Source organism: Caulobacter sp. GW456-12-1-14-TSB4, assembly GCF_059424195.1.
On sequence record NZ_JBWKZF010000019.1, the window covers coordinates 54152 to 99726 of the forward strand.

Below are 45575 nucleotides of genomic sequence, written 5' to 3' on the forward strand. Positions count from 1 at the left end.
CGACGACCGGCGGGATGCCCATGAACACCAGCACCGGCGTCATCAGGAAGCCGCCGCCGATGCCGAACATGCCGGAGATGAAGCCCACGAGCCCGCCCAGCACCACCAGCAGCAGCGCGTTCACCGACACCTCGGCGATGGGAAGGTAGAAGTGCAAAGCTCGCGCGGCCTTCCGGCGTCAGGGATATCCCTGATTGCCGGTCGGGCGCGGTTGCGTCAACGCGTGCTTACCGCGCGTAGACCGACAGGCGGTTCAGGGTCTCGCCGTCCATGGCGCCCGAGGCCGGCAGGCCCTGGTCGCGCTGGTAGGCGGCGATGGCCATGCGCAGGGCGGGCGAAGCGACGCCGTCACGCGGACCTTGATAATAGCCCAGCTGCGACAGCACCCGCTGGGCGGTGCCCAGGCCGGCGTTGGCGGCCGGGGCCGACGCCGTCAGGCTGGCCGTCTGGGTCTGGGTTTGCGGACGGAAGGCCAGGGCCGAGCGGTCGGCGGTCTGCTGGGCCTCGGCCGTCAGCTGGGCGCGCAAGGCGTTGGCGCGGCTGCGGGCCGTGGCGTCGCCCGAACGACCGGCGATCACGTACCACTTGTAGGCTTCGGCCGGGTTGGTGTTGACGCCCAGGCCGCTCTCATAGAGCTGGGCCAGGTTGAACTGGCTGTCGACCAGGCCGGTGTCGGCGGCCTTGCGGAACCAGGTGGCGGCCGTGGTCGAGTTGCGCGGACCGCCCTCGCCCTTGAAATAGTAGAGCGCCAGGTTGTGCATGGCGCGCGGGTCGCCGCCGGCCGCGGCGCGTTCGCTCCAGCGACGGGCTTCCGGCATGTCCTGCTTCAGGCCGCCCTTGCCGCCCTCGTACATCTTCGAAAGGTAGAACTGGGCGGCCGGGTAGCCGCCGTTGGCCGCCTTGCGCAGGGTGTCGAGGCCCGTGCGGTCGCCGGTCTCGATCTTGCGCACGCCGTCCTCGAACAGGGCCTTGGCGTTGTCGGTGGCGACCGGAGCGGCGCCTTCGGCCGGGACCGGCGTCGCGCCGGTGGCCAGGGCCACGGCGGCGCGCGGCGCGCCCGGCGTGGTGTCGGCTTCCGGACGGGTGACCTCGACGTCGGCCTTGCGGCCGGCGATGGCCTCGGCGACCCGGGTCGGGGTGGCGCCGCTGCCGTCGGCGCTGAGCAGCAGGAAGCCGCCGACCATGGCGCCCAGGGCGCCGGCGCCGCCGAACACCATGACGGCGGTGGCGACGGTCGCGCCCAGGCGGCTCTTGGACTTCTTGGCGAAGCCGAAGCCGCTGAACAGCGACGAGGACGCGGCCTTCTCAGCCTTGGGGGCTTTCGGCGCCTTGCCCTTCTTTTCGGGCTTGGCCTTGCCGATCGTCTTGGCGTCCGAGGCGGCGGCGGCGCGCGCGGCGGCGCGGGCCTGCTCGATGATGTCGCGGGTCGACATCGGCTTGGCCGGCTGGGCCGGGGCGAAGTCGGACGTGTCCGGCTCGACTTCGTAGTGCGGCTCTTCCTCCGGCTCGAAGCCGTCGGCCATCGCGTAATCGTCGTGCGCGAAGGTGCGCTCTTCCGGTTCGTGGGCCGGGAACTCGGCGATCTCAAAATTCGGGGCGTGCGACGGGGCGGCCGGGGCGTCGAACACGTCCTGGTCATCGTCGGCGTGGCTGAACGAGGCCGCCTGATTGTAGGAAGGAGATTGGCTGAACGACGCCGATTGGCCGAAATACGGGTCCTCGAACGGCGAGACCGCCGGGGCCGGCGCGGCGCGGGCCGGCGTCGGGGCCGGAGCGGGCGCCGGGGCTTCCAGCTTGCGGGCGGCGTCGTGCAGGCGGGTGTCGATCTTGTCGCGCGCCTCTTCCAGCATGCGGAGCGTGCGCTCCTCGCTCTGGCGGATGCGGTCGACCAGCTCCTGGCTGGAACGTTCCTGGCGCTGGTTCAGGCGATCGGTGACGCGGGCCACCTGTTCGCCGACATCGTCGATGGCCAGGGCGTTGCGGCGCTCGGCGCTGCCGATGCGCTCGGCCAGCTTCTCGGTGATGCGGGCGATCTCGCTGCCCAGCTTCTCGAGAGCCTGGGCCTGGACGCTGTCGTTGCGGTTCAGCTTGTGCTCGACGGTGGCGGCGATACGGGCCACCTCACCGCCGACCTGCTCGATGGCGGTGGCGTTGCGCTGCTCGGCGGCCTGGACGCGGCGGTTGAAGGCGTCGGCGACGCCGACCACTTCGCGGCCCATGCGCTCGATGGCCTGGGCCGAGCGCTGCTCGGCGGCCTGCACGTGCGCGGCCATCTCGCCCAGCTTGCGCTCCATGCGGTCGAAGCGGCCGTCGGCGGATTCCTTCAGCTTGGCGGCCATTTCCAGGCGCGCGGCTTCCATCTTCTGGGTCAGGCTGACGGCCAGGCTGTCCAGGCGCTCCTGCACGCCGGCGACCGGGTTGGCGCCTTCGACCGCGCCCATGCGCTGGTCCAGGGCCGAGAACGACGAGCTCATGTCGCGCAGGGCCTCGCTGGTGCGGGTCTCGGCGGCTTCCAGACGTTCGGAAAGACGGGCCACGACGGCGTCGACCAGGGCGGTCGGATCCTGCGGCGCGGCGGCGGTCTGTTCGTTGACGCGCGCTTCCAGGGCGGCGATCGCCTCGCGGGTGCGGGCCTCGCCGTCATACAGATGGCCGGCGACCTTGCCCAAGGCGCCTTCCAGCGCACGAAGCGCCTCGGCCGAGCGCGGGCCGGCGGCTTCGCTCTCGATACGACGGGCGCGTTCGGCGGCGCGGGCCTGCTCGGTCTTCAGCTCGTCCACGGCGCCCTCGAAGCGGGCGGCGACGGCGATCTGTTCACGTTCGGACTGTCCCAGACGCGAAAGCGCGTCGCGGACGGAATGGTCGATGCCGGTGATGGCGGCGGCGTTGCGGCCCTCGGCGGCCTCTATGCGCTTGGTCAGGCGGTCCAGGGCCACGGCCACGCGGCCGACCTCGTCCGCCGGGTGTTCGGCGATCTCGATACGCGGCGGCGCATCGTCTTTCACGATTTCGAGATAGGCGCGGTTGGGCGCCTCTTCCTTCTCGCCGAACGGCTCCGGCGCCTGACCATCGCCTTCGATGATCATGCGATTGAGCCACTCGCCGAGAGTCATGCCGGAGCGACGCGCGAGGTCTTTAGCGACCTCTCGTGCCTTGGGGTCGATCCCCTTAACGCTCCATGGCGACGCCGCAGTCATTGCGAATCGATCTCCTCGCATCTGAGGAAAACGCTAGTCACCGATTCCTGGGGTGTAAACGCGACCAAAACGCCAGATGTAGTGGCCAGACGATTCATTGTGGAGGAATCGGAACGGAGTCCCAAGGTTCTGTAGCGTGGTTAAAACGCAAGAGGGTTAACGCGGGTTAACCATTTGCCAGGCGGATTGTCGCAGGCCTAGAAGCAGCCATGGACCTACCATTAACTATTTCCGCCGCGGTTGTGTTCCTTGCGCTTGCACTCATTTGCGGGTGGCGAGGCGCGCGCCCGATCAATGTCCTCAAGGGTCCGCGCATGATTCCGTGGCGCCCGCTGATGATGGTCTGCGTGGTCGGGCTGATGCTGATGCTGGTGCATCTGTTCAACCTGCTGGGGGTGCAGACCGGCAACCAGCAGCGCTACTAGGTCGCAGGAGTCGCACCCCCTAGTTGGCGACCTTCTTGGGCCGTTTGGTCAGCCCCGACATGCCGCCCGAGGACAGCAGACCGATGTCGGCGAGCAGGAAAGGGATCGCCCACTTGTGGGGCGCGGCAATGTAGCGCGGCTGCCAGACGGGGTCGTACTTGTCCTTGTACCGGCGCACGCCCTGGAAATTGTAGATTTCCTCGCCGCGCTCGTAGAGCAGCCGGCCGACGCGCGACATGATCGGCGCCAGGGGGCGATCCTCCAGGCCGGCCAATGGGGCCATGCCGAACTCGAACGCCTGATAGCCCTCTTCCTTGCCCCACTGCAGGAGCTCGACGAACAGGTAGTCCATGACGTTCTTGGGCGCTTCGTCGGAATAGCGCATCAGGTCCATCGAGAACGAGGTCTTGCACGCCGTCAGCCACAGGGTGGCGAAGGCGACGATCTTATCGTCCTCGCCGCGCACCACCGCGACCGGGAACTCGGCCACGTAGCGCGGATCGAACCCGCCCATCGAGAAGCTCTTCTCGCCGCCCGCGTGGTGGGACAGCCAGGCGTCGGAGATGCCCCTCAGCTCGTCCATGATGCCGAGCGCAGCGCCGACCGGCAGCACCTCGAAGGCGGCTCCGCCCTCCCCGGCCTTGCGCCAGTTGCGGCGCAGGACCTCGCGGCGGCGGCCGACCAGGCTGAAGGCTTCCAGCGGCACGGCGGCGCTCTCGCCGGTCTTCTGGATGGCCAGACCCAGATCGACGCTGTCGGGCAGATCCTCGGGGCCCAGGCCATAGAAGCCCGCGCGCGCGGCGTGGGCGTCGGCCAGCTCGCGGAAGCGCCAGAAGAGCTCCATGCGCTCCTCGTCCTTGCCGATCGGCGCGCCCAGGGCGATCCAGGACCGGCCCCGCACGCCGAACATCAGGAAGCTCTCGCCCGAGGCCGAGAACAGGAAGCGCTTGTCGCCCAGCAAGGCCAGGTTGGCGCTGGGCTCGGCGTCCTGGGCCTTGGCCAGGATGGCGCGGACGCGGTCGAAGTCCGGATCGGTGTCGTCGACCACGGCGGGCGTGGCGGCGGTGGCGATCAGGCGCCAGACGCCGACGGCCAGCAGCACGATGGCGGCGGCCACCGACGAGCGGATGGCCCGGGCGGCCTCGTCATGGTCCTGCAGCACCCGGATCCAGGACTTGTCGGCGAATTCGGTGTGGTTGAACGACCACCAGCCCAGCAGGCTGGCCCCGATGATGGCGGCGGCGGCCGACAACAGCCAGCCGGGCGTGATCTCCATCTTGGTCAGGGCGGCCTTGCGCGGGAAGGCGTCGTGGAACGGCAGGATGCTCAGCCAGCAGACCGACAGCATCGCCGTCTCTTCCCAGTTCAGGCCCTTGAAGATCGCCAGCACCGCCGAGGCGGCCAGCACGATCAGCGCCGCCCACCAGGCCGCGCCCAGCCGCGCGCGCAGGCCGAACGCCAGCAACAGCAGAACAAGGCCCAGAATCGACGAGAAGAAGTGGCTGATCTCGATCAGCAGGTCCGGCGCGAAGGCCAGCAGCAGCAGGAAGCGCGCCGGATCCGACGGCGTGGCCCCCGAGGCCAGCAGCATGACGCCGGCCGACGCCGTCAGGATCGCCGCCAGGGTCGGGGCGATCGCCAGGGCCGCGGGCCTGAAAACTGTCGAGGACATCCAGATCCCGAAGTGACGAATCCCCTGCGGGATCCAACAGCGAGCCCTCCTATAGCGCGCAAACCGTGACACGGTCACTGTCGGGGTTCTTTGGCCAAGATACGAACGACTGTTTGAATCGGCTTGCCGCCGGCGCTCGGCGGCGTAGTGTGTCGGCCAATAACCGTCCGCTTAGGGAGATGAGACGATGGCCGATTTCGGGGGAACCGAGCTCGACGCCTTCCGCGCCGAGACCCGCGCCTGGCTCGAGGCCAATTATCCGCCGTCCCTGAACGCGCCGATGAGCAGCGAGGACGAGGCCCCGTGGGGCGGCCGCCGGATGGTCTGGAAGAACCCGGACGCCAAGCTGTGGCTGGACCGCATGGCGCAGAAGGGCTGGACCGCCCCGATGTGGCCCAAGGAATACGGCGGCGGCGGCCTCTCCAAGGCCCAGAACAAGGTGCTGGAGCAGGAGCTGCGCCGCCTGAAGGCCCGCCCCGCGCTGATGAGCTTCGGCATCTGGATGCTGGGCCCGGTTCTGCTGGAATACGCCACCGAGGAACAGAAGCAGCGCTTCCTGCCGCAGATCGTGAAGGGCGAGATCCGCTGGTGCCAGGGCTATAGCGAGCCGGGCGCCGGCTCCGACCTCGCGGCCTTGCAGACCAAGTGCGAGGACAAGGGCGACCACTGGCTGATCAATGGCCAGAAGGTCTGGACCAGCTATGCCGACCAGGCCGACTGGATCTTCTGCCTGGTGCGCACCGACACCACCAAGAAGCACGAGGGTATCTCGTTCGTGCTGTTCGACATGACCTCGCCCGGCGTCGAGGCCCGTCCGATCAAGCTGATCAGCGGCTCCTCGCCCTTCTGCGAGACCTTCTTCGACAATGTGCAGGTCCCCAAGGAACAGCTGGTCGGCAAGGTCAATGGCGGCTGGGACATCGCCAAGCGGCTCCTCCAGTACGAGCGCCAGAACATCAGCGCCTCGGGCTTTGGCGGCGGTGGCGGCCTGGGTCCCGTCGAGGCGGCCAAGAAGGAGATCGGCGTCGACAGCGAAGGCCGCATCGCCGACGGCGACTTCCGCGCCCGCTTGGCGGCCCACTCGATGGACGCCCACGCCTTCATGCTGACCGTGCGCCGCGCCGAGGCCGAGTCCAAGCAGGGTTCAGGCCCCAGCGCCGCCGTCTCGATCATCAAGTACGCCGCCGCCAAGATGAACCAGGAGCGCACCGAGCTGCTGGTCGAGGCGCTGGGCCTGCAAGGCCTGGGCTGGGAAGGCGAAGGCTTCAGCGCCGCCGAACTGGCCGCCCCGCGCGCCATGCTGCGCGCCAAGGGCAACTCGATCGAGGGCGGCACCAGCGAGGTGAACCTCAACGTCGTCGCCAAGCGCGTCCTCGGGCTGCTGGACCATCAGTAGTCAGATGATCGAGTTCTGGTACGAGTTCGCCTCGACCTACTCCTACCCGACGGCCATGCGCATCGAGCGACTGGCCGCCGACAAGGGGGTGGCCGTGGCCTGGCGACCGTTCATCGTCGGTCCGCTGTTCCATGAGCAGCAGGGGCTGAACGACAGTCCTTTCAACGCCTTCCCCGTGAAAGGCGAATATATGTGGCGGGACCTGGAGCGGGTCTGTGACCAGCAGGGCCTGCCGCTGCATCACCCCAGCCAGTTCCCGCGCAACAGCCTGCTGGCCGCCCGCGTGGCGCTGGTCGGGCTGGAGGACGGCTGGACGCCGCAGTTCAGCCGCGCCGTCTACCAGGCCAACTTCGTGGACGACCAGGACATCGGCAATCCCGAGGTCCTGGCCCCGCTGATCGCCGAGGTCGGCGCGGGTCCCGAGCACGTCCTGGCCGCCGCCCAGTCCGATCCGATCAAGGCCCTGCTGAAGGACCATGTCCGCATGGCCAAGGAGCGCGGCCTGTTCGGCGCGCCCAGTTTCCTCACCGCCGACGGCGAGCTCTTCTGGGGCAACGACCGTCTGGAACAGGCCCTCGACTGGGCCGTCCGTCATCAATCCAGGGAGCACGCCTGATGGCCGTCCTGACCGAAGAACAGACGATGCTGCGCGACGCCGCCAAGGGCTGGGCCAGCGAAAGCGCCCCCGTCGGCGCCCTGCGCAAGCTGCGCGACGGCAAGTCCAAGCAGAGCTTCGATCCCGCCGCCTGGGCCGAGATGGGCCAGATGGGCTGGGCGGGCGTCGTGGTGCCGGAAGACTATGATGGCTCGGCCTTCGGCTATCTGGGCCTGGGCCTGATCCTGGAAGAAACCGGCCGCACCCTGGCCGCCTCCCCGCTCCTCTCCACCGCCATGATCGGCGCCTCGGCCCTGCAGCTGGGCGGCTCGGACGCACAGAAGTCGGCCTGGCTGCCCAAGATCGCCACCGGCGAAGCCGTCGCCACCCTGGCCATCGACGAAGGCTCGCACCACAACCCGGCCAAGACCGCCCTGACCGCCACCAAGGGCGCGAGCGGCTACGTCCTGAACGGGACCAAGACCCTGGTGCTGGACGGCGAGGCCGCCGACCTGCTGATCGTCGCGGCCCGCACAAGCGGTTCAGGGACGGAGGGCCTGACCCTGTTCCTGGTCGCCGGCGACGCACCTGGCGTCACCCGCACTCATCTGTCGCTGATCGACTCGCGCGGCGCGGCCCAGATCGCCTTCGACGGCGTCGAGGTCGGGGCCGACGCGGTGCTGGGCGAGGTCGACAAGGGCTGGGCGGTGCTGGAGCCGGTGCTGGACCGCGCCTATGCGGGCCTCGCGGCCGAGATGCTGGGCAGCGCCTCGGCGGCCTTCGACATCACGCTGGACTACATCAAGACCCGCACCCAGTTCGGCCAGGTCATCGGCACCTTCCAGGCCCTGCAGCACCGCGCCGCCAAGTGGTTCACCGACATCGAGACCACCCGCTCGTGCGTCGAGGCTGCGTTGGAAGCCTTCGACGTCGGCGGCGACACCCGCGCCCTGGCCTCGCTCGCCAAGGCCAAGGCCAGCGACCTCGTCCACCTCGCCTCCAACGAGATGGTCCAGATGCATGGCGGCATCGGCATGACCGACGCCCACGACGCGGGCCTGTTCATGAAGCGCGCCCGCGTCACCGAGGCCCTGTTCGGCGGCGCCAGTTTCCACCGCGACCGCTACGCCCGCCTGATGGGCTTCTAGGACTGGAAAGCCACCCCCAGTCCTGGGGATAGGCCCGCCCCGCGAGCCCCGGATACCGTCGTTCTCGTACTGACGGACCGGGGCCTCGCGGGAAGCGAGGCAAAGACGGCTTCCGTCCTGGGGAGCCATCATGACCAAGACTATCGCCATCTTCGCAGCCGCGGGCCTCGCCCTCGCCGCCACCTCCGCCCACGCCCAGCTGCAGCTCAGCTACCCGGCCGACGCGACCATGAGCTGCGACCAGATCAATGCCGAGATGGTCCGCATGGACCAGATGATGGGCGTCTCCAACAACGCCATCGCCAGCGCCGAGGCCGGCGCGCGCGGGGCCGAGACGGCCGCCAGCCTGGGCGTCAACGCCGCGCTCTACAGCGGGGCCCTCAGCCGGGTGCCGGGCCTGGGCATGTTCGCCAACGCCGCCGCCTCGCAGGCCAAGGCCGCCGCGGCCGCCAAGGCCCAGCGCGAAGCCCAGAACATCCAGGTCGCCCAACAGCGACGCGCCATCATGGGCGGCCTCTACCAGGGCAAGTGCGGCGCGGCCGCCGTCACCCAGGTCTCGGCCACCATGACCACCTCGGCGCCGGCGGCCAGCGCCGCGCCGAACCTGCTGGCCACCACCCAGGAGATCGCCCTGCGTGGGGCCGCCTCGCCCACCGGCTCGATCGTCGGCAAGGTCAAGGCCGGCGGCACGGTCTATCCGACCGGCCAACGCAACGGCGTCTGGATGGAAGTCGACGACGAGAACGGCGCCCGGGGCTGGATGTCCTCGGCCTTCGCCAAGCCAAAGTGATTTCGAACGGCGGGATCGCTCGGCGGTGCGATCCCAACAGCCCATGGCGTACGAGCCTTCGCCCTCAGGGTAGCTGACGGGGGCTCGCACGCGTGGGACCAGATCTCCAGAGCCCCTCCGTCCCCGGGGTCCGGCTTGGCGATCTGGGGCGCGGGAACCGCCGCTTGCGCCAATGGCTCTTCCTTGCGGTTCCCCGACCGCAAGGAAGGCCTCCCATGCCCTTCCGAACATCGAGCATGCCTTGAAGCCGCTTCTCCGGAAGCGGCTTTTTCTTTGCCAAACGCAGATGAATGCAAGTCGCACTCGCGTTTGACTGAGTAATTATGTCGGGAACCCGACAGACATTCAAAATGCCAAATGATGGCGAAAAACAGACTGTTTCGTGGACTCTTCTGTTTTTGCGACCATCCTGCCTGGATTGTGTCGGCTAAACGACGGCGCCCAGCAACGCCCCCACCTATAGCTTGCAACCCTTGCCGTGAGACGGCGTTCGATTCCGCATGACTGGGCCGTTAGCGACCTTGAAGAACCGTCTGCTCTCCGCATTGCCGGCCGAAGACCGGGCCCTGCTCGCCCCTCATCTGTCCACGGTCGATCTGGACAAGGGCCGCCTGCTGCATGAGCCGGGCGACCTGATCGACCAGATCTATTTCCCCAATGACTGCGTCATCTCGTTGATGACGCTGATGGAGAACGGCGCGGCCATCGAGTCGGCCACCATCGGCCGCGAGGGCGCGCTGGGCCTCAACGTCGCCGTCGCGCCGCGCCAGTCGCTGAGCCGCGCTATCGTCCAGGCCCCGGGCTCGGCCCTGCGCATCGCCGCCGGCCCGCTGCAAGACGCCTGGCGCCGCAGTCCCGCCCTGCGCGACCTGGTCGATCGCCACAACGAGGCTCTGTTCGGCCACGCCATCCAGTCGGTGGCCTGCAATGCCCTGCACGCGGTCGAGGCGCGCTTCTGCCGCTGGCTGTTGTCGTGCCACGACCGTATCGACACCAACACCATCAGCCTGACCCAGGAGTTCCTGGCCGACATGCTGGGCGTCCAGCGCACCACGGTCACGGCGGTGGCCGGCTCGCTGCAGAACAAGGGCCTGATCCGCTATCGTCGCGGCGTCGTGGATATCCTGGACCGGGCGGGCCTCGAGGCCATGACCTGCGAGTGCTACGACGCGGTGCGCCGAGGCTACGAGCGGCTGCTGCCGGCTTCGTTCAAGTAGATCCTATTCTCCTCCCCCTCTGGGGGAGGTGGCCCATAGGGCCGGAGGGGGCAGCTCGGCATAGGCCGGCGACGCCCCCTCAGTCGGCTTTGCCGACAGCTCCCCCAGAGGGGGAGCATCTTCTACCCTATCGCCGCCGAACCGGCGCCGGCGCGTGCGCCAGGCGCAGCAGGTTGGCCGCGCCCGGCGCGCCGAACGGCGTCCCGGCCACGACCAGCAGGCGTTCGCCCGGCGCCACCAGACCCAGCTCCAGGGCCTTGCTCGAGGCGTCGGTGGTGACGACCTCCAGGCTATCGGGCTGGGCGCTGACGCGCGGCTCGATGCCCCAGCACAGGGCCATGCGGCGCACGGCGTTGATGTCGGGCGACAGGGCCAGAACCGGCTGCAGCGGACGTTCCCGCGACAGACGGCGGGCGGTCGCGCCCGTGGTGGTGAAGGCCACCAGGCACTTGGTCGAGCCCGACTTGGCCGCGCCGGCGGCGGCGACCACCAGCACATCGGCGTCATCGTCGTCGTGCTTCTGCTCGGCCTGCATCAGCTCGGGCCAGCGCGGGTCACGCTCCACGCGCTCGATGATGCGGTTCATCATCGACACCGACTCTTCGGGATATTCGCCGGCGGCGGACTCGGCCGACAGCATCACCGCGTCCGCGCCCTCATAGACGGCGTTGGCGACGTCCGAGGCTTCGGCGCGGGTCGGGGTCGGCGAGCTGATCATCGACTCCAGCATCTGGGTGGCGACGATCACCGGGATGCCGCGCGCGCGCGCTTCCCGCAGGATTTCCTTCTGGGCCACCGGCACTTCTTCCGGGGCCATTTCGACGCCGAGGTCGCCGCGCGCGACCATGACGCCGTCGCAGAGGTCCATGATCGGACCCAGCACCTTCAGCGCCTGGGGCTTTTCGATCTTGGCCAGCACGGCGGCGCGGCCTTCGACGATGCGGCGCAGCTCGGCCATGTCTTCCGGGGCCTGCACGAACGACAGGGCGATCCAGTCGACGCCGAGGCGCAGGGCGAAGGCCAGGTCCTCGCGGTCCTTGGCGGTCAGGGGCGACATCGGGATGACGACATCCGGCACCGCCACGCCCTTGCGTTCCGAAAGCTTGCCGCCGTTGGCGACGGTGGTGTTGGCGTAGCCCGGCCCTGCGTCGGTCACGACCATCCGCAGCTTGCCGTCGTCCAGCAGCAGGGTCGCGCCCGGCCGCATGGCGGTCAGGATTTCCGGGTGCGGCAGGTGAACGCGGGTCTCGTCGCCCGGGGTCGGGTCGTTGTCGAAGCGGAAGGCCTGGCCGGCCTTCAGCATGACCGGACCGTTGGCGAACTTGCCGACGCGCAGCTTGGGGCCTTGCAGGTCGGCCAGGATGCCCAGCGGGCGGTCGACCACCTTCTCGGCCTCGCGGATCGCCGCATAGACCGCCGCGTGGGTCTCGTGAGCCCCGTGGCTGAAGTTCAGGCGGAAGACGTCCGCCCCGGCCTTGGCCAGGGTGACGATCATTTCCGGCGAGCTGGAGGCCGGGCCGATGGTGGCGACGATGCGTGAGCGGCGGGCGCGGATCATGCCGTCGCTCCTTCTTGTTTCAGCTTGGCGGACAGAAGGCGTCGCCCTCGTTGGAGGCCAGTCTGATTTCGGTGAATGACAGTGTCATGCGTCCGGCGGAGGACAGCGAGAAGGGGGACGAAACGTGCGTCACGTCCGCGCCCTTGGCCTTGAAGCAGGAAAGTTTGATCTTGGCCGTACGCCATTCGCCGAGTTTCGCACCTGACAACGTTGACGTTACGTCTACCGTCGCCCCGCAGGATTCGCCACAGGCCAAACCCAGGGAAACCGGTTTCTCTGGGGACGCATCCACCCTGTAACGGATCGAAATCGCCATGTCGCCGGTGGTCTGGCGCGACAAATCCACAGGCGGGCCAAGGATGGTAACGGTCCCACTCCCCTCGCCGCTCCAGGTCGCCTGGCGTGCGTTTTCCTGAGCGCCCGCATCGATGGTTTTCAGCGACGCCGCGCCGGCGGCGTTCATCGTCCACGGCGCGGGGACATGACCCGCCACGAAGTAGCGATCGACATTGACGGCGGCCGAGGCGGCGCCCGGGTCCTCGGACAACGCGCCCACCTTCCCCGGCTTGGCGTAGGTCAGGCCGTAGCCATAGGCGAACTGCGGGTCGTAGTTCTTGTCGCCGATATTCAGCGGCTCCTGATCGACGCGCTTGGGCCACGAATAGGAGAGCTTGCCCTGGAAGTCGTGGCGGGCCTTGCCGGCCTTGTCGCCGATCAGCACGTCGGCGACGCCGCCGCCTTCCGAGCCCGGCAGCCAGGCGGCGACGAAGGCGTCCGAGGCGTTGATCTCCGGGTTGGTCCACAGCGGCCGGCCGCTGAGAAACACCGACACCACCGGGATGCCGGCGGCCTTCAGCTTCTTGAGTAAGGCCAGGTCGGTCTTGGCGCCCGGCTGGTATTCGACATTGGCGATGTCGCCCTGGAACTCGGCATAGGGGTTCTCGCCGAACACCACGATGGCCACGTCCGGCTTGGCCTTGAACTCGCCCGAGGCGGACAGCTCAGCGCTGCCACCGCCGGCCTTCACCGCGTCGGCGATGCCGGCATAGATCGACTGGCCGTTGGGGAAGTCGCTGTTCTTGTTGCCCGTGCCTTGCCAGGTCAGGGTCCAGCCGCCGGCCGCCTTGCCGATGTCGTCGGCCCCGTCGCCGGCCACCAGCACGTGGGCCGAGCTCTTCAGCGGCAGCACGCCGTCGTTCTTCAGCAAAACGAGCGACTTGCGGACGGCTTCTCGCGCCACGGCGCGGTGAGCGGGCGAGCCCAGCAGTTCGTACTGGCCCTCCAGCGGCCGCTTGTCCGCGAACAGGCCGGCCTTGACCTTGACCCGCAGGATGCGGCGGACGGCGTCGTCGATGCGCGCCATCGGGATCTGGCCGGCCTTCACTTGAGCGAGCGTGTTGTCGTAGAGGCCCTTCCAGCTGTCGGGGGCCATCATCATGTCCATGCCGGCCAGATAGGCCTGGGCGCAGTTGGTGTTGGTGCAGCCCTCGACCTGGCCGTGGGCGTTCCAGTCGCCGACCACGAAGCCCTCGAAGCCCAGTCGCCCCTTCAGCACGTCGGTCAGCAGGCTCTTGTTGCCGGTGTGCTTCACCCCATGCCAGCTGGAGAACGAGACCATCACCGACAGGATGCCGGCGTCGATGGCCGGCGGGTAGCCGGCGGCGTGCAGGCGGACGAGGTCGGCTTCGGAGGCCTCGGCGTCGCCCTGGTCCTTGCCGCCCGCCGTGCCGCCGTCGGCCAGGAAGTGCTTGGCCGAGCCGGCGACGTGGCCCGCCGCCAGCGGCTTGCCGGCGACCAGCGCGCCCTGCAGGCCCAGGGTCATCGGACCGGCATAGGTCTTCACCACCTCCGGATCCTCGGCATAGCCCTCATAGGCGCGGCCCCAGCGCTCGTCGCGGGGCACGGCCACGGTGGGACCAAAGGTCCAGTCCGCGCCGGTGGCGGCCATCTCCTGGGCCGTCGCTTCGCCGATGCGGCGGATCAGGTCCGGGTCGCGGGCCGCGCCCAGGCCGACATTGTGCGGGAAAAGCGTGGCGCCCACGACGTTGTTGTGGCCGTGCACGGCGTCGACGCCGAAGATGATCGGGATTTCCTGATGGCCACCGCGCGGGGTCAGGGCCGCGGCGCGGAAGGCGCGGATCCATTCGACCCAGCGCTGAGGCGTGGCGCGGTCATTGCCGTCCGGGGCGCTGTTGCCGCCGACCAGCACCGAGCCCAGGCGGTACTTGGCCAGCTCCTCGGGCGTGATCGAGGCGCCGTCGGCCTGGATGGTCTGGGCGACCTTCTCCTCGACGCTCATCTGGCTCATCAGCTTGGCGACGAAGGCCTCGGTCTTGGCGTCGGTGATCGTCGCGGGGCTGTGGGCCTTGGGCCAAACGCTGGGATGCGCCACGGCGGAGGCTTGAGCCGAAGCCGTTCCCGAGAGGCCGCCGGCCAGGATCAGGGCCAGGGCGGACGCGCGGACGAGGCTGGATGCGGACATGGTTCTTCCCAGGATGCGCCCGCCCCCGGGCGGATCGTGTGGAGTGTCAGGAGAAAAGCGCTCGACGCGGCGCTTGCGAGAAACCGCGTCGAGCGGAAGGGAAGCGGTTTCAGGACCGCCTGGAGGGGAGTGATCGTGCGTCAAGCAAGACGCGACGGGCGCTGAAGGGCGAAGTCATTGGCGTTTCCTCCGACGCCGCCTTCGTGGACGACCGTCTTGATCGGTTTGATGTCGCGCCAAATGGACAGCGCTGTCAAGGTCAATATGATTGCGCTACCAGCCGCCTTGCATGGCCCAATCCCCTAGTTTGGCGCTTGTCCGGTGGACTCCCGGACCACCAGTTCGAACTCCAGCACGCGTGAGGGCGGCGGTGCGCCCTCCTCCCGCTCGACGCCATGCATCAGCATGTCGGCGGCGGCGCCGGCCATGGCGTGGATCGGCTGGCGCACGGTGGTCAGCTGCGGCCAGGTGATCTTGGCGCCGGGCGTGTCGTCGAAGCCGGCCACCGACAGCTGGGCCGGCAAGTCCAGGCGCATGCGATTGGCCACGGCCATCACGCCCAGGGCCATGTCGTCGTTCGAGGCGAAGATGGCGGTCGGACGATCCGCCCCGCCCAGCAGCTTCTCGGCCGCGTCGAAGCCCGAGCGGAACGAGAAGAACCCCTGCTCCACCCGGTCGTCACGCACGATCAGCCCGCTGTCGCGCATGGCGTCCAGGAAGCCCTGGTGGCGCAGGTGCGAGGCGCCGTGGTCCGGGTGGCCGATGATGAAGCCGATATCGCGATGGCCCAGCCCGATCAGGTGCTTGGTCATCTCGTAGGCGGCCAGGCGGTCGTCCATGCTGACCCACGGCGCGCGGTCGATGTCGCCGCCCGGGGCGATGCGGACATAGGCCACGCCCTCCTGCTCCAGCGCCGCCAGCACCACCGGATGATCGCTGAGCGGCGGGGTCAGGATCACCCCGTCCATGCGCAGGGTGGCCAGCATCGGCTCGACCTGGTCCTGGATGTCGCCGGTCGAGTCGATCGGCTCGACGATCAGGTGGAAGCCTTCCTGCCGGCAGCGCGCGATGGCCCCCAGCTGCACGTCGGTGACGTAGCCGGGGCTGGGGTTGTCGAAGAACACGCCGATCAGATAGGCCTTCGAGCCCGCGAGACTCCGGGCCGAGATGTTGGGCCGATAGTTCAGCGCCGCCACGGCGGCCTGCACCCGATCCCGGGTGTCGGCCTTGACGTTGGGCTCACGGTTCAGCACCCGCGAAACGGTCTTGATCGAGACCCCGCTCTCGCGGGCCACATCGTGGATCGTGACTTTGGCGCTCAATTCCGTCCCTCACCGCGCCGATTCTCCCCGGCGTGGCGGATACTAAGCCATGACAGGGTTGTCATGGCGAGCCCCAAGCGCGCTGCTCCTCAAAACGAGAGGCTTGCGGGCTTTACAGCCGGAAATGGGCGCCGCTATCCAGAGGTTGTGGCGTCGTCGCGACGCCTTGGGGGCTTCATATGTTGAATTGGAAAGTCGTGGCCATGTCGGCCGCGCTCTGCGCTGTGAGCGCGACCTCGGCGTTTGCTCAAGCCGACAAGGACCCCGTCACCCGGCTGAACCAGTTGGGCCGCTATGCCGGCCAGATCGGACCCTGCAAATTCATGGGGTTCAAGATCCACGAGGACGACACGGAGCGCTTCGCCAACGCCGCTGTGGCCGAAGCCTCCAGGTTCGTGGTCTCCGAGTCCTTGGCCATGATCTATCTCAACGACGCGGTGGAAAAGGCGGCGGCCGCGACGAAGGCCGCGACCCACGGCGACCAGACGAATGGACCGAAATTCGCGGCCCTGATCCTCAGCCGCATGCAGGGCTGGGTGGTCACTTGCCATCAGATCGCCCAGGACCCCATCGGGCGCTTCTTGGTGACCGACACCGCCACCACCGATGACGTCCTTGCCCGCAGGGGCGCTGACGAGCTGCTGTTGCCCACGGGCTACGCCAGCTGGCAGGATGACTACATCCGGGCGGCCGGCGACATGGCCTACGGCGTCGCCATCTGCGGCAATCACCTTACCCGCGCCCAGTACCAGGCCTACCTGACCCCACTGCAGGCGCCGACCGCTTTTCCCGCCGCCGTAAAGGATCGTGCGGAGCGTTACATGCGGTTATGGACGAGCCAGGGCGAGCATGACGCCGAAGAGCTCAATTTCGACGCGACGCAGTGCAAACGCATTCTGGCCGCCCGCTCCGCCAAGCTGAAGGCGGCCCCGCGATAGGAAGAAGGGGCGGTCGTCGCTTACGCGACCGCCGCCCGGCCCTCCGGCGTCAGAGCGACCGCCGCGCCGATCAGCGCGGTGTGCGGATGCAGGATCACGTGGGTCGGGATCGCCTGGGTGAAGCCCGACAGGCGGCCCTTGGCGTCGAAGCGCTCGCGGAACGGGCTCTTCTCCAGGATGTCGATGATCTTGGGGGCGATGCCGCCGGCGATGAACACGCCGCCGCGCGCGCCCAGGGTCAGGGCGATGTCGCCGGCCGTCGAGCCCAGCACCGCGCAGAAGCGGTTCACGGTGGCCAGGCTGTCGGCGCAGCCTTCGGTCGCGCGTTCGGTGATCTGCTTGGCGGCCAGGGCCTCGACCTTGCGGCCCTCGGCGGCGCCCAGGGCGATGTGCAGGTCTTCCATGCCCGGACCCGACAGGATGCGCTCGACCGAGACGCGGCCGCCGTCCAACTGCTTGGTCAGGGCGCGCAGCACCTCGATCTCGACCTCATCCAGGGGCGCGAAGGCGACGTGGCCGCCCTCGGTGGCCAGCGGAATTTCCTGGCCGTGACGACGCACCAGGCCGGCGACGCCGAAGCCGGTGCCCGGGCCGAGGATAGCCAGGTCGCCCTCGCCCGAGGTCGGCAGGTGGCCGATCTGGCGCAGGTCCTTGGGGCCCAGGCGCGGCGCCGCGAGCGCTTGAGCGGTGAAGTCGTTGATCAGCTTGGCGTTCCGGAAACCGCCGGCGCGACGCAGGCTGTCTTCCGAGATCCGCCAGTTCAGGTTGGTCATGAGGACCGAGCCGTGCTCGATCGGGCCGGCCACGGCCACCACCGCTTGATCGGGATGGCGGACGCCAACCTTCTGCAGATAGTGCTCGATGGCGTCCTCGGCCGTGCCGTAGTCCTCGCCCTTGTAGGCCGTGGGCTCGATCAGGCGCGGGTCCTGACCATCGAATTCGACCAGGGCGAAGCGGGCGTTGGTGCCGCCGATGTCGCCGACGAGGCCGAGGCCCACGCTGTGATTGCCGTCCATGACCTAGTGCTTCCTCAAGCGAAGACGGAAGCGCCGGCGTCGGCCGCGCCGACCCCGCTGCGCATCCATCCAAACAGTTCCCTACCAAAGCCCGGCTTGGACGCCGGGACGTTCGCCGGCGTGCGAGCGCGGAAAGCCGCTTCGTCCACCAGGATCTTCAGTTCGCCGGTCTCGGCGTTGACGCTGATCATGTCGCCGTCCTGGACATAGGCCAGGGGCCCGCCCTTGGCGGCTTCCGGCGTCACGTGGATGGCGGCGGGCGTCTTGCCCGAGGCGCCCGACATGCGGCCGTCGGTGACCAGGGCGACCTTGTAGCCGCGATCCAGCAGCACCGAGATCGACGGCGACAGGTTGTGCAGTTCCGGCATGCCGTTGGCCGACGGGCCCTGGAAGCGGACGACCACGACGACGTCGCGGTCCAGCTCGCCGCGCTTGAAGGCGGCGATGAAGTCTTCCTGTTCCTGGAACACGGCCGCCGGGGCTTCGATCACATGGTGCTCGGGCTTCACGGCGGAAATCTTCATGACGCCGCGACCCAGGTTGCCGGCCAGCAGACGCAGGCCGCCCTCGGGGCTGAACGGGTCGGAGACCGGGCGGACGATGGCGGTGTCCAGGCTCTCGGTCGCGCCCTCGCGCCACTTGAGGACGCCGTCCTCGAGGTGCGGCTCCTGGGCGTAGAGCGAGAGGCCGGGGCCGGCGATGGTCTGGACGTCCTCGTGGACGAGACCGGCCTTCAGCAGCTCACGGATGATGAAGGCCATGCCGCCGGCGGCCTGGAAGTGGTTCACGTCGGCCGCGCCGTTCGGATAGACGCGCGCCAGCAGCGGGGTGGCCTTGGAGATGTCGTCCAGGTCTTCCAGCGTCAGGATCACGCCGGCCGCCTGGGCCATGGCGATGATGTGCAGGGCCAGGTTGGTCGAGCCGCCGGTGGCCATCAGGCCGACCACGCCGTTGACGACCGACTTCTCGTCGATCATCCGGCCGACCGGGATGAACTCGTTGCCCTTGTTGGTCACGGCGGCGGCGCGGCGCGCGGCTTCCTTGACCAGGGCTTCGCGCAGCGGCGTGTTGGGGTGGACGAAGGCCGAGCCGGGCAGATGGAAGCCCATCAGCTCCATCAGCATCTGGTTGGTGTTGGCCGTGCCGTAGAACGTGCAGGTGCCCGGGCCGTGATAGCTGGCCTGCTCGGCTTCCAGCAGTTCGGCGCGGCCGACCTTGCCCTCGGCGTAGAGGGCGCGGATGCGGGCCTTCTCGCTGTTGGGCAGGCCCGAGGTCATCGGGCCGGCGGGCACGAACAGGGCCGGCAGGTGGCTGAAGGTCAGGGCCCCGATCACCAGGCCCGGGACGATCTTGTCGCAGACGCCCAGATACAGCGCCGAGTCGAAGGCGTCGTGGGTCAGGGCGACGGCCGTGGCCATGGCGATGACCTCGCGCGAAAACAGCGACAGCTCCATGCCCGGACGGCCCTGGGTGACGCCATCGCACATGGCCGGCACGCCGCCGGCGAACTGGGCGGTCGCGCCCACCTCGCGCGCGGCCACCTTGATCAGCGCCGGGTACTCTTCCAGCGGCTGGTGGGCCGACAGCATGTCGTTATAGGCCGAGACGATGCCGATGTTCGGCGCGTTCGGGTCCAGCGCGCGGACCTTGTCCACGCCCGGCGAAGCGGCGAAGGCGTGGGCCCAATTGGCGCAGGACAGCTTGGCCCGACCCGGCTGGCTCTCGATCGCGTGTTCCATGTTCGCGAGGTAGGCCGCGCGGCTGTCCTTGCTACGCTCGACGATGCGGGCGGTGACGGCGGCGATGACGGGGTTCAGACTCATGGCGATTACTCCGCCCAGAGGATGCGGACCTTGGCGCGGTCCTGGTTCAGAATGGCGGCGACCGGCAAGGCCTGATCGACCTCGCCGTCCAGCAGCGCGCGCTTGGCCTGGCCGGTGACCAGCAGCACGATCAGCGCCGTCTGGGTCAGGGCCTGGAAGGTCAAGCTCAGACGGGGGATGTCCGGGGCCGGATCGCCCGGCGGCACGGCCAGCACCAGCCGTTCGGACTCGGGATCGAGGCCCCGCGCCAGCACCGGATTGCCGGGGAACAGCGAGGCGAAGTGGCCATCGGGGCCCACGCCCAGCAGCACCACGCCGAACGGCGCGGCCGACGCGACGCCGGCCTGGGCCTTCAGCGCGGCTTCCTCATGGCTGACGCCGTCGAAATACAGCGGCGAGAAGCCGGCCTTGGCCGCCTCCCCCGTCAGCAGATGCTCGCGCACCAGCTTCTCGTTGCTGGAAGGATCGGTGGCCGGGACCCAGCGCTCGTCGGTCAGGGTGACCATGACCTTGTCCCAGGGCGCGGTGGCCTGGGAGAGGCGATCATAGACCGGGGCCGGCGTCGAGCCGCCCGTGGCCGCGAAGCCGGCGACGCCATGGGTCGCCACCGCCGTGGTCAGGGCCTCGACGATGGTCGAGGCGGCGGCGTCGTACAGCGCCTCGCGGGTCGGGAAGGCTTCGATCTGGGGCCTAGAAAGCGAAGATTGGGGCATGGTGCTTACGCCTTCCAGGACCGGCCGCCGGGCGAGATCAGGCCCTGGGCCGACTGCGGACCCCAGGTGCCGGCCGCATAGGGCGCGGGTTCGATGCCGGCGTCGGCCCAGGCGGCCGAGACGGCGTCGATGAACCTCCAGGCCTGCTCGACCTCGTCACGACGCACGAACAGGGTGCGGTCGCCGCGGAACGCGTCGACGAACAGCTTCTCGTAGGCGATGCGGCGACGGCCGCCGCTCTGACCGAACGACAGCGACAGCGGCAGCGACTGCAGGCGCATGCCCTCTTCCGACAGGCCCGGACGCTTGTTCATGATCGTCAGCGAGATGTCCTCGTCCGGCTGCAGGTCGATGACCAGGCGGTTGGCGCACAGCTCGCCATCGGTCCGCGGACCGAAGATGTTGTGCGGCAGCGGCTTGAACTGGACGACGATCTGGGTGCGGCGGTCGGGCAGGTTCTTGCCGGTGCGCAGGAAGAACGGCACGCCGTCCCAGCGCCAGTTGTCGATCGCCACCTTCATGGCCACGAAGGTCTCGGTCTTGGTGGGCTTGCCGACTTCCTCGACATAGCCCGGACGGGCGCCGCCCTCGACCACGCCGGCCACGTACTGGCCGCGCACGGTGTCGTGGGCCACGCTCTCCTTGGTGAAGGGACGCAGGCTGCGAAGAACCTTGACCTTCTCGTCGCGGACGGCGTCCGGATCGAAGCCCGACGGCGCCTCCATGGCGACCAGGCACAGGAGCTGCAGCATGTGGTTCTGCACCATGTCCCGCAGCGCGCCGTACTCGTCGTAATAGTGCCAGCGGTCGCCGACCTTCTCGGTCTCGGCGATGGTGATCTGCACGTGGTCGATCGTGTTGCGGTCCCACAGGGGCTCGAACAGCACGTTGGCGAAGCGCAGGGCGGTCAGGTTCTGGACCGTCTCCTTGCCCAGATAGTGGTCGATGCGGAAAACCTGGCTCTCGTCGACCACGGCGGCGACGGCGGCGTTGGTGACCTTGGAGCTCTCCAGGTCGCGGCCCAGAGGCTTTTCCAGGATCAGGCGGGTGCTGGGGCCGGTCAGGCCGGCGGCTTGCAGCGCCTGGCAGGCCGGGCCGTACAGGCTGGGCGACAGCGAGAAGAAGATGACCAGCGAACCATGCGCGCCGATGCGGTCGGCCAGCTTCTTGGCGTCGGCTTCGCTGGTGATGTCGGCGGGCACGTAGTCGATACGCTCGGCCAGGCGTCTCCAGACCCCCTCCTCGACCGTCGCGCGCTTGCCCAGCTGTTCGCGCACCAGCGCCTTGTAGCCGTCCGCGTCATGGTCCGCGCGGGCCACGCCCACGATCCGCAGATCGTGCGGCAGCAGACGATCCAGCTCGAGGAAATACAGCGAAGGCAGCAGCATCCGCAGGGCCAGATCCCCCGCGCCGCCCAGCAGCACCAGCACTTCGCGCCCGTTGTCGGCGTCTTGGTTCTTCTTAGCCAATGTCGTCCACCCTATGACAACGTTGTCATGACATGCCTGCGCCGTAAAGGCAAGCGGTCGCCAACCGCCAGCCCCTGTGGGCCCCAATGGCCTCCGGCTGGCGGGCCCTGATTAGGCTAAACGTCCGGAGGCCGCCAGAAGACCAATCCGGTTTTGGCGGGTGAATTTTCGGTGACGTCGCCGCCGACGGAGGCTTGTTCTGCCTCGGTGTTCAGCGGAACGGGCGCTTGAGGGAAAACCCCTGCCCTATTTGCTGGCGCGAGCAGGCGAACCGGCGGGCTGACCGGTGCGGAACTTGTCCTTCATCCGGCCGATCCAGCCGTTGAAGGCCTCGTTGTCGGCGGTGACGCGGCTGAAGTCCGAGGCCGACAGCGATTCGACGTTCATGCCCTGCAGGGCCACGCGCAGACCGTCAGGATTGCCGGCCGAGTCGATGAAGCCCGACCAGCGCGCGCGCAGGCGGGCCAGCGAGGCGTCGTCGTCGGCCAGGCTGTAGGCCACGGCCGAGCGCAGCAGGCGCGCCTCATCGCCCGGCGTCAGCGCGCCCGGGGTCTTGAAGCGGTCGCCCAGCGAGCGTTCGTACAGCGCCCCGGCCGCCGGCCAGGTGTGCTGCTTCCAGGCGATCTCGGCGCGGATCTCCTGGCCGTCGCGGCTGTTGTCCTTGTCGATCAGCTCCAGCGCGTCGTCATAGCGGCCCAGGCCCATCAGGGCGCGGGCGGTGGCCAGGCGGCGCTCGGCGTTCAGGGCCGGCGGCAGGATGGTCGTGCGCGTGTCGTTGATCGCGGCCAGAGCATCCTCCGGCTTCTTGTTCATCAGGTAGATCCAGGCCAGGTCGGTGGCGACCTGGGCCTTGGGCACGCCGTTCAGGCGGTTGTCGACCTGGTACTTCAGAAGCTTGCCAGCGTCGTCCAGCAGGTCGACGTCGACCAGGCGGCGCACCAGGTTGCGGACCATCTGGTCGCCGTCGGCGCCGATCGGGGTCAGGTCCTGGAAGTCGTAGAACAGGCCCACGGCCTGAACCGGCTGCATGCCGTCGGCCAGGCCTTGCAGGAACAGCTGGCGGAAGGTGTTCGAGAGATCGTTCTGCAGCGCCACGGCTTCCGGACGGTCCGGCAACTGACGGCCGGCCGAGCGCAGCACTTCCAGCGCCTCGCGATAACGGCCCTGGTCGATATAGAGCCGGCCCAGCGAGCGGATGACCTCCAGCTCGACGCCGTCGCCGCGCCAGCGATAGCGCAGCTGGTTCAGTGTCTCGGCCGCCTTCGGCGCGGTGATCTGGCCCTTGGCGTAGCCGATCTCGGTGGCGTGCAGCATGGCCGGCGTGGCCAGGCGGTCGTACGGGGCCTTGGCGATGGCCTGGAACATGCGCAGGGCGCGGACCTTCTCGCCCTTTGCCTCGAACGCGCGGGCCTGGGTCAGGCGGATGTCCAGCTGGTCCTCGAGCGGGACCTTGGGGACGGCCAGCGCCTTGGTGATCAATTGCAGCGCGCCGGTCACGTCGCCCGTGCCCAGAGCCGCCTGGGCCTGGGCGTGCAGGAAGCGCGCCTTCCAGGTGGGCGGGAACAGGTCCAGCGCCCGGCCGCCGCCGGTGAACTTGGTGCGGGCGTCGGCCCACTGGCCTTGCTTGGCCGAGATATAGCCGCGCCACAGGGCGCTGGACGGATCGTCGGACAGCACGGGCGAGGAGAAGTCGGCGTCGGCCTCGGTCAGGCGGCCGGCCATCACCTTGGCCACGCCGCGCAAACCTCGGAATTCGGCGTCGCCCAGCAGGGTCTGGTGCTTGCGGCCCGCGGCGTTCAGCACGCCGATGGCCTCGAACGACATCTGCGAGCCGACCAGGAAACGGGCCAGCGACATGCGCGCGGCGCGGTCGCTGTCCTTGCCCTCGCCGTCCGGCGCGGCGGCGACGGCGTTCTGCAGGGCGTTGTAGCGGGTCAGGAAGCCGCCCGAACCGGTCTTGGGCCAGTTGTCGAGATCGATCAGGGCCGGCATCGACATCGGCTGCGGTGCGCCGGCGGCGGCCTCTTCCGGCGGGGTGTTGGCCGAGATCGGCGACAGGATCAGGCCCTTGGGCCGACCGATCCGCAGCAGGTCGCCAGCGGCCTGGACGACCAGGTCGCTGGCATAGGCTTCAGCGGCCAGGCCTTGGGCCGACTGCAGCAGCGCCATCTCGACATATTCGCGGCGCGACGGCAGGCCCTTGGACGGCGCGAGCGCCGGGGCCACGATCATCTTGTCGCCGACGGCCGGGTCGGCGACCCAGACCGGACGGGTCACGCCCGAGACGGCGGCCGACAGGGTGGCGGGATGGACGCTCTCGTCGCGCGCCACCTTGATGACGTCGGGCGTCGCCTGCGAGCCCGGACCCAGGCTGATCTTCCACGACCCGCCCTGCCCTTCGGCCACATAGGGCGTGCCCGACTGGGTGGTGATGCGCAGGGCGGTGTAGTCCAGGCCCTTCAGGGCCTGGACCTTCGAATAGCGGATGCTGGACGACGGCAGCTTGGAGATGTCCAGCCGCGCGGGCGTGTCGAACACGATCCACACCGCTTCGCCGCGCCGGAACACGGCGGCGCCGGCCGGGGCGGCCCAGTCGAACGACAGGCTCACCTGCTGATCTTGGCGCTCGAAGCCGACCTTGACCACGCCGCCGGCGGGCATCGGGTTGGGACGGCCGATCGGGGCGGCCGGCGCGGGCGTCTGGCCAGCGGGCGGCGCGCCCGGACGGGCGAACAGGTTGACGAAGTCGACGCCGTCGGCGTTGCCCAGGCGGGCGTCGGCGTCGTCCGTCAGTGTAATGACGATCTCAAGCGAACCGTTGACGTGGCGGGCCTCCGAGGCCTTCAGCCAGCGCGGCGGCGCGATCTTCAGGGTCGAGAGATCGGGATTGGCGTCGCGGCTGAACCGCAGCACCAGGGTCTGCCCGTCGCGATGGGAAACAAGCTTCGCGCCCGCGCTCCAGTGGAACTCGATGCGCGAGAAGTCCGCCGCCTGCGCCACGCGCACGTCCAGCGCCGCGCGCGCCGCCGGAGGCGGCGGCGCGGCGTAGCCGGACGGCGCCAGCGTCCCCGCGATGACCGCGGCGGCGACGCTGGAGCGCAGGAGCTGACGAAGGGTCATGGGCCTCCCTTAGCCGGCTTTCTTGGGGGCCGACTTGGCCTTCGGGGCGGCGGGATCGGTGGCGCCGGCGAGGCCCGCGTCGGCCTGCTGCTTGTTGGGCGCGGCGCCCGGCGCGGCCGGAGCCGCGGCGTTGTCGGCGATCGCGGCCTTGCCCTTCTCGACGGCCGGGTTGGCCAGACGAGCGGCCAGACGTTCGGTCAGGACCTTGGCGTCGCCCGGGGCCATGTTGGCCAGGATCTGCGACAGGGCCCGTTCCTTCATCTTGGCGGCGATCGGCAGGCGCACGCTGTCGTCCAGCAGGGTGATGCGGGCGGCGGCGTCCTTGGGCTTCATGCCCTGGTAGACGACGACCAGGCGATCGACCTCGGCCTGCTTCTGGGCGTCGACCTGGCCCAGCAGGCCCGAGATGTCGCCCTTCAGGCCGGTCAGGGCCTTCATCTTGGCGTCCAGCTTGGCCTCGGCGGCGGCCAGCAGCTGCAGCTGGACGTCGATGTCCTGCTCGCGCTGGTCCAGCTGGCCGCGACGGGCGCCCAGGCTCTGCAGCACCCGCAGTTCGGCGGGCGACAGGCCGGCTTCCTTGGCGAGCGCATCGGCCGACGGGGCGCAGACCCGAGGCGGCGGCGCGTTGGCGGCGGCCGGCTGGCCGGCGCTCTCGGCCGAAGCAGCTTCTTCGCCGCCTTCAGGCTTGGCGTCCTTGCCCTTGCCGGGCTTGACCACCTCTTCGGCGAAGGCCTTGGCCCCGCCCAGCATGTCGGGCAGCGACTTGGCGCCGGCCAGGGCGTTGATCGCCAGGACGCCGCCGACGGCGACGCCGACCAGGGGGAGGATGCGCGGAACGTTCTTCATCGGCGGGGAGCCCTGGGGTTGGCGGACGGGCCATCGCCCGGTCCGTCGAAGAGATCATCATCGATCCGCGCCCGTGAACGCGGGGTTTCATTGGTCTGGCTAGACGCCATGCCCGGCCGCGAGGCCGGACGGGGAATAGGTTCGCCGCTGCGGACGGCGCGCTCGACGCGGTCTTCGCGGTCCAGCAGGCGTTCGAAGTCGGCGGCCGACAGGCGGCGATCGGTCTGCGGCGCGGCGGCCGGCGGAATCTCGCGGCTCAGGCGCGGCGCGGGACGCTCCGGCGCGGCTTGCGGCGCCGGGGGGGCCTTGCTCGGGGTCGGAGCCGGCAGCGGACGGCTGACCAGATCGCCCAGCTGGGCGGCCAGGGCCTGGGCGCGCTCGATGCGCACCGCCAGGGTCTCGGCGGCTTCGTCGGTCGCGGCGCGCAGATCGGCCAGGCCCTGCTCGGCGCGGGCCGCGGCATGATCCAGGTCCTTCACGGCCTTGGCGAAGCCCTCGTGGCTGTCGCGCAGGGCCTTCAGGCGGCGCTCCAGGCGCCAGCCGAAGACCAGCGCCGCGATCAGCAGCACGGCCAGGAACCCGTTCATGGCGAAGGCGATCAGGCTCATTTCAGCTTCTGCACGGCCTTCTTGGCGGCGGGCGTCAGCGGAGCCTCGGCCCGGATGGCGATCGAGTGATTCCGACGTCCCATGCGGCCCCGCGTCAGCCGGATCGTTCCGGCGCGCAGCTCGACCAGGCTGTCGGGCGTGGCGTTCAGCATCAGCGTGTCGCCCACCTGCATGTTCAGCACGCGCGACAGCGGCACCTGCTGCTCGTCCAGCACGGCGCGAACCTCGGTCTGGGTGGTCCACAGCTCGGTGGCCAAGTGGCCTTCCCAGATGTTGTCGCGGCCGAACTTCTCACCCATGAACTGCTGCAGCAGCATCTTCCGGATGGGTTCCAGCGTGGCGTAGGGCAGCAGCAGCTCGATGCGGCCGCCGCGGTCTTCCATGTCGATGCGCAGCTTGACCAGGATCGCGGCGTTGGCCGGGCGAGCGATGGCGGCGAAGCGCGGGTTGGTCTCCAGGCGATCCAGCGAGAAGTTGACCGGATGCAGCGGCTCAAAGGCGCTCTTCAGATCGTGCAGGACGACCTCGATCATCCGCTGCACCAGCACGCGTTCGATCGTGGTGTAGGGACGACCTTCGATGCGCATCGCGGCCGTGCCGCGACGGCCGCCCAGCAGCACGTCGACGATCGAGTAGATCAGGTTGGAGTCGACCGTCAGCAGGCCGTAGTTGTCCAGCTCCTCGGCCCGGAACACGGCCAGGATGGCCGGCAGCGGGATCGAGTTCAGATAGTCGCCGAAACGGATCGAGCTGATGTTGTCGAGGCTGACCTCGACGTTGTCGGACGTGAAGTTCCGCAAGGACGTCGTCATCAACCGCACCAGGCGGTCGAAGACGATTTCCAGCATCGGCAGGCGCTCGTACGAGACCAGCGCCGAGTTGATGATGGCGCGGATGCCCGTGCGGTCCTCGCCGCCGTCGCCCGACAGATCGAAGCCCAGCAGGCTGTCGATCTCGTCCTGGTTCAGGATGCGCTCGGAGCCGCCTTCGCCGCCGCCGTCGTCCCAGCCGCCCATGCCGCCAGAAAAGTCGCCAAACTCATTGCCGCCGCCACCGCCGGCGTCACCTTCACCGAAGGCGCCGGGCGGGTTCTGCGAGGCCCATTGGGCCATCGCGGCCTGATCGTCGATTTCGTCCGCCATGATCGTTCGCCCAGCCAGCCCGAAGGCTAGTTGACCAGCATCTCCTCGATGAGGACCGCATTCACCTTGGCCGGCGCGGCGACCATGTTGACCCGCCGCAGCAGCTCGTAGCGCAGTTGGTAGGTGCCCTGGCTGCCGTTCAGGTCTTCCGGACGCAGCTCGCGCAGGAAGGCCTGGAACATGTCCTGGAGCCTGGGCAGGTTCGGGGTCAGCTCATCGGCCGTGTCCTGGTCCGGCAGCTCGAAGGTCAGCTTCAGCTTCAGGAAGGTCGACTTGCCGTCGGCGGTCTGCATGTTCACGACGATGTCGGGCAGGGTGTAGAAGACCACGCCGTCGGGGCCTTCCTTGATGACCGGGGCCGCGCCGCCGGCCGCGGCCGCGCCGCCCTCGCCTTCCTTCTTGTCGCCGTGACCGCCCTTCTCTTCCTTCTTTTCCTTTTTCTCTTTCTTTTCCTTGCCGTGCTCGCCGGCTTCGGCGTGCGCGTCCGGCTTGGGCTTCATCAGGAAAAAGGCCGCGGCGCCGCCACCGCCCAGCACGAGGACGCCCGCGGCGATCGCGATGATCAGGATAGGCGGTTTCTTCTTGGCGGGGGCTTCGCCCTCAGCGCCTTCTTCGCCTTCCGGAGCTTCCTTTTCGGGGGCTTTTGCCACGCGCACGGTTCCTTGGAATCTATACCCGTACACATGCGGGCCACATGGTTAACGATGTGTTTTTGAAGCCATTTGGTCGCAGGCTGAATCTGCCCGGCAGACTCCGACCAACACCCTGCCGTTAACCTTCCTATTTGTTGTTTTATAACGCGTTTTTGGACTGGCACGAAGGTTGCTTCTGGGATTGCGGCGCATTTGTCGCGCCAGCCGCCCGAGTTAACTCGCCATGGACAACGCGCTCTACGTCGGCCTCTCGCGTCAGATGACGCTGCGCCGCCAGCTCGACATCGTGGCCAACAACATCGCCAACGCCAACACGACCGGCTTCAAGACCGAGGACCTGATGGTCCGCACGGAACAGGCCAAGCCGGCCAAGACCCTGGACGGCGCCTCGCCGGTGAAGTTCGTGCTGGACGACCGCGTCGCCCGCAACTTCACCCAAGGCGCCATGACCAAGACGGGCGGCGACTTCGACCTCGCCATCGAGGGCAACGGTTTCTTCCACGTCCAGACCGCCGCCGGCGATCGCTACACCCGCGACGGCCGCTTCACGACCAACCCGGAAGGCCAGCTGGTCACCCAGGAAGGCAACCAGGTGCTGGACGACGGCGGCGGCCCGCTGCTGATCGACCCGGTCCTGGGCCCGGTCTCGATCGGCCAGGACGGCACCGTCAGCCAGGGCGCCGTGCGCGTCGGCAAGCTGGGCGTGGTCCGTCCCGACGACCTGTCCTCGCTCGCCAAGGACGGCGACAACCTCTACCGCAACACCAGCAACACCACCCTGGCCGCCGCGCCGGACGCTCGTGTCCATCAGGGCATGCTGGAATCCTCGAACGTCCAACCCGTCGTCGAGATCACCAAGCTGATCGAGATCCAGCGCGCCTACGAGGGCGTCGCCAAGATGATGGACAACACCGCAGAACTTTCGCGCAGCGCCGTCGAGCGTCTGGGCAAGCTGAATTAAGGGGCCTAGCCGATGCAAGCTCTCCGCACCGCCGCTTCGGGCATGTCAGCGCAACAGCTGAACGTCGAAGTCATCTCGCACAACATCGCGAACATGAACACCATTGGCTTCAAGCGCCAACGGGCCGAGTTCCAGGACCTGCTCTACCAGCAGGTGGAGCGCGCGGGTTCGCAGTCGTCCAGCAACGGCAACATCGTCCCGACCGGCGTCCAGGTCGGCGGCGGCGTCAAGGCCGGCTCGGTCTATCGCATCACCGAGCAAGGCACCCCGACCCTGACCGACAACCCGCTGGACGTCGCCATCCAGGGCAAGGGCTACCTGCAGATTCTGCTGCCCTCGGGCGAGACGGCCTATACCCGCGCCGGCAACTTCTCGACCAACGACCAGGGCCAGATCGTCACCGAGGACGGCTACACGGTCCAGCCGGGCATCACCGTCCCGCAGAACACCACCGACATCACGATCAGCAAGACCGGCCTGGTGCAGGTGAAGCTGGACGGCCAGCCGCAGCCGCAGACCATCGGCCAGCTGCAACTGGCGACCTTCATGAACGAAGGCGGCCTGGAACAGATCGGCGACAACCTGCTGCTGGAAACCGCCGCCTCGGGCGCCGCCAACCTCGCCGCCCCCGGCGAGCCGGGCTTCGGCGTGCTGATGCAGCACTACACCGAAGCCTCGAACGTCGACGCGGTGACCGAAATCACCTCGCTGATCACGGCCCAGCGCGCCTACGAGATGAACTCGAAGGTGATCACCACGGCCGACCAGATGCTGCAAGCCACCTCGCAGCTGCGGAGCTAAGCTGATGAAGGCCTTCCTCCTCGCCGCCGCCGCCACCCTGGCGCTGACCATCCTCTCGGCCCCGGCCCACGCCGGCACGCCGGTGACCCTGCGCATGGACACCACCGACGCCGACGGCCGTATCACGCTGGGCGACCTGTTCGACGGCGTCAGCGGTCAGGCCGCCGACATCGTCGTCGCCGCCCGCATGGGCCCGACCGCCGTGCTCGAAGCCGGCCAGGTGCAGGTCTCGGCCCGCCGCGCCGGCTTCGACTGGACCAACACCAACGGCATCCGCCGCATCATCGTCCGCGAAGGCCTGGACAATGGCGGCGTCTCGGCCGGCGCTTCGGGCGCCCGGGCCAGCCTGGCCGGCGCCGCCCGCGCCAATGTGGAAGTTCTTGCCTACGCCCGCAGCCTGATGGCCGGCGAAATCGTCCAGCCCCAAGACCTGATCTACGTGAAAATGGCCGGCGCCCCGATGGACGCCCCCCGCGACGCCGACGCCATTATCGGCCTGGCCGCCAAGCGCCCCCTGCGTGAAGGCGCCGCAGTCCAGAGCCGCGACGTGGGCGCCGCCCAGGTCATCAAGAGCGGCGACATGGTCACCATCAGCTATGACGCGGACGGAATTTCCCTTTCGCTTCAAGGCAAAGCGATGGCGGCCGCCGCCACGGGCGACGTCTTCGCCGTCCAGAACACGCTCTCCAAGAAAGTCATCCAGGCGGTCGCGACCGGTCCTGGCTCCGCAGCGGTCGGTCCGCAGGCCCAGGCCTTGCAAGCTCGTTCGCAACCCGTCCGTTTCGCCGCTCGCTAAGAGGTCAGTCACCCCATGCGTCGCCCCGTCATCATCGCCGCCGCCCTGCTCCTGGCCCCGCTGGCCGCCTGCTCCACCGTCCAGGAGGCCGTGAAGGGCCCGAACCTGGCCCCGGTCGGCTATCCCGCCGAACTGGCCCCGATGCAGCAGCAATATGTCTCGGCCCGTGAGCCCGCCCCGCAGGCGGCTTCGGCCAACTCGCTGTGGCGCGTCGGCGCCCGCGCGTTCTTCAACGACCAGCGCGCCAGCCGCGTCGGCGACATCCTGACCGTCATGATCGACATCGACGACAGCGCCAGCACCAAGAACCAGACCGCCAGCTCGCGCACCTCGAACATGAAGGCCGGCATCCCCAACCTGCTGGGCCTGGAATCGAGCCTGGGCAAGGTGCTGCCGGGCGGCTTCGATCCGGCCAACGCCCTGAACACCAACTCGGCCACCACCAACGCCGGCGCCGGCAGCGTCCAGCGCTCGGAAAAGATCAGCCTGACGATCGCCGCCGTGGTCAGCCAGGTCCTGCCGAACGGTAACATGGTCATCCAGGGCACCCAGGAAGTCCGCACCAACGCCGAGCTGCGCCAGCTGACCGTGGCCGGCATCGTGCGCCCGGAGGACATCTCCTCGGCCAACACCATCAAGCACACCCAGATCGCCGAAGCCCGCATCAGCTACGGCGGCCGTGGCGACATCAGCCGCGTGCAGAAGACCCCGGCCGGCCAGTCGCTGGTCGAGAAGTTCTCGCCGTTCTAAGCGGGAATATCCAAAGCCCAGCTTGGGGCTGCAAGTTCGTCGGGCGCGGTCATCGCAAGGTGGCCGCGCCCGATGCGTTTCAGGAGCCATTCAGCTCCCCGCCGCGTTGATCGGGCGAGGAGACCGTCATGGGACGCCGCATCGCCGCCTTCGCCGCTCTGGGTTTCGCCGCCGCTCTGGCCGGCTGCGCGCACGAGAAGATCGCGGTCGACGGCTATCGCTGGGCCTATCTGGCCGACGGTTCGGAGGCCCCTCGCCTCGCCTATGGCCGGCCCAATACCGACGACGTCGTGCTGATGATCAGCTGCCGGCCCGGCCAGGATCAGGTCGATGTCTCGGCCGTGGGCCTGTCGGGCGGCGAGATCGTCCTGGCCTCGGGTCGCACGGAAAGCCGCTTCGCCGCCGCCAAGGTCGATGACGCCCTGAGCGAAGGCGGTTTCCTGGAAGGCCGCGGCAAGGCCAGCGCCCCCGCGCTGGACGGTTTCAGGCGCTCAGGCGACCTGGCGCTGCTGACCCAGGGCGAACGCCACAGCCTGGCGGCAGAGTCTGCCGACCGGGCTTCCGTCCGTAGTTTCTTCAAGGCCTGCGGCGTCTAACAAAAACCGCTCATCCCCGCGAAAGCGGGGACCCAAGCGGCATTGGCCGGTAGGCACGTCAGCGCAAAATCCACAGATTCAGCTTGGGTCCCCGCTTTCGCGGGGATGAGCGGATATCGGGTTGGGCTTAGGCCCGGCGGCCAGCCCCCGCCGCGCTGACATTGTCCATCCCCAACGCCGACAGCGAGCCACGCAGGATGCCCTCGGCGTCGAGGCCGGCCTGCGCGTACATGAGATCGGGCTTGTCCTGATCCTGGAAGACGTCGGGCAGGCACAGGGTGCGGATCTTCAGACCGCGATCCAGCGCGCCGTGCTGGGCCAGGGCCTGCAGCACGAAGGCGCCGAAGCCGCCCATCGAGCCTTCCTCCACGGTGACGATCGCCTCATGCTCGCGCGCCAGGCGCAGCAGCAGGTCGAGGTCGAGCGGTTTGGCGAAGCGGGCGTCGCAGATCGTGGCCGAGAGGCCGCGAGCGGCCAGCAGATCAGCGGCCTTCAGGCTTTCCGACAGGCGCGTGCCGAACGAGACGATGGCGACGCTGGTCCCTTCGCGGACGATGCGGCCCTTGCCGATCTCCAGCGGCTCGGCGATCGCCGGCATCTCCAGGCCCAGGCCCTCGCCGCGCGGATAGCGGAACGCCGAGGGACGGTCGTCGATCTCGGCGGCGGTGGCGACCATGCGGGCCAGCTCCACCTCGTCGGCGGCGGCCATCAGCACCATGCCGGGCAGAGCGCCCATGAAGCCGATGTCGAAGCTGCCGGCGTGGGTCGGGCCGTCGGCCCCCACCAGGCCGGCGCGGTCCATGGCGAAGCGCACCGGCAGGCCCTGGATGGCCACGTCGTGCACCACCTGGTCGTAGCCGCGCTGCAGGAAGGTCGAATAGATCGCCGTGAACGGCTTCATGCCGTCGGCGGCCAGGCCCGCGGCGAAGGTCACCGCGTGCTGCTCGGCGATGCCGACGTCGAAGGTGCGGTCGGGATAGGCCTTCTGGAACAGGTCCAGGCCCGTGCCCGAGGGCATGGCGGCGGTGATGGCGACGATCTTGTCGTCCTTTTCCGCCTGCTTGATCAGTTCCTGGGCGAAGACCTTGGTGTAGCTGGGCGGGCCGGCCGCCGCCTTCTGCTGCTGGCCGGTGACCACGTCGAACTTGGCCACGGCGTGCAGCTTGTCGGCCGCGCCCTCGGCCGGGGCGTAGCCCTTGCCCTTCTGGGTGACGCAGTGGACCAGCACCGGCTTCTCGCCGAAGGCCTTGGCGTTCTTCAGCACGCTGACCAGGGCGTCCATGTCGTGGCCGTCGATCGGGCCGACATAGTGGAAGCCCAGCTCCTCGAAGAAGGTGCCGCCGGTGACCATGCCCCGGGCATATTCTTCCGCCTTGCGGGCGGCTTCGCGCATCGGGGTCGGCAGCTTCTCGACCACCGTCTTGCCCAGCTTGCGCACCGAACGGTAGGCGCCGCCCGACACGAGGTTGGCCAGATAGGCGCTCATGCCGCCCACCGGCGGGGCGATCGACATGTCGTTGTCGTTGAGGATGACGATCAGGCGCTTGGTCGTGTCGGTCGCCGCGTTCATCGCCTCATAGGCCATGCCCGCGCCCAGCGAGCCGTCGCCGATCACGGCGATGACGCTGTTGTCTTCACCCTTGGCGTCGCGCGCGGCGCAGAAACCCAGGGCCGCCGAGATCGAGGTGGCCGCGTGGGCCGCGCCGAACGGGTCGTATTCGCTCTCGGCCCGCTTGGTGAAGCCCGACAGGCCCCCGCCCTGGCGCAGCGTCTTGATGCGGTCGCGGCGGCCGGTGAGGATCTTGTGCGGATAGGCCTGGTGGCCGACGTCCCAGATGACGATGTCCTTGGGGGTGTCGAACACGTGGTGCAGCGCCACGGTCATCTCGACCACGCCCAGGCCCGCGCCCAGGTGGCCGCCCGTCACCGACACGGCGTCGATCATCTCGGCCCGGACTTCGGCGGCAAGCTGTTTGAGGTCCGGTACCGACAGGCCCCGCGTGTCGGCGGGCGAGGCGATGGTGTCGAGCAGTGGCGTTTTGGAAGTCATGTTCGAAGAAAGCGCGGTCAGTTGCGACGGTCCAGCACGAAATCAACGCTTTCGCGCAGATGTTCGGCTCGCTCGCCAAAGATTTCGAGATGGGAGCGGGTCTGGTCGGCAAGAAGCGCCACGCGCTCTTTCGCCGCGTCCAGCCCCAGCAGGGTGACGTAGTTGGCCTTGCCCATGGCGGCGTCCTTGCCGCCCGTGGCCTTGCCCATGGTCTTCGGATCGCCCTCGGCGTCCAGGATGTCATCAACGATCTGGTAGGCCAGGCCCAGGTCCTGGGCGAAGGCCATAAGCGCGGCGCGTTCGCCTTCCTTGGCGCGGGCGATGATCAGCGGGATTTCGAAGGCGAAGGCGATCAGCGCCCCGGTCTTCAGGCGCTGCATCCGGGCCACCGCGCCCAGGTCGTCGCGAACCCCAAGAATGTCGATCATCTGGCCGCCGGCCATGCCCTTGGCGCCCGAGGCGATCGCCAGCTTCCGCACCAGCTCCGAACGAACATGGCCGTCGTCGTGGGTGTCGGGATGGGCCATGATCTCGAACGCCGCCGTCTGCAGGGCGTCGCCCGCGAGGATGGCGGTAGCTTCGTCATATTGCTTGTGCACGGTCGGACGGCCGCGGCGGACGTCATCATTGTCCATGGCCGGCAGGTCGTCATGGACCAGGCTGTAGGCGTGGATGCATTCCAACGCGCAGGCCGCGCGCAGCACCGGCCGCTCGGGCAGGTCGAACATCTTGCCGGTTTCCAGCGCGAAGAACGGGCGCAGGCGCTTGCCCGGACCCAGGGCCGCGTAGCGCATCGCCTCGGTCAGGCGGGTCTCCGGGCCGTCGGCGCGCGGCAGCAGCTCGTCCAGCGCCACGGTGACGATGTCGGCGGCCTGGACGATCCGCTTCTCAAGATCACTTGCCGGACGCGAGGCCGCCATCAGTTGAACTCGGCCGCTTCGGCGGAGATAGCTCCACCTTGGGCCCCACCCTGGCCGAGAACGATCTTCTCGACCTTCAGGCGCGCGGCCTCCAGCTTCTTCTCGCAGTGGGCCTTCAGGGCCGCGCCGCGCTCATAGATGTCGATCGAGCGTTCCAGCGGGGCCTGACCCGATTCCAGCTCGGCCACGATCCGTTCCAGCTGCGCCAGGGCTTCCTCGAAGCTCAGGGCGGAGATGTCGGCGGAGGGGGCGGCGGCGTCGGTCATTTCAACTCTCAGGAGAACAGCGCTCAGCCTAGTAGCGACAGGCGGCGCGGACAACGGCCTAGAGCCAAGGCGTGGTTAAGGGAAGAGGGTTTTGGGCTTAAGCGCGGCGGAAGCGCTTGATGCTCCAGTAGGCGTGACCCTCATCCACCAGTTTCGTCAGCCCACGCGCCTTCAGCGCGTCGGCGATCATCCAGTTGAAGAAGCCGTGGGCCACGACCAGCACGTCCTGGCCCTGGTCGGCCAGCGCGACCAGCTGGTCGGCGGCCTTGCCGGAGCGGAGCTCGGCTTCCGCGCGGGTCTCCTGGCCGCCGTGGTTGTTGAAGAACCACCACCAGAAGCGGGCGAAGAAGCCCAGGCGCTTGGGCGACATCCGCAGCCACAGCGGCCACGGCGGCGGCGGCAGCGGGGCCTCGATGAAGGTCTCGTCGGTGGTGAAGGCGCGGCCGGCGACCACCGCATTGGCGGTCTCGATGGCGCGGCGGCGGGTCGAGACGATGATCACGTCGACGTCGCGGGCGATCTGGATCAGCTGGTCCGGGGGAGTCTGGCCGTCCTTCAGACCGCCGATCTCGTAGCGCGCCCACCAGTCGCCATATTCAGGCGCGTTGAGCTTGACCTTGCGCGACAGGGCGGGTTCGCCGTGGCGGGCCAGGGTGATGGTCCCCGATTTCACGGGCGAGGACATTTGGTCGGCGGTGGTGACGTCGGCCATGTTGAAGAGAAGTCGGTGGGCCAAAAGCCGTTCCGTCCCCTCACCCCTCCTGAAGAGCGCGCACATGCGCGGCGGCGGAACGCCCCAGCGCCTGCAGGTCGTAACCGCCCTCGAGCGAGGACACAACCCGGCCCTTGGCCCGGGCGTTGGCCACCGAGACGATCGCCCGGGTCGCCCAGGCGAAGTCATCCTCGTCCAGGCTTTGCGCCGACAGGGGATCGCGGACATGGGCGTCGAAGCCGGCCGACACGATCAGCAGCTCGGGCGCGAAGGCGTCGACCTTGTCCATCAGCCCTTCGAATCGCGATCGCCAGGTCTCGCGGGCCGCGTGCGGAGCCACGGTGGCGTTGGCGATGTTGCCCAGGCCGGTCTCGGACGGATCGCCGGTGCCGGGATAGAGCGGCGACTGGTGGATCGAGGCGAAGAACACCGTCGGGTCGTGCTCGAACACGGCCTGGGTGCCGTTGCCGTGGTGGACGTCGAAATCGACAATCGCCACCCGCTTCAGCCCCGCCGCCTGGGCGGCCCGCGCCGCCACGGCGACGCTGGAGAACACGCAGAAGCCCATGGCCACGCCCGGCTCGGCGTGATGGCCGGGAGGCCGCACGGCGCAGAAGGCCCTGTTGGTCTCGCCCGCCGCGATGGCTCGCACCGCCGCGACGCTGGCCCCGGCCGCGCGCCGGGCCGCGGCCAGGCTGCCGCTGGACATCACCGTGTCGGGATCCAGCGCCAGCCGGCCCGACTTCGGCGCGGCCGCGAACACGGCGTCGACAAAGGCCTTGGGATGCACCCGCAGCAGGTCCTCGACCTCGACCAGCGGCGCATCCAGCGCCTCCAGCTGCAGATTGGGATCGTCATTCAGGGCGTCGATCACGGCCTGCAAGCGCTCTGGGCTCTCCACGTGGCCGTGACCAGGCTGGTGGTCGAGCATGTCGGGGTGGGTGTAGAGCGCCAGGGTCATGGTCAGGCCGCTTTCGCTGTCCGGGCGATCCGCGCCTCGCCCCAGGCGGCCAGGGCGGCGATCACCGGCTCCAGGCTGCGGCCCTCGGCCGAGAGGCTGTACTCCACCTTCGGCGGCACCTGGGCGTAGACGACCCGATCGACCAGACCCGCCTCTTCCAGTTCGCGCAGCTGCTTGGTCAGCATCCGCTGGGTGATCCCCGGCAAGCGTCGGCCCAGCGCGTTGAAGCGCAGCGTCCCGTCGCGCAGGTGATAGAGGATGACGCCCTTCCACTTGCCGTCGATCAGATCGAGCGTCGCCTCGACCGGGCAACCCTCGGCGCAGCTGTAGTCACGGAACTTCACCACGGTATCCTTTTGGGTACTACGTACAGCTTTTTACCGTACTTGCGACCTACGGAGGTTAGCGCGATCTGGGGGGCGAGGCCAACGAAGCCAACCGGAGACCCGCCATGAAGGCCATAGGCTACCACGTCCCCTCCCCGATCGAGGCGCCCCAGGCGCTCGTCGACCTGGAGCTTCCCACACCCGTCCCGACGGGTCGCGACCTGCTGGTCTCGGTCAAGGCGGTGTCGGTCAATCCGGTCGACACCAAGATCCGCAAGAGCCGTAAGCCTGCCGAGGGCCAAGCCGAGGTGCTGGGCTGGGACGCCGCCGGCGTCGTGGAGGCCGTCGGGCCGGACGTGACGTTCTTCAAGGTCGGCGACACAGTCTGGTACGCCGGCGCCATCGACCGGCCGGGCTCGAACGCCGAGTTCCACCTCGTCGATGAGCGTATCGTCGGCAAGAAGCCCGCCAGCCTGTCCTTCGCCCAGGCCGCCGCCCTGCCCCTGACCGCCATCACCGCCTGGGAGCTGCTGTTCGACCGCCTGGGCGCGACCAAGGACAGCACGGGCGCCCTGCTGATCGTCGGCGCGGCCGGCGGCGTCGGCTCGATCCTAGTGCAACTGGCCCGCAAGCTGACCGGCTTGACCGTGATCGGCACCGCCTCGCGGCCCGAGACTCGCGACTGGGTGCTGGAGCTGGGCGCGCACCACGTGGTCGATCACAGCGGCGACCTCGTGGCCCAGGTGAAGGCGCTGGGCGTTCCGGTCGGCCTGATCGCCGGCCTGACCAACACCGACGACCACTTCCCGGCCCTGGTCGAGATCCTGGCGCCGCAAGGCCGCATCGGGGTGATCGACGATCCGCCGGCGCTGGACGTCAATCCGCTCAAGCGCAAGGCCGCCTCGCTGCACTGGGAGCTGATGTTCACCCGCTCGCTGTTCCAGACCGACGACATGATCGAGCAGCACCGCCTGCTGGACGCCGTGGCCGACCTGGTCGACGCCGGCGACCTGCGGACCACGCTGTCGGAGGTGCTGACGCCCATCAACGCCGCCAATCTGATCCAGGCCCACGCGGCGATCGAAAGCGGCCGCACGCGCGGCAAGATCGTCCTGGAAGGCTTCTGATTGGAGGCTCCAGATTGAAGGAAGGGGTCATGGCGGCTACTCAAGCTCGCCATGACCCACTCCATCCGCCGCGCCACGATCGAAGACGCCGACACCGTGTCCAGCCTGGGCGCGCGGACCTTCACGGAAACCTTTGCCTACCTCTATCCGCCCGAGGACCTGGAGACCTTCCTGGCCTATGCCTACGGGCTGGAGCGGACGCGGAACGACCTGGCGCATCCGGACAAGGCCACCTGGATCCTGGAGGACGAGGACGGCGAGGCCATCGGCTACGCCCTGGCCGGGCCGTGCGACCTGCCGCATGAGGATGTCGCGCCTGAGCATGGCGAGTTGAAGCGCGTCTACGTCCTCAAGAGCCATCAAGGCGGCGGACGAGGTTCGGCGCTGCTCAACACCGCGCTGGACTGGCTGGAGAAGGACGGCCCGCGCCCGCTCTGGATCGGCGTGTGGTCCGAGAACTTCGGGGCGCAGAAGCTTTACGGCCGGCTGGGGTTTGAGAAGGTCGGCGAATACTTCTTCAAGGTCGGCGAGACGAACGACCTGGAGTTCATCCTGCGGCGGGGCTAGCCCCCTCCACCGGCGTTCGCCGGTCCCCCTCCCCCAAAAGGGGGAGGAGAGAGAACCATGCCCCGCGCAGCACGGGCAGCGTCTCGCTCTCCGCCCCGCTTGGGGGCGGACAGACCTGCGTCAGCAGGTCAGGTGGGGGCCTGTGCTGAGCCGCCCATTGCGTCCCGTTTGAGAACCCTCCATTCTCCCGAACATCTGTTCGAAAGCCGCGCCGATGTTCCTTCGCTTCTTCTCCGAGCTCCGCCAGGCCAAGGTACCGGTGAGCCTGCGTGAATACCTCCTGCTGATGGAGGCCCTCGACAAGGACGTCATCGACCGCACGGTCGAGGACTTCTACTTCCTGTCGCGCGCCAGCCTGGTGAAGGACGAGAAGAACCTCGACAAGTTCGACCGCGTGTTCGGCCACGTCTTCAAGGGGCTGGAGACGGTCAACGAGGGCCTCGCCGCCGACATCCCGGAAGAGTGGCTCAAAGCCCTGACCGAGCGGTTCCTGACCGACGAGGAAAAGGCGCAGATCGAGGCCATGGGCGGCTTCGAGAAGCTGATGGAGACGCTTCAAGAGCGCCTGCGCGAGCAGAAGAAGCGCCACGAGGGCGGCAACAAGATGATCGGCTCGGGCGGCACCAGCCCGTTCGGCAACAACGGCTACAATCCCGAAGGCGTGCGCATAGGCCAGGACAAGAGCCGCCATGGCCGCGCGGTGAAGGTCTGGGACAAGCGCGAGTACAAGAACCTCGACGACTCGGTCGAGCTGGGCACCCGCAACATCAAGGTCGCCCTACGCCGCCTCCGCAAGTTCGCCCGCACCGGCGCGGCCGACGAGCTGGATCTGAACGGCACGATCAAGGGCACGGCCGAGAAGGGCTATCTGGACATCCAGCTGCGCCCCGAGCGCCGCAACGCCATCAAGGTGCTGATCTTCTTCGACATCGGCGGCTCGATGGACGGCCACATCAAGCTCTGCGAGGAGCTGTTTTCCGCCGCCAAGACCGAGTTCAAGCACCTGGAATTCTACTACTTCCACAACTGCCTCTACGAGACGGTCTGGAAGGACAACAAGCGCCGGCAGACCGAGAAGATTCCGACCTTCGACGTGCTTCACAAGTTCCCGGCCGACTACAAGGTGATCTTCGTCGGCGACGCGACCATGAGCCCGTACGAGATCACCTATCCAGGCGGCAGCGTCGAGCACTGGAACGAGGAGCCGGGCGCCATCTGGATGCAGCGGGTCGTCGATATCTACCAGAGCTGCATCTGGCTGAACCCGACGCCCGAGCGGCACTGGGACTACACCCAGTCGATCGGCGTGATGAAGCAGATCGTCTCCGACCGCATGTTCCCACTGACCATCGATGGCCTGGACAAGGCCATGCGGGAACTGGTCCGGGGCTAGCGGCCGGTCGTCGTGTCGCCGTAGTGGCCGGCGTCCGTGGACGGCTGGCCGACCAGCGGCACCTCGGGCGGCGCGCCGCTGTGGTCGTTGGCGATCATGGTCCCAACCCGGAAGGTCGAGCCATTGGCGCCGCCCAGCAGGATGAACACGTCCTCGCGTCCGTCGCCGTCGATGTCGAAGCCGACGCGGGCCCCGGCCACCGCATGGCTGACGTCCGTCGCCTGCGTCACGGCCGCGTCGTTCAACGCCTCGACCTGGGCCGTCCACACGTTGGCGACCGTCGCGGCGCTGACCACGGTCATGTGGCCGTCGCCCATCACCGCCAGATGGTCGCCCTTGGCGGCCGAATAGTCGAGCACCAGGCCCAGCAGGGCGGCGGCCTTGTCGGTCGGCCGTTCGGCGGAGATCAGGAAGGTGTCGGCGCCCTGCCCGCCCGTGGCGACCACGCGGGCGTTCATGACGATGCGGTCATTGCCCTCACCGCCGTCCAGGTGATCGACCTGGCCCTTCGCGGCGCCCTTGCCGTCGATATAGTCGTCGCCGGCTCCGCCACGGATGATGTCGCCGCCGGACGTGCCGTAGATCACGTCGTTGCCGGCCGTGCCGACGATGACGGTCCTGGCGTCGGCGGCGAAGCCCTGCCCGCCCAGGTTCTCGACCACCGCCTTGTCCTCCGGCGCGGCCGGCGCATGACCGGCGCCAGAGGTCGGAGCCGCCAGCGCGGCCAGATGGGTGATCTTGAAAGCCGGCAGACCCTGGTGGGCCATATCCTGCGTCTGAACCACGATCGAGGCGGCGCCTTCCGGCTTGATCGTCGACTGCGGCGCGACCTCGCCGCCAGCGGCGGCCGCCGGGGCGTGGCCTCGGGTTTGATCGATATCGCCCCCGAGGGCGGCGATCAGCTTGGAGGCCAGGGTGTCGATGGCCGGATCGTCGGCGCGCGGCAGGTTGCCGAAGTTCAACGGCCCCGCGTCGCCCACGCTGACGCCGCGCATCTCCAGATACAGGCCCACGGCGATGACCAGCGACAGGAAGGACTGGGCCTCGCGACTGGACGGATTGAAGGCGACGACCGTGCTGTTCTGTTCGGGAACGCCCGAGGACAGCACCTGGCGCAGCGCGCCCCACAGGCTGCCCACCTGGTGGAACATGTCGATCGCCGCATCGTGGACGACGAACTGGCCATCGATGCGGGCGATGTGGACGACGACATCCTGGTTGGCGTCGGTGACCACGTACCAGGGGTCGCCCGAATCGGTCTGGCCGAAGATCCCGTCGACCTCGCCATAGGCCGTTTCCAGCTGCTGGGTGAGCAGCATCAGCAGGCCCCGCTCGTTGGCGGACCAGTCGCTGGCCGGAGGCCGCGGGCTGAAGGCTAGGATTTCACCCATCGTATCGTCGCTCGTCAGGCCTGGGCCGCTCGATCGGTCACGACGGGCTCGGCCTCTTCGGCGGCGCCGTCGAACAGAAGCCGATACAGCTCAGGTTCGTAATATCGCAGCAAGGTGCGGGCGAATTGGCCCGGTTCAAGCCCCAGGCTCTCGGCCCAGACGGCTTGAGCCTCGATCGGCACGCGACCGAGACCGTTCTCCACCTGGGACACGAAGGTGTAATAGCGCAAGCCGGTCTTCTCGGCCAGTTCCGCTTGAGTCAGGCCCGCCGCCTCACGCGCGGACTTCAGCCAGCGACCCGCTTCGCGTCGCAGGGTCTTGGTGAGGGCCGCCTTGGCGGGATTCATCGCCGTTCTGGACATCGCTAAGCCGCTTCCACGCCCAACACACGGGCGCTCCCTAGTTGTTACACATTGCATAAAAACGCAACAATCGATCGTCGGTCTCGCAAGAGGCCTTGCGGATCATCTTCGACCCACATACAGTTTTTATGCAACTATTTTGAACGAACCGAACGCATGTACGTCTCGATCGACCCCGCTCACTCCCGGAAGGCCGCGCCAGAGGTCCAGCCTCGCCTGTCGCTGATCATGGTCGTCTACATGACCGGTCCGGCGCTGATGGAGAGCGTGCGTCACGCCCTGGCCGAACCGCGGGTCGAGGAATTCATCATCGTCGATAATGGCTCTTCCTTGGCCGACGCGGCCTGGCTGCGCGATCTGTCCCGCCGCGAGCCGCGCGTGCGCCTGCTGCAGGGTCTGGGCAACATCGGCTTCGCCCGCGCCGCCAATCTGGGCGCGGCCACGGCCAAGGGCCAGGAACTGGTCTTCCTCAATCCCGACGCCTTCCTGACCCCCGGCGCGGTGGCGGCCCTGCAAGACGCCGCCCGCGACCGCCCCTCGCCCTGCGTGATCGGGGCCCGGGTGTTCAATACCGACGGAACCGAACAGCGGGGCGCGCGACGCGGCGAGATCACGCCCGTCACGACCCTGCTTACCCTCTCGAAGCTTAGCGCTCATCTGCCCCCGCTGCGCCGCTTCGAGATCCACCGGGAGAGCGAGGCCCCCCCTTCGCACCCGGTGGACACCCCTACGATCTCGGGCGCCTGCTTCTATATGCGGGCGTCCGATTTCCACGCCCTCGGCGGCTTCGACGAGGGCTTCTTCCTGCATGTGGAGGACATCGACCTGTGCTGGCGGGCCCGCAAGCTGGGCGGCAGCGTGCTGTTCCAGCCCAACGCCCGCATCGTCCACGTCGGCTCGACCAGCAAGGAGAACCCGCTGGTCGTCGAGTGGCACAAGGGTCGCGGTCTGGTCCGCTACTTCCTCAAGCGCGCCGACAGCCTGCCGCGCAAGGCCCTGGCCCTGGTGCTGGCGCCGCTGATCCTGGGCGTGGCCGTCGGCCGGCCGCTGCTGCGCCAGCTGCGCCGCGGCCGCATGGGCCGTCCGGTCGAGCGCCTCGCCGCGGCTGGCTGAACCGCAACGCCCGCCAGAAAATGCGGCGAACGGGCTCCATCCGGGTTCGGACGGTGATCTTGACGCTTGCGCCAAATTCGAACGCCCGTAAGACTTCCCCACGGGTAAAGGGGAATACGTAGTGAGTCCGACCACCGACGCCGCCGCCTCCAATGAGGTCGAGGCCGCCGAGACCGAAGCCGCCACCAAGAACCTGGTCTTCGTCGCCGCCGAGCGCCTGTTCGCGCTGCACGGCTTCCAGAACGTCTCCGTGCGCGACATCACCGCCGCCGCCGGCGTGAACCTGGCCTCGGTGAACTACCACTTCGGGTCCAAGGACGCGTTGCTGTTCGAGATCTTCCGTCGCCGCACGGCCGAGCTCAATCGCGAGCGGGCCAAGATGCTGCACGAGGCCAACGACCGTAACGGCGGCGCCCCGCCGGTCCGCGAGATCCTGGCCGCCCTGCTGACCCCGCCCCTGCGCTGGCTGGCGCCCGACCACGAACGCCGCATCTCGCTGCAGTTCCTGATCCGCGCCCGCAGCGAAGGCACCGACGAGATCCGCACCGTGCTGAAGACCGATGTCTCGCACCTTCGCCGCTTCTCCGACGCCCTGCTGAAGGCTCGCCCGGACCTGTCGCCGGAAGACGTCTACTGGCGGCTGCACTTCACCCTGGGCATGCTGCACAACAATCGCTTCGCCGAGTTCGACCGCCTGAACGTGCTGTCGGAAGGCCAGACCAGCGAGTCGGACGTCGTGGCCCTGCTGGAGCGCATGCTGGCCTTCGCCGAAGCCGGGTTCCGAGCCTAGACGACAACCGGAACCTGAGCCGCGCCGGAGCGTTGTCGCTCCGGCATGGGACGGCTGCGGATCCTTCACGAGACCCGGTACTATTATGAACGGCCGGTGCGGTTCGGACCGCAGCGGCTGATGATCCGTCCGCGCGACAGCCACGCCCTGCGCATCGTCGAGGCGTCCTTGCGCCTCTTCCCGCCCGGCGGCACGCGCTGGAGCTATGACGCCAACGGCAACTGCGTCTGCATCTTCGAGCCGACCGGCAAGGCCGACGCCATGCGTGTGGCCAGCGAACTGGTCATCGACCGCTATCCCGCCCCGCTGGTCCCGCAGCGCATCGAGAACCCCGACACCCTGACGCCCATCGTCTATTCCCGCGAGGATCGGATGACGCTGGAGCCGTTCATCGCTCCGGTCACCGACGACCCCGACGCGGTGCTGCTGCGCTGGCTGCGCGGCTTGCAGGCCCATCGCGACGAGCCGGCCCTGGCCTTCCTGCTGCGCATCAACGAGCTGATCCACCACCAGTTCGAGTACTGCAATCGCTATGAGGAAGGCGTCCAGACGCCCGTCGAGACACTGCAGAAGCGCAGCGGCGCCTGCCGCGACCTGGCCTGGCTGATGGTCGAGGGCCTGCGCCGGCTGGGCTACGCGGCCCTGTTCGCCACCGGCTACATCCACTCCCCAGGGACCTCGATCCGCGGGGCCGGCGCCACCCACGCCTGGTGCGAGGTGTTCCTGCCAGACCTGGGCTGGCTGGAGTTCGACCCGACCAACGGCCTGGTCGAATCCCCGGACCTGATCCGCGTCGCCGCCACCCGAACGCCGGCTCAAGCGTTACCCGTCTCGGGCGCGATCATCGGCGACCCCGGCGCGGCGCGTCTTCACGTCTCCGTGGATGTGCGACTTGTCGATTCCAGCAACCCTACAGAGTGATAAGATCAGTATGCGTACGGGAGGAAGAGTGATGACCAGCGGCTTCCAACACCAGGACCCGATGCGGAGCTTCAGCATGCCCAAGGCCGAGCCCAAGGCCCAGCATGGCCAGAAGCCCGACCAGAACTGCCTGAAAATCAAAGAGAAACGAACCTTCGAGCCCAAGCCCGGCCACTGAAGGATCAAGGACCGTGACGGGTGGCGTTCTGCAGTACGCCTGTCGCGCGAGGCGCCTGTACAGACCGTAAAGCTGTCGTTAACTCTGGCGCCAGGGGAATTGGGGAGCACCGCGAGCATGCGACGCGTCGCGCTCGGATGTCTGCTTGTAACGGTGAGCCTCGCGGTCGTCGGCGCCGCGACGGCCCTATCGACGCACGCCCCTGAAGAATTCAACCAGACCCTGACCCTGGCCGGCGGCCCCGACGCGCGCCCTCCGGTCGATGATCCCGACGCGCCGATCGCCACGGCCCGCTATGGCGGTGAGCGTTCCAGGACGCCGGTCGCGCCCATGGCCCCTCCCGTCGCCATCGCCGCCGAGGCCCATGCCGCTCCGGCCGTCGCCACGGTGGCCCTCGCTGGCGGTCTCGACGATACCCACCTGGCCGGCCCGGCTTCGGCCAGGACGACCCCTGCCCCCACGCC

At 68.6% G+C, this 45575-nt stretch carries 42 protein-coding genes and 1 pseudogene (1 of these 43 cut by a window edge); 20 read left to right on the top strand and 23 right to left on the bottom strand.

Annotated features, from left to right (window positions below; all coding sequences use genetic code 11):
- Positions 1 to 157, bottom strand: the start of a protein-coding gene (locus AC07YH_RS17640) for a sulfite exporter TauE/SafE family protein (protein ID WP_494748260.1). It extends 767 nt beyond the left edge of the window; the window shows 157 of its 924 coding nt (coding positions 1-157); it begins with the start codon at positions 155 to 157; the stop codon falls past the left edge of the window.
- 70 nt (positions 158 to 227) lie between these two features.
- Positions 228 to 3197 carry a peptidoglycan-binding protein gene (locus tag AC07YH_RS17645; RefSeq protein ID WP_494748261.1) on the bottom strand — a complete coding sequence of 990 codons (2970 nt, stop codon included), beginning with the start codon at positions 3195 to 3197 and terminating at the stop codon, positions 228 to 230.
- Between the two features lie 209 nt (positions 3198 to 3406).
- Between AC07YH_RS17645 and AC07YH_RS17650 the strand changes: the two genes are divergently transcribed.
- On the top strand, positions 3407 to 3622 hold the full coding sequence (locus AC07YH_RS17650; RefSeq protein WP_494622001.1) for a hypothetical protein: 216 nt from the start codon (positions 3407 to 3409) through the stop codon (positions 3620 to 3622).
- Between the two features lie 19 nt (positions 3623 to 3641).
- Here AC07YH_RS17650 and AC07YH_RS17655 read toward each other — a convergent pair whose 3' ends face one another.
- Positions 3642 to 5294 (bottom strand): phosphatidylglycerol lysyltransferase domain-containing protein, encoded by a 1653-nt coding sequence (locus tag AC07YH_RS17655; protein ID WP_494748262.1) that lies wholly within the window; start codon positions 5292 to 5294, stop codon positions 3642 to 3644.
- A 187-nt stretch (positions 5295 to 5481) separates the two neighbouring features.
- On the opposite strand from AC07YH_RS17655, the gene AC07YH_RS17660 reads away from it, so the two are divergent.
- The 5 genes from AC07YH_RS17660 to AC07YH_RS17680 all read left to right on the top strand — a co-directional run bounded on the left by AC07YH_RS17660 (position 5482) and on the right by AC07YH_RS17680 (position 10440).
- Positions 5482 to 6690: an acyl-CoA dehydrogenase family protein gene (locus tag AC07YH_RS17660; protein ID WP_494748263.1), complete on the top strand. Its 1209-nt coding sequence runs from the start codon at positions 5482 to 5484 to the stop codon at positions 6688 to 6690.
- 4 nt (positions 6691 to 6694) lie between these two features.
- Positions 6695 to 7306 (top strand): 2-hydroxychromene-2-carboxylate isomerase, encoded by a 612-nt coding sequence (locus tag AC07YH_RS17665; RefSeq protein ID WP_494748264.1) that lies wholly within the window; start codon positions 6695 to 6697, stop codon positions 7304 to 7306.
- Positions 7306 to 8433 carry an acyl-CoA dehydrogenase family protein gene (locus AC07YH_RS17670; protein WP_494748265.1) on the top strand — a complete coding sequence of 376 codons (1128 nt, stop codon included), beginning with the start codon at positions 7306 to 7308 and terminating at the stop codon, positions 8431 to 8433. The genes AC07YH_RS17665 and AC07YH_RS17670 overlap by 1 nt, the downstream gene beginning before the upstream one ends.
- Positions 8434 to 8563: 130 nt before the next feature.
- A complete protein-coding gene (locus AC07YH_RS17675; RefSeq protein WP_494748266.1) occupies positions 8564 to 9223 on the top strand; it encodes an SH3 domain-containing protein in 660 nt (219 codons plus the stop codon).
- A 500-nt stretch (positions 9224 to 9723) separates the two neighbouring features.
- The gene (locus AC07YH_RS17680; protein WP_494748267.1) at positions 9724 to 10440 is read left to right on the top strand and encodes a Crp/Fnr family transcriptional regulator; all 717 of its coding nucleotides are present in this window, start codon (positions 9724 to 9726) and stop codon (positions 10438 to 10440) included.
- Between the two features lie 127 nt (positions 10441 to 10567).
- On the opposite strand, the gene pyk is transcribed toward AC07YH_RS17680, so the two are convergent.
- The 3 genes from pyk to AC07YH_RS17695 all read right to left on the bottom strand — a co-directional run bounded on the left by pyk (position 10568) and on the right by AC07YH_RS17695 (position 15802).
- Entirely contained in the window at positions 10568 to 11998 is a 1431-nt protein-coding gene (gene pyk / locus AC07YH_RS17685; protein WP_494748268.1) for a pyruvate kinase, read from the bottom strand.
- 19 nt (positions 11999 to 12017) lie between these two features.
- The gene (locus tag AC07YH_RS17690; protein ID WP_494748269.1) at positions 12018 to 14480 is read right to left on the bottom strand and encodes a glycoside hydrolase family 3 protein; all 2463 of its coding nucleotides are present in this window, start codon (positions 14478 to 14480) and stop codon (positions 12018 to 12020) included.
- 302 nt (positions 14481 to 14782) lie between these two features.
- The gene (locus AC07YH_RS17695) at positions 14783 to 15802 is read right to left on the bottom strand and encodes a LacI family DNA-binding transcriptional regulator (protein ID WP_494748270.1); all 1020 of its coding nucleotides are present in this window, start codon (positions 15800 to 15802) and stop codon (positions 14783 to 14785) included.
- Between the two features lie 203 nt (positions 15803 to 16005).
- Between AC07YH_RS17695 and AC07YH_RS17700 the strand changes: the two genes are divergently transcribed.
- On the top strand, positions 16006 to 16740 hold the full coding sequence (locus tag AC07YH_RS17700; RefSeq protein WP_494748271.1) for a hypothetical protein: 735 nt from the start codon (positions 16006 to 16008) through the stop codon (positions 16738 to 16740).
- 20 nt (positions 16741 to 16760) lie between these two features.
- Here AC07YH_RS17700 and glk read toward each other — a convergent pair whose 3' ends face one another.
- The 9 genes from glk to fliL all read right to left on the bottom strand — a co-directional run bounded on the left by glk (position 16761) and on the right by fliL (position 28127).
- Positions 16761 to 17756, bottom strand: coding sequence for a glucokinase (glk, locus tag AC07YH_RS17705; protein ID WP_494748272.1), 996 nt, complete (start codon positions 17754 to 17756; stop codon positions 16761 to 16763).
- Positions 17757 to 17770: 14 nt separating this feature from the next.
- Positions 17771 to 19579, bottom strand: a complete 1809-nt coding sequence (gene edd / locus AC07YH_RS17710; protein WP_494748273.1) for a phosphogluconate dehydratase — start codon at positions 19577 to 19579, stop codon at positions 17771 to 17773.
- Positions 19580 to 19584: 5 nt separating this feature from the next.
- On the bottom strand, positions 19585 to 20292 hold the full coding sequence (gene pgl, locus AC07YH_RS17715; RefSeq protein WP_494748274.1) for a 6-phosphogluconolactonase: 708 nt from the start codon (positions 20290 to 20292) through the stop codon (positions 19585 to 19587).
- Between the two features lie 5 nt (positions 20293 to 20297).
- Positions 20298 to 21761 carry a glucose-6-phosphate dehydrogenase gene (zwf, locus tag AC07YH_RS17720; protein WP_494748275.1) on the bottom strand — a complete coding sequence of 488 codons (1464 nt, stop codon included), beginning with the start codon at positions 21759 to 21761 and terminating at the stop codon, positions 20298 to 20300.
- Between the two features lie 246 nt (positions 21762 to 22007).
- Positions 22008 to 24881: a tetratricopeptide repeat protein gene (locus AC07YH_RS17725; protein WP_494748276.1), complete on the bottom strand. Its 2874-nt coding sequence runs from the start codon at positions 24879 to 24881 to the stop codon at positions 22008 to 22010.
- Between the two features lie 9 nt (positions 24882 to 24890).
- A complete protein-coding gene (locus tag AC07YH_RS17730; protein ID WP_494748277.1) occupies positions 24891 to 25727 on the bottom strand; it encodes a MotE family protein in 837 nt (278 codons plus the stop codon).
- Positions 25724 to 26335 (bottom strand): DUF6468 domain-containing protein, encoded by a 612-nt coding sequence (locus AC07YH_RS17735; RefSeq protein ID WP_494748278.1) that lies wholly within the window; start codon positions 26333 to 26335, stop codon positions 25724 to 25726. Before AC07YH_RS17735 ends, AC07YH_RS17730 begins: the two co-directional genes overlap by 4 nt.
- Positions 26332 to 27477, bottom strand: coding sequence for a flagellar motor switch protein FliM (fliM, locus tag AC07YH_RS17740; RefSeq protein WP_494748279.1), 1146 nt, complete (start codon positions 27475 to 27477; stop codon positions 26332 to 26334). Before fliM ends, AC07YH_RS17735 begins: the two co-directional genes overlap by 4 nt.
- Positions 27478 to 27503: 26 nt before the next feature.
- Positions 27504 to 28127: a flagellar basal body-associated protein FliL gene (fliL, locus tag AC07YH_RS17745; RefSeq protein ID WP_494748280.1), complete on the bottom strand. Its 624-nt coding sequence runs from the start codon at positions 28125 to 28127 to the stop codon at positions 27504 to 27506.
- 226 nt (positions 28128 to 28353) lie between these two features.
- Here fliL and flgF point away from each other — a divergent pair, with 226 nt between their 5' ends.
- From flgF to AC07YH_RS17770, 5 genes are all read left to right on the top strand, one after another.
- The gene (flgF, locus tag AC07YH_RS17750; protein WP_494748281.1) at positions 28354 to 29091 is read left to right on the top strand and encodes a flagellar basal-body rod protein FlgF; all 738 of its coding nucleotides are present in this window, start codon (positions 28354 to 28356) and stop codon (positions 29089 to 29091) included.
- A 12-nt stretch (positions 29092 to 29103) separates the two neighbouring features.
- Positions 29104 to 29892: a flagellar basal-body rod protein FlgG gene (flgG, locus tag AC07YH_RS17755; RefSeq protein WP_494748282.1), complete on the top strand. Its 789-nt coding sequence runs from the start codon at positions 29104 to 29106 to the stop codon at positions 29890 to 29892.
- 4 nt (positions 29893 to 29896) lie between these two features.
- Positions 29897 to 30688 carry a flagellar basal body P-ring formation chaperone FlgA gene (flgA, locus tag AC07YH_RS17760; RefSeq protein WP_494748283.1) on the top strand — a complete coding sequence of 264 codons (792 nt, stop codon included), beginning with the start codon at positions 29897 to 29899 and terminating at the stop codon, positions 30686 to 30688.
- A gap of 15 nt (positions 30689 to 30703) precedes the next feature.
- A complete protein-coding gene (flgH, locus tag AC07YH_RS17765) occupies positions 30704 to 31438 on the top strand; it encodes a flagellar basal body L-ring protein FlgH (protein ID WP_494748284.1) in 735 nt (244 codons plus the stop codon).
- Between the two features lie 128 nt (positions 31439 to 31566).
- Entirely contained in the window at positions 31567 to 32034 is a 468-nt protein-coding gene (locus tag AC07YH_RS17770) for a hypothetical protein (RefSeq protein WP_494748285.1), read from the top strand.
- 127 nt (positions 32035 to 32161) lie between these two features.
- On the opposite strand, the gene dxs is transcribed toward AC07YH_RS17770, so the two are convergent.
- From dxs to AC07YH_RS17800, 6 genes are all read right to left on the bottom strand, one after another.
- A complete protein-coding gene (dxs, locus tag AC07YH_RS17775) occupies positions 32162 to 34084 on the bottom strand; it encodes a 1-deoxy-D-xylulose-5-phosphate synthase (RefSeq protein ID WP_494748286.1) in 1923 nt (640 codons plus the stop codon).
- 17 nt (positions 34085 to 34101) lie between these two features.
- Positions 34102 to 35004 (bottom strand): polyprenyl synthetase family protein, encoded by a 903-nt coding sequence (locus AC07YH_RS17780; protein ID WP_494748287.1) that lies wholly within the window; start codon positions 35002 to 35004, stop codon positions 34102 to 34104.
- Positions 35004 to 35270, bottom strand: coding sequence for an exodeoxyribonuclease VII small subunit (locus tag AC07YH_RS17785; protein WP_494748288.1), 267 nt, complete (start codon positions 35268 to 35270; stop codon positions 35004 to 35006). Before AC07YH_RS17785 ends, AC07YH_RS17780 begins: the two co-directional genes overlap by 1 nt.
- Positions 35271 to 35367: 97 nt before the next feature.
- Entirely contained in the window at positions 35368 to 35982 is a 615-nt protein-coding gene (locus AC07YH_RS17790; protein WP_494748302.1) for a histidine phosphatase family protein, read from the bottom strand.
- 40 nt (positions 35983 to 36022) lie between these two features.
- Positions 36023 to 36943, bottom strand: a complete 921-nt coding sequence (locus AC07YH_RS17795; protein WP_494748289.1) for a histone deacetylase family protein — start codon at positions 36941 to 36943, stop codon at positions 36023 to 36025.
- Between the two features lie 2 nt (positions 36944 to 36945).
- Complete coding sequence (locus AC07YH_RS17800) at positions 36946 to 37287, bottom strand: winged helix-turn-helix transcriptional regulator (RefSeq protein WP_494748290.1); 342 nt, start codon at positions 37285 to 37287, stop codon at positions 36946 to 36948.
- Between the two features lie 107 nt (positions 37288 to 37394).
- Between AC07YH_RS17800 and AC07YH_RS17805 the strand changes: the two genes are divergently transcribed.
- The 3 genes from AC07YH_RS17805 (at position 37395) to AC07YH_RS17815 (ending at position 40356) form a co-directional block, all read left to right on the top strand.
- The gene (locus AC07YH_RS17805) at positions 37395 to 38396 is read left to right on the top strand and encodes a zinc-binding alcohol dehydrogenase family protein (protein WP_494748291.1); all 1002 of its coding nucleotides are present in this window, start codon (positions 37395 to 37397) and stop codon (positions 38394 to 38396) included.
- 51 nt (positions 38397 to 38447) lie between these two features.
- Positions 38448 to 38963: a GNAT family N-acetyltransferase gene (locus tag AC07YH_RS17810; protein ID WP_494748292.1), complete on the top strand. Its 516-nt coding sequence runs from the start codon at positions 38448 to 38450 to the stop codon at positions 38961 to 38963.
- 214 nt (positions 38964 to 39177) lie between these two features.
- On the top strand, positions 39178 to 40356 hold the full coding sequence (locus AC07YH_RS17815; RefSeq protein ID WP_494748293.1) for a vWA domain-containing protein: 1179 nt from the start codon (positions 39178 to 39180) through the stop codon (positions 40354 to 40356).
- Here the strand turns inward: AC07YH_RS17815 and AC07YH_RS17820 are convergent.
- Positions 40353 to 41747, bottom strand: a complete 1395-nt coding sequence (locus AC07YH_RS17820) for a calcium-binding protein (RefSeq protein ID WP_494748294.1) — start codon at positions 41745 to 41747, stop codon at positions 40353 to 40355. The two genes, AC07YH_RS17815 and AC07YH_RS17820, sit on opposite strands and share 4 nt — an antisense overlap.
- A 14-nt stretch (positions 41748 to 41761) precedes the next feature.
- Complete coding sequence (locus AC07YH_RS17825) at positions 41762 to 42109, bottom strand: helix-turn-helix domain-containing protein (RefSeq protein ID WP_494748295.1); 348 nt, start codon at positions 42107 to 42109, stop codon at positions 41762 to 41764.
- 156 nt (positions 42110 to 42265) lie between these two features.
- On the opposite strand from AC07YH_RS17825, the gene AC07YH_RS17830 reads away from it, so the two are divergent.
- The 5 genes and pseudogenes from AC07YH_RS17830 to AC07YH_RS17850 all read left to right on the top strand — a co-directional run.
- A complete protein-coding gene (locus AC07YH_RS17830) occupies positions 42266 to 43222 on the top strand; it encodes a glycosyltransferase family 2 protein (protein WP_494748296.1) in 957 nt (318 codons plus the stop codon).
- 121 nt (positions 43223 to 43343) lie between these two features.
- Positions 43344 to 44012: a TetR/AcrR family transcriptional regulator gene (locus tag AC07YH_RS17835; RefSeq protein WP_494748297.1), complete on the top strand. Its 669-nt coding sequence runs from the start codon at positions 43344 to 43346 to the stop codon at positions 44010 to 44012.
- A gap of 45 nt (positions 44013 to 44057) precedes the next feature.
- The gene (locus AC07YH_RS17840) at positions 44058 to 44933 is read left to right on the top strand and encodes a transglutaminase family protein (protein ID WP_494748298.1); all 876 of its coding nucleotides are present in this window, start codon (positions 44058 to 44060) and stop codon (positions 44931 to 44933) included.
- Between the two features lie 31 nt (positions 44934 to 44964).
- Positions 44965 to 45111, top strand: coding sequence for a hypothetical protein (locus tag AC07YH_RS17845; RefSeq protein ID WP_494748299.1), 147 nt, complete (start codon positions 44965 to 44967; stop codon positions 45109 to 45111).
- A gap of 153 nt (positions 45112 to 45264) precedes the next feature.
- Positions 45265 to 45575, top strand: a pseudogene (locus AC07YH_RS17850) (hypothetical protein); the annotation flags it as partial.

What these genes read in the sequence shown, in the direction of transcription:
- AC07YH_RS17810 (WP_494748292.1), top strand. Translation starts at nt 38,448, where the DNA reads ATGACCCACTCCATCCGCCGCGCCACGATCGAAGACGCCGACACCGTG.
- fliM (WP_494748279.1), bottom strand. Translation starts at nt 27,477, where the DNA reads ATGGCGGACGAAATCGACGATCAGGCCGCGATGGCCCAATGGGCCTCG.
- AC07YH_RS17845 (WP_494748299.1), top strand. Translation starts at nt 44,965, where the DNA reads ATGACCAGCGGCTTCCAACACCAGGACCCGATGCGGAGCTTCAGCATG.
- AC07YH_RS17670 (WP_494748265.1), top strand. Translation starts at nt 7,306, where the DNA reads ATGGCCGTCCTGACCGAAGAACAGACGATGCTGCGCGACGCCGCCAAG.
- AC07YH_RS17725 (WP_494748276.1), bottom strand. Translation starts at nt 24,881, where the DNA reads ATGACCCTTCGTCAGCTCCTGCGCTCCAGCGTCGCCGCCGCGGTCATC.
- flgG (WP_494748282.1), top strand. Translation starts at nt 29,104, where the DNA reads ATGCAAGCTCTCCGCACCGCCGCTTCGGGCATGTCAGCGCAACAGCTG.
- edd (WP_494748273.1), bottom strand. Translation starts at nt 19,579, where the DNA reads ATGAGTCTGAACCCCGTCATCGCCGCCGTCACCGCCCGCATCGTCGAG.
- glk (WP_494748272.1), bottom strand. Translation starts at nt 17,756, where the DNA reads ATGGACGGCAATCACAGCGTGGGCCTCGGCCTCGTCGGCGACATCGGC.
- flgA (WP_494748283.1), top strand. Translation starts at nt 29,897, where the DNA reads ATGAAGGCCTTCCTCCTCGCCGCCGCCGCCACCCTGGCGCTGACCATC.
- AC07YH_RS17780 (WP_494748287.1), bottom strand. Translation starts at nt 35,004, where the DNA reads ATGGCGGCCTCGCGTCCGGCAAGTGATCTTGAGAAGCGGATCGTCCAG.
- pgl (WP_494748274.1), bottom strand. Translation starts at nt 20,292, where the DNA reads ATGCCCCAATCTTCGCTTTCTAGGCCCCAGATCGAAGCCTTCCCGACC.
- AC07YH_RS17650 (WP_494622001.1), top strand. Translation starts at nt 3,407, where the DNA reads ATGGACCTACCATTAACTATTTCCGCCGCGGTTGTGTTCCTTGCGCTT.
- dxs (WP_494748286.1), bottom strand. Translation starts at nt 34,084, where the DNA reads ATGACTTCCAAAACGCCACTGCTCGACACCATCGCCTCGCCCGCCGAC.
- AC07YH_RS17690 (WP_494748269.1), bottom strand. Translation starts at nt 14,480, where the DNA reads ATGTCCGCATCCAGCCTCGTCCGCGCGTCCGCCCTGGCCCTGATCCTG.
- AC07YH_RS17815 (WP_494748293.1), top strand. Translation starts at nt 39,178, where the DNA reads ATGTTCCTTCGCTTCTTCTCCGAGCTCCGCCAGGCCAAGGTACCGGTG.
- AC07YH_RS17790 (WP_494748302.1), bottom strand. Translation starts at nt 35,982, where the DNA reads ATGGCCGACGTCACCACCGCCGACCAAATGTCCTCGCCCGTGAAATCG.
- AC07YH_RS17665 (WP_494748264.1), top strand. Translation starts at nt 6,695, where the DNA reads ATGATCGAGTTCTGGTACGAGTTCGCCTCGACCTACTCCTACCCGACG.
- pyk (WP_494748268.1), bottom strand. Translation starts at nt 11,998, where the DNA reads ATGATCCGCGCCCGCCGCTCACGCATCGTCGCCACCATCGGCCCGGCC.
- AC07YH_RS17730 (WP_494748277.1), bottom strand. Translation starts at nt 25,727, where the DNA reads ATGAAGAACGTTCCGCGCATCCTCCCCCTGGTCGGCGTCGCCGTCGGC.
- AC07YH_RS17830 (WP_494748296.1), top strand. Translation starts at nt 42,266, where the DNA reads ATGTACGTCTCGATCGACCCCGCTCACTCCCGGAAGGCCGCGCCAGAG.
- AC07YH_RS17770 (WP_494748285.1), top strand. Translation starts at nt 31,567, where the DNA reads ATGGGACGCCGCATCGCCGCCTTCGCCGCTCTGGGTTTCGCCGCCGCT.
- AC07YH_RS17735 (WP_494748278.1), bottom strand. Translation starts at nt 26,335, where the DNA reads ATGAGCCTGATCGCCTTCGCCATGAACGGGTTCCTGGCCGTGCTGCTG.
- AC07YH_RS17825 (WP_494748295.1), bottom strand. Translation starts at nt 42,109, where the DNA reads ATGTCCAGAACGGCGATGAATCCCGCCAAGGCGGCCCTCACCAAGACC.
- AC07YH_RS17785 (WP_494748288.1), bottom strand. Translation starts at nt 35,270, where the DNA reads ATGACCGACGCCGCCGCCCCCTCCGCCGACATCTCCGCCCTGAGCTTC.
- AC07YH_RS17680 (WP_494748267.1), top strand. Translation starts at nt 9,724, where the DNA reads ATGACTGGGCCGTTAGCGACCTTGAAGAACCGTCTGCTCTCCGCATTG.
- flgH (WP_494748284.1), top strand. Translation starts at nt 30,704, where the DNA reads ATGCGTCGCCCCGTCATCATCGCCGCCGCCCTGCTCCTGGCCCCGCTG.
- AC07YH_RS17840 (WP_494748298.1), top strand. Translation starts at nt 44,058, where the DNA reads ATGGGACGGCTGCGGATCCTTCACGAGACCCGGTACTATTATGAACGG.
- AC07YH_RS17645 (WP_494748261.1), bottom strand. Translation starts at nt 3,197, where the DNA reads ATGACTGCGGCGTCGCCATGGAGCGTTAAGGGGATCGACCCCAAGGCA.
- AC07YH_RS17700 (WP_494748271.1), top strand. Translation starts at nt 16,006, where the DNA reads ATGTCGGCCGCGCTCTGCGCTGTGAGCGCGACCTCGGCGTTTGCTCAA.
- flgF (WP_494748281.1), top strand. Translation starts at nt 28,354, where the DNA reads ATGGACAACGCGCTCTACGTCGGCCTCTCGCGTCAGATGACGCTGCGC.
- AC07YH_RS17655 (WP_494748262.1), bottom strand. Translation starts at nt 5,294, where the DNA reads ATGTCCTCGACAGTTTTCAGGCCCGCGGCCCTGGCGATCGCCCCGACC.
- AC07YH_RS17820 (WP_494748294.1), bottom strand. Translation starts at nt 41,747, where the DNA reads ATGGGTGAAATCCTAGCCTTCAGCCCGCGGCCTCCGGCCAGCGACTGG.
- AC07YH_RS17805 (WP_494748291.1), top strand. Translation starts at nt 37,395, where the DNA reads ATGAAGGCCATAGGCTACCACGTCCCCTCCCCGATCGAGGCGCCCCAG.
- AC07YH_RS17795 (WP_494748289.1), bottom strand. Translation starts at nt 36,943, where the DNA reads ATGACCCTGGCGCTCTACACCCACCCCGACATGCTCGACCACCAGCCT.
- AC07YH_RS17660 (WP_494748263.1), top strand. Translation starts at nt 5,482, where the DNA reads ATGGCCGATTTCGGGGGAACCGAGCTCGACGCCTTCCGCGCCGAGACC.
- AC07YH_RS17675 (WP_494748266.1), top strand. Translation starts at nt 8,564, where the DNA reads ATGACCAAGACTATCGCCATCTTCGCAGCCGCGGGCCTCGCCCTCGCC.